This is a genomic window from Clostridium sp. C8-1-8 (assembly GCF_009928445.1).
GTDB lineage: Bacteria > Bacillota > Clostridia > Clostridiales > Clostridiaceae > Clostridium_AR.
Genome location: NZ_JAABNO010000022.1, coordinates 1 through 57,671, shown reverse-complemented (window position 1 = coordinate 57,671; position 57,671 = coordinate 1). Strand labels below are relative to the sequence as shown.

39 protein-coding genes and 1 pseudogene (1 of these 40 running past the window's edge) are annotated in these 57,671 nt (G+C 32.4%); 34 read left to right on the top strand and 6 right to left on the bottom strand.

The genetic code is table 11. The features are described 5' to 3' along the window. From GXK57_RS19105 to GXK57_RS19070, 8 genes are all read left to right on the top strand, one after another. Positions 1–332: the final stretch of an ABC transporter permease subunit gene (locus tag GXK57_RS19105; RefSeq protein ID WP_160679402.1), read on the top strand. Its footprint begins 619 nt before the window's first position; 332 of the gene's 951 nt are visible here — the last part of the coding sequence; its start codon lies off the left edge, out of view; its stop codon occupies positions 330–332. Between the two features lie 123 nt (positions 333–455). Then, on the top strand, positions 456–1,358 hold the full coding sequence (locus GXK57_RS19100) for a carbohydrate ABC transporter permease (RefSeq protein WP_160679400.1): 903 nt from the start codon (positions 456–458) through the stop codon (positions 1,356–1,358). Positions 1,359–1,482: 124 nt separating this feature from the next. Further along, positions 1,483–3,207, top strand: coding sequence for an extracellular solute-binding protein (locus GXK57_RS19095; protein WP_160679398.1), 1,725 nt, complete (start codon positions 1,483–1,485; stop codon positions 3,205–3,207). A gap of 463 nt (positions 3,208–3,670) precedes the next feature. Next, positions 3,671–5,725: a glycoside hydrolase family 3 C-terminal domain-containing protein gene (locus GXK57_RS19090; protein WP_160679396.1), complete on the top strand. Its 2,055-nt coding sequence runs from the start codon at positions 3,671–3,673 to the stop codon at positions 5,723–5,725. Between the two features lie 281 nt (positions 5,726–6,006). Then, positions 6,007–8,040: a beta-galactosidase gene (locus GXK57_RS19085; RefSeq protein WP_160679394.1), complete on the top strand. Its 2,034-nt coding sequence runs from the start codon at positions 6,007–6,009 to the stop codon at positions 8,038–8,040. 169 nt (positions 8,041–8,209) lie between these two features. Continuing rightward, entirely contained in the window at positions 8,210–8,860 is a 651-nt protein-coding gene (locus tag GXK57_RS19080; protein WP_160679392.1) for an SGNH/GDSL hydrolase family protein, read from the top strand. A 253-nt stretch (positions 8,861–9,113) separates the two neighbouring features. Then, a complete protein-coding gene (locus GXK57_RS19075) occupies positions 9,114–11,981 on the top strand; it encodes a glycoside hydrolase family 3 protein (RefSeq protein ID WP_160679390.1) in 2,868 nt (955 codons plus the stop codon). A 121-nt stretch (positions 11,982–12,102) separates the two neighbouring features. Next, positions 12,103–14,385: a glycoside hydrolase family 95 protein gene (locus tag GXK57_RS19070; RefSeq protein ID WP_160679450.1), complete on the top strand. Its 2,283-nt coding sequence runs from the start codon at positions 12,103–12,105 to the stop codon at positions 14,383–14,385. An 889-nt stretch (positions 14,386–15,274) separates the two neighbouring features. Here the strand turns inward: GXK57_RS19070 and GXK57_RS19065 are convergent. From GXK57_RS19065 to GXK57_RS19055, 3 genes are all read right to left on the bottom strand, one after another. Further along, entirely contained in the window at positions 15,275–15,724 is a 450-nt protein-coding gene (locus tag GXK57_RS19065; protein WP_160679388.1) for a threonine/serine exporter family protein, read from the bottom strand. Positions 15,725–15,741: 17 nt separating this feature from the next. Continuing rightward, positions 15,742–16,482, bottom strand: coding sequence for a threonine/serine exporter family protein (locus GXK57_RS19060; protein WP_160679386.1), 741 nt, complete (start codon positions 16,480–16,482; stop codon positions 15,742–15,744). A 120-nt stretch (positions 16,483–16,602) separates the two neighbouring features. Further along, the gene (locus tag GXK57_RS19055) at positions 16,603–16,779 is read right to left on the bottom strand and encodes a hypothetical protein (RefSeq protein WP_160679384.1); all 177 of its coding nucleotides are present in this window, start codon (positions 16,777–16,779) and stop codon (positions 16,603–16,605) included. Positions 16,780–17,447: 668 nt separating this feature from the next. Between GXK57_RS19055 and GXK57_RS19050 the strand changes: the two genes are divergently transcribed. The 7 genes from GXK57_RS19050 to GXK57_RS19020 all read left to right on the top strand — a co-directional run bounded on the left by GXK57_RS19050 (position 17,448) and on the right by GXK57_RS19020 (position 25,608). Beyond that, positions 17,448–18,974, top strand: a complete 1,527-nt coding sequence (locus GXK57_RS19050) for a YjjI family glycine radical enzyme (RefSeq protein WP_160679383.1) — start codon at positions 17,448–17,450, stop codon at positions 18,972–18,974. Then, complete coding sequence (locus GXK57_RS19045) at positions 18,964–19,818, top strand: YjjW family glycine radical enzyme activase (RefSeq protein ID WP_160679381.1); 855 nt, start codon at positions 18,964–18,966, stop codon at positions 19,816–19,818. The genes GXK57_RS19050 and GXK57_RS19045 overlap by 11 nt, the downstream gene beginning before the upstream one ends. Before the next feature lie 524 nt (positions 19,819–20,342). Next, positions 20,343–21,455 (top strand): DEAD/DEAH box helicase, encoded by a 1,113-nt coding sequence (locus GXK57_RS19040; protein ID WP_160679379.1) that lies wholly within the window; start codon positions 20,343–20,345, stop codon positions 21,453–21,455. A 541-nt stretch (positions 21,456–21,996) separates the two neighbouring features. After that, positions 21,997–22,794 (top strand): amino acid ABC transporter substrate-binding protein, encoded by a 798-nt coding sequence (locus GXK57_RS19035; RefSeq protein WP_160679377.1) that lies wholly within the window; start codon positions 21,997–21,999, stop codon positions 22,792–22,794. A gap of 8 nt (positions 22,795–22,802) precedes the next feature. Next, positions 22,803–23,486: an amino acid ABC transporter permease gene (locus tag GXK57_RS19030; protein ID WP_160679375.1), complete on the top strand. Its 684-nt coding sequence runs from the start codon at positions 22,803–22,805 to the stop codon at positions 23,484–23,486. 11 nt (positions 23,487–23,497) lie between these two features. Beyond that, positions 23,498–24,238 carry an amino acid ABC transporter ATP-binding protein gene (locus GXK57_RS19025; protein ID WP_160679373.1) on the top strand — a complete coding sequence of 247 codons (741 nt, stop codon included), beginning with the start codon at positions 23,498–23,500 and terminating at the stop codon, positions 24,236–24,238. Positions 24,239–24,600: 362 nt separating this feature from the next. Beyond that, complete coding sequence (locus GXK57_RS19020) at positions 24,601–25,608, top strand: LCP family protein (protein WP_160679371.1); 1,008 nt, start codon at positions 24,601–24,603, stop codon at positions 25,606–25,608. Positions 25,609–25,844: 236 nt separating this feature from the next. On the opposite strand, the gene GXK57_RS19015 is transcribed toward GXK57_RS19020, so the two are convergent. Beyond that, the gene (locus GXK57_RS19015; RefSeq protein ID WP_160679369.1) at positions 25,845–27,554 is read right to left on the bottom strand and encodes a methyl-accepting chemotaxis protein; all 1,710 of its coding nucleotides are present in this window, start codon (positions 27,552–27,554) and stop codon (positions 25,845–25,847) included. Positions 27,555–27,876: 322 nt separating this feature from the next. Here GXK57_RS19015 and GXK57_RS19010 point away from each other — a divergent pair, with 322 nt between their 5' ends. From GXK57_RS19010 to GXK57_RS19000, 3 genes are read left to right on the top strand one after another with little or no spacing between them, the layout of a single operon-like run. Beyond that, positions 27,877–28,614: a hypothetical protein gene (locus GXK57_RS19010; RefSeq protein ID WP_160679367.1), complete on the top strand. Its 738-nt coding sequence runs from the start codon at positions 27,877–27,879 to the stop codon at positions 28,612–28,614. Positions 28,615–28,647: 33 nt separating this feature from the next. Continuing rightward, a complete protein-coding gene (locus GXK57_RS19005) occupies positions 28,648–28,848 on the top strand; it encodes a hypothetical protein (RefSeq protein WP_160679365.1) in 201 nt (66 codons plus the stop codon). Between the two features lie 21 nt (positions 28,849–28,869). Beyond that, on the top strand, positions 28,870–29,439 hold the full coding sequence (locus tag GXK57_RS19000) for a nitroreductase (RefSeq protein WP_160679363.1): 570 nt from the start codon (positions 28,870–28,872) through the stop codon (positions 29,437–29,439). A gap of 82 nt (positions 29,440–29,521) precedes the next feature. On the opposite strand, the gene GXK57_RS18995 is transcribed toward GXK57_RS19000, so the two are convergent. Continuing rightward, positions 29,522–29,719 carry a hypothetical protein gene (locus tag GXK57_RS18995; RefSeq protein ID WP_160679361.1) on the bottom strand — a complete coding sequence of 66 codons (198 nt, stop codon included), beginning with the start codon at positions 29,717–29,719 and terminating at the stop codon, positions 29,522–29,524. A 584-nt stretch (positions 29,720–30,303) separates the two neighbouring features. On the opposite strand from GXK57_RS18995, the gene GXK57_RS18990 reads away from it, so the two are divergent. The 4 genes and pseudogenes from GXK57_RS18990 (at position 30,304) to GXK57_RS18975 (ending at position 36,713) form a co-directional block, all read left to right on the top strand. Continuing rightward, entirely contained in the window at positions 30,304–32,955 is a 2,652-nt protein-coding gene (locus GXK57_RS18990) for a glycoside hydrolase family 9 protein (protein WP_347709103.1), read from the top strand. A 40-nt stretch (positions 32,956–32,995) separates the two neighbouring features. Continuing rightward, positions 32,996–34,969, top strand: a pseudogene (locus GXK57_RS18980) (glycoside hydrolase family 48 protein); the annotation flags it as partial. Beyond that, entirely contained in the window at positions 34,943–35,782 is an 840-nt protein-coding gene (locus GXK57_RS27000; RefSeq protein ID WP_347709102.1) for a cellulose binding domain-containing protein, read from the top strand. The pseudogene GXK57_RS18980 and the gene GXK57_RS27000, both read left to right, overlap by 27 nt. A 190-nt stretch (positions 35,783–35,972) precedes the next feature. Then, a complete protein-coding gene (locus tag GXK57_RS18975; RefSeq protein ID WP_160679357.1) occupies positions 35,973–36,713 on the top strand; it encodes a hypothetical protein in 741 nt (246 codons plus the stop codon). 156 nt (positions 36,714–36,869) lie between these two features. Here GXK57_RS18975 and GXK57_RS18970 read toward each other — a convergent pair whose 3' ends face one another. Continuing rightward, positions 36,870–39,992 (bottom strand): DEAD/DEAH box helicase, encoded by a 3,123-nt coding sequence (locus GXK57_RS18970; RefSeq protein WP_160679355.1) that lies wholly within the window; start codon positions 39,990–39,992, stop codon positions 36,870–36,872. A 536-nt stretch (positions 39,993–40,528) separates the two neighbouring features. Here GXK57_RS18970 and GXK57_RS18965 point away from each other — a divergent pair. From GXK57_RS18965 to GXK57_RS18910, 12 genes are all read left to right on the top strand, one after another. After that, the gene (locus GXK57_RS18965) at positions 40,529–40,759 is read left to right on the top strand and encodes a hypothetical protein (protein ID WP_160679353.1); all 231 of its coding nucleotides are present in this window, start codon (positions 40,529–40,531) and stop codon (positions 40,757–40,759) included. Positions 40,760–41,162: 403 nt separating this feature from the next. After that, a complete protein-coding gene (locus GXK57_RS18960) occupies positions 41,163–41,987 on the top strand; it encodes a nucleotidyltransferase domain-containing protein (protein WP_160679350.1) in 825 nt (274 codons plus the stop codon). Between the two features lie 93 nt (positions 41,988–42,080). Beyond that, on the top strand, positions 42,081–42,860 hold the full coding sequence (locus GXK57_RS18955) for a TrmB family transcriptional regulator (RefSeq protein ID WP_160679348.1): 780 nt from the start codon (positions 42,081–42,083) through the stop codon (positions 42,858–42,860). A gap of 549 nt (positions 42,861–43,409) precedes the next feature. Then, a complete protein-coding gene (locus GXK57_RS18950; RefSeq protein WP_160679346.1) occupies positions 43,410–44,807 on the top strand; it encodes a PTS mannitol transporter subunit IICB in 1,398 nt (465 codons plus the stop codon). Positions 44,808–44,828: 21 nt separating this feature from the next. Further along, positions 44,829–46,886, top strand: a complete 2,058-nt coding sequence (locus tag GXK57_RS18945) for a BglG family transcription antiterminator (RefSeq protein ID WP_160679344.1) — start codon at positions 44,829–44,831, stop codon at positions 46,884–46,886. Next, the gene (locus tag GXK57_RS18940) at positions 46,883–47,326 is read left to right on the top strand and encodes a PTS sugar transporter subunit IIA (RefSeq protein ID WP_160679342.1); all 444 of its coding nucleotides are present in this window, start codon (positions 46,883–46,885) and stop codon (positions 47,324–47,326) included. The genes GXK57_RS18945 and GXK57_RS18940 overlap by 4 nt, the downstream gene beginning before the upstream one ends. Then, positions 47,326–48,480: a mannitol-1-phosphate 5-dehydrogenase gene (locus GXK57_RS18935; protein WP_160679340.1), complete on the top strand. Its 1,155-nt coding sequence runs from the start codon at positions 47,326–47,328 to the stop codon at positions 48,478–48,480. The genes GXK57_RS18940 and GXK57_RS18935 overlap by 1 nt, the downstream gene beginning before the upstream one ends. A 784-nt stretch (positions 48,481–49,264) precedes the next feature. After that, positions 49,265–51,091: a glutamine--fructose-6-phosphate transaminase (isomerizing) gene (gene glmS, locus GXK57_RS18930; protein WP_160679338.1), complete on the top strand. Its 1,827-nt coding sequence runs from the start codon at positions 49,265–49,267 to the stop codon at positions 51,089–51,091. 496 nt (positions 51,092–51,587) lie between these two features. Further along, the gene (locus tag GXK57_RS18925) at positions 51,588–52,418 is read left to right on the top strand and encodes a TnsA endonuclease N-terminal domain-containing protein (protein WP_160679336.1); all 831 of its coding nucleotides are present in this window, start codon (positions 51,588–51,590) and stop codon (positions 52,416–52,418) included. Continuing rightward, complete coding sequence (locus GXK57_RS18920) at positions 52,415–54,580, top strand: Mu transposase C-terminal domain-containing protein (RefSeq protein WP_160679334.1); 2,166 nt, start codon at positions 52,415–52,417, stop codon at positions 54,578–54,580. Before GXK57_RS18925 ends, GXK57_RS18920 begins: the two co-directional genes overlap by 4 nt. Beyond that, on the top strand, positions 54,567–56,984 hold the full coding sequence (locus GXK57_RS18915; RefSeq protein ID WP_160679332.1) for an AAA family ATPase: 2,418 nt from the start codon (positions 54,567–54,569) through the stop codon (positions 56,982–56,984). Before GXK57_RS18920 ends, GXK57_RS18915 begins: the two co-directional genes overlap by 14 nt. Positions 56,985–57,098: 114 nt before the next feature. Next, positions 57,099–57,548 carry a hypothetical protein gene (locus GXK57_RS18910; RefSeq protein ID WP_160679330.1) on the top strand — a complete coding sequence of 150 codons (450 nt, stop codon included), beginning with the start codon at positions 57,099–57,101 and terminating at the stop codon, positions 57,546–57,548. The last annotated feature ends 123 nt before the right edge of the window (positions 57,549–57,671 follow it).

Genomic DNA, 57,671 nt, shown 5'->3' with positions numbered 1-57,671 from the left:
TATATGATGCAGCAAAGGTAGATGGTTGTGGTAGATTTAAATTGATATGGAACATAACTGTACCAGGAATAATGCCAACATACTTCGTATTGTTACTATTATCTATAGCAAACTTTATAAATAACGGTATGGATCAATACTTTGTATTCCAAAACGCCATAAACAAAGAACATATAGAAGTTTTAGATCTTTATGTATATAACATAGGTATGACAGGCGCGAACTTCTCATTCTCAACTGCTATCAGTATGTTAAAGTCTTTAATAAGTGTATTCTTACTTTTTGTAGCAAACGGTATGTCTAAGTTATTTAGAGGTGAATCAATCATTTAATATTAGATGTACTTATAACAAAGCAAGATCTTACAGCATTTTAAGTGATAAAAGTCAATTTAATATTATTACTTTCAGTTAAGATTACATTGAAAGATAGGATAAGGAGAGTGTGGTATAACTATGAAAAAGAAAAAAGGTAATGTATCTGATACGATATTTAACATAGCAATTTATTCATTCTTTATATTGTTTACTATATTGTGTTTGTTTCCATTTTACTACTTATTTATCAATACTATTAGTGATAATAGCTTAAGTTCTAAAGGCTTGATAAATTTTATACCCAAAGGTATTCATTTTACTAACTATTTAGATGTGTTGAAGTTAAAAGGCTTAGGTCAAGCTGCCTTTATAAGTTTAGCAAGAACAGTAATAGGTACCAGTTTAACTGTAGTAGCTTCTGGATTTTTAGGTTTTATATTTACTAAAAAAGAAATGTGGGGAAGAAAGTTTTGGTATAGATTTGTAGTAATAACCATGTACTTTAATGCAGGTATAATGCCATGGTATATTACAATGATGAATTTAAAATTAACCAATAACTTTTTAGCATATATACTTCCAAGTATAATATCTCCATTCAATATAATACTAGTAAAAACATTTGTTGAAAGTATTCCAGAATCTCTTCAAGAGGCTGCTGAAATAGACGGTGCAGGAGTTCTTACTATCTTTGCAAAGATAATAATGCCTCTTATAAAACCGATACTGGCAACAATAACAATCTTCTCTGCAGTAGGTCAGTGGAATTCCTTTACAGACACATTGTTCTTAGTAACAGATCAAAAGTTATTTACCTTACAATTTGTTCTGTATAAATATATAAATGAGGCCAATTCTCTTGCTGCATTAATTAAGAATAGCCAAAGTGGTATCGCTGTTGGAAACTTAGCAAATATGCAGACTGCAACATCTATAAGAATGACAGTATCAATGATAGTAGTTCTTCCAATCTTATTTGTATATCCTTACTTCCAAAGATATTTTGTTAAGGGTGTTATGATAGGAGCTGTAAAGGGTTAAAAGGCTTTTAATTATCCGATAATTACTAGAATAGTTTATAATAGTTATTGTATCAGTTTTTATGAATGAATTTAGTAATTAGTTGGATATTAAAATATATATATAAAAACAAGGGGGATTAGTAATGAAAAGAGGTTTAAGCAAAACTATTGGGAAAGCAGTAGCTTTAGCTACAGCGATCACAACTATGTCTTTTGGTATGGTTGGATGTTCAAGTGATACTAAAAAGGATGCAAGTAAGAGTGACCTAGAAAAAATTGATGTATTTTCTATGTCAGCCAACTTTGCTGGTGAACAAAGTGGATGGTTTGGTAAAGTTGTAAAAGATAAATTTGGTCTAGATATGAATATTATTTCTTCTAACCTTCAAGGTGGGGACAGTAAGTTCGCTACAATGATGGCTTCAGGTAACTTAGGAGACATAGTAGTGTTTGGTGCTGATGATCAAAAATACAGAGATGCAATAAAAGCTGGTTTATTATTAGACTGGACTAAAGACGGTTTGTTAGATAAGTATGGAACACATATAAAAGAATACCAAAAAGCAATTGAAAAGAATAAGACAAATTTCGGTGATGGAAAAGCTGTATATGGACTTGGAGCCTCAGTTTCTACAATGCCAGCTACAACTTCTGCTGACGGAACCGAATTGGCTTATGGACCTCATTTACGTTGGGACTTGTATGAAAAGATAGGTAAGCCAGCAATAAACACAATGGAAGATTACCTACCAGTACTTAAAAAGATGCAAGAAGCAGCTCCTAAGAGTGATTCAGGAAAGCCAACCTATGCATTCTCAATGTGGGGTGATTGGGATGGAAATATGATGATGATAGGAAAGCAGTTTGCTTGTATGCACGGATATGATGAACTAGGATTTTTATTAGTTCATGGTCAGGAAGAAAAGTATCAAGACATATTAGATCCAAATAGCTACTACTTAAGATCTTTAAAGCTTTATTACAATGCAAATAAGATGGGCTTAGTAGATCCTGACTCAATTTCTCAAAAGTATGATGATGCTGGAAACAAAATGAAGGATGGTCAAGTATTGTTCTCATGGTTCCCATTCTACAGCACTCAATATAATACTCCAGAAAGAGTAAATAAGGGACAAGGCTTTAAGCTAGTACCATTTGGCGAAGAAAAAGATTATTCAAATGGCTTTGCTAACTATGGTGCTAGCCAAGTAATAGCTATAGGTTCTAAAGCTAAGAATCCAGAAAAAATAATGAAGTTTATTGATTGGTTATACTCACCAGAAGGTATTATGACTAGCACAAATGGCCCTAAAGGCTTAACTTGGGATATAAAGGATGGAAAGCCTGTATTAACTGACTTTGGTAAAAAAGCTGTTCCTTCTACAAGTTCAGATGTTATTCCTGATCAGTATGGTGGTGGAGCATATAAAGATGGTTTAAACGCTCTTAACTTCGTAACAGTAAATGCAAACTCTATAAATCCTGAAACTAAGGAACCTTACAACTGGCAATTATGGTCTTCTACAATTAATGATAATGTATCGACACTTGATAAAAATTGGAGAGCAGCTATGAATGCCAACAATGACAAAGATTACTTCATTAAAAACAATAAGATTGTTGTAAATCCAGTAACTAATGTTAGTAGTGATGCTATGGATACAGCTACTCAACAAAAATTAGGTCAGATTGCTACAGTTATAAAGCAAGATTCTTGGAAGATGATATTTGCTAAGAGTGATGCAGAATACGAAGCACTTCAAAAAGATATGATCGACAAGTCTAAGGGCTTAGGTTATGATGATGTTGTTAAGTTTGACATAAAACAAGCAGAAAGAATATTTGCTGCAAGAAAAACTTTAAAGTAGTTTTTATAGAAGAGAGTCTGATCATGCATCAGGCTCTTTTTTTACTGTATATACCAATATAAACTTTTCTACTTACTAAACCTAGTCAATTAGCTAAATAAGATAGCTTAAGTTAAATTTTCATTTGGTTAGAAACTAAGTTGTTTTTTAAGATAATAGTTGATTTTTATTATATACTTAAATATTATTAATAATTTATAATAGAAATGAGAAAACATTTACATGAATTTTAGAAATTTTAAAAGAATTTAGTGCTATTTTAGTTTGAAAGATGAGTTGTTAAAAATAACTTTTGTAAGTACATTAGCATGAAGTTTTGTGATAACTTGGAGTTAATTAGGAGATGGATAATAGAAAACATATGTGTACTTCTCTTTCAGATATGAATTAAAAAAATCGTAATTAAAGACATTAATGGAGCAGTAAAAAACAATTGTAAAATTGTTCTGTGGGGGATATGAGTATGAAGGAGATAAATCAAGATACAAAGCAGAGAATAAAAGAGATTATTGAAGAGATGAGTTTAGAAGAGAAAGTTTCTATGATCCATGGTAATGGACTCTTCAGAACAGAGGGCGTTGAAAGGCTTGGGATACCGCCGCTAGTTATGTCAGATGGTCCTATGGGAGTTAGAAAAGACTATAAGAATGACAAGTGGGAAGATATAGGTAATACTTATGATTACAGTACTTACTTTCCCTCAAATATGGCTCTAGCTGCTACTTGGAACCCTGACAAAGCTTATGAATTTGGAATGGCTATTGGAGCTGAGTCTAGGGGTAGAGGTAAGGATGTTATCTTAGGACCAGGAATTAATATAATAAGAACTCCTCTTTGCGGAAGAAACTTTGAATATATGAGTGAGGATCCATACTTGATTTCAAAAATGGTAGTACCTTTTATAAAAGGGGTTCAGACTAAAGATACTGCTGTTTGTGTAAAACACTTTGCAGCTAACAATCAGGAGTTTGAAAGATTGAAAATCAATGTGGAGATGGATGATAGGGCTTTGCAGGAAATATACCTTCCAGGATTTAAGGCAGCAGTTGAAGAAGGAAATGCTTATACGATAATGAGTGCCTATAACAAACTAAGAGGTGAATTTTGCTCTGAAAGCGACTACCTTCTTAATGATATATTGAGAAAAGGCTGGGGCTACGACGGTGTTGTGATATCCGATTGGGGAGCAGTTCATGATACTGAAAAGGCAGCTAAATATGGAATTGACATTGAAATGAATGTAACTAGCAATTTTGATGAATATTATTTAGCTAATCCGTTGCTTGAAAAAGTAAGAGATGGAGTAATTGAAGAAAAGTTAATTGACGAAAAAGTTGAAAGAATACTAGCCTTAATGTTTAAGTTAAATATTTTTTCAGAGCAAAGGTATAGAGGCTGTTACAACACTCCTGCACATAGAGAAACAGCTTTAGAGATTGCAAGAGAAGCGGTTGTACTATTAAAAAATGAAGGAAACTTGCTTCCTCTTAAAGATTCTAGTATTAAAACTCTAGCAGTAATAGGAGAAAATGCTGATGTAAAGCACTCTACTGGTGGCGATAGTGCTCAAATAAAAGCTTTATATGAATACACACCACTTACAGGCTTAAACATGAGACTAGGTGGTAACACAAAGGTTAAGTATGCAAAGGGTTACTCTAATGATGAAAGTTTAAGCGCTGAACTTATTAAAGAAGCTGTTGAACTTGCAAAAAACTGTGATGAGACCGTTGTTGTAATTGGGTTAGATCATAATTATGATCTTGAAGGAAGAGATAGAGAAGATATGAAACTTCCTTACGGCCAAGATGAACTAGTAAAAGAAATCTTAAAGGTTAATCCAAATGCAATTATAGTAAATATAAGTGGATCTCCAGTGGAATTTGAGCCTTGGATTGAGGATGCAAAAGTTTTAGTTCACTCCTTCTATGCAGGGATGGAAGGTGGATATGCTATTGCAGAAGCTATCTTTGGAGACATCAATCCTTCAGGAAAATTACCTGTAACTTTTCCAAAGAAACTTAGTGATTCGCCTGCTCATTGCATAGGGGAATTCCCAGGTGAAGAATCTGTTCAGTATAAGGAAAGCATATTTGTAGGGTATAGATACTTTGACTCAAAAGATGTTGAACCTAGATTCTGCTTCGGTCATGGCTTATCCTATACAAATTTTAAATATAGCAATCTTAAGGTAAATGTTATAAAGAGCAAGCAAATAGAAGTTAAAGTAAGCTTTAATGTAACTAATTCTGGAACTTTAGCTGGTTCTGAAATAGCTCAAGTTTATGTTTCTGACTTAGTTTCATCTCTTGTAAGACCGGAAAAGGAACTAAAAGGCTTTGATAAAATATTCTTGGAAGTAGGTCAAAGTAAAAATGTACAAATAACTTTAGATAAAAGTTCACTAGCTTTCTATAATGATAGAGAAGGTAGATGGGCATATGAAGAAGGAGATTTTAAAGTTCTTGTAGGAAGTTCATCAAGAGATATAAGATTAAAAGAAACCTTCAATATCTAGTCTTATTATATATAAATAATATGATTTGCTATAGAGGCATACTCAAAGACAAGTGTTATGTCTTTGAGTATGCTTTTTACTGTATAGACAATAATATTCGTCTATGTTAATAGCACTTTCTCATATAAGGAAAATATATAAAGATTTCTTGAGCAACCTAGCAATATGTAGGACTCACAACTGATAGTAAGGTTTAAAAGTAAAAATCATATAAATTAATAACCAATTGAATAAGTTTGCAGCAAAATAATAAAAAAAGATTAGACATAAGGAGTAGTATTATGATAAACAAAAAGTTACCTCAAATTTTTTATGGTGGAGATTATAATCCAGATCAATGGCCAGAAGAAGTTTTAGATGAAGATATAGAGTATTTCAAAAAAGCAGGAATAAATGTTGTAACCTTGCCTGTATTTAGCTGGGCTAAGCTTCAGCCTTCAGAGGAGGTTTATGACTTTCAATGGCTAGATAAAATAATGGATAAGCTTGCTGAAAATAATATTTATGTTTGCTTAGCTACATCAACAGCTGCGCAACCAGCCTGGATGTCTAAGAAGTATCCAGAAATTCTTCCAGTAGATTTTGATGGTAGGAAAAGAAAGCATGGTGGAAGAGTAAATTTTTGTCCTAATAGCAAGGTATATAGAAAAATGTCCACAAGTCTTACTAGAAAGTTAGCAGAAAGATATAAGGATCATCCGTCGCTTTTGCTATGGCATATAGGTAATGAATACGGTAATTACTGTTATTGTGAACACTGCGAAGAAGAATTTAGAATATGGCTTAAAAAGAGATATAAGACCATTGAAAATTTGAACAAGGCATGGAATATGAGTTTTTGGGGACATACAGTTTATGATTTCGATGAGATAGTGGTACCTTCTGGAATTAGTGAAATGTGGAGAGATAGTGGTAGAGAAAGAACTAACTTCCAAGGTATATCCTTAGACTATAACAGATTTATGTCTGAATCAGTTTTTAACTGTTATTATGAAGAATACAAGATTATAAAAGAAATAACACCTGATTTATATGTTACAACTAACTTGATGGGTACTTTTAAGCCTTTGGATTATTTCAAATGGGCTGAAAAAATGGACGTAGTTTCTTGGGACAACTATCCTCAGCTAATAGATCCGATGTATGTAACTGCGTTAAGACATGATTTGATGAGAGGATTAAAAGACGGCAAACCTTTTATGCTAATGGAGCAGACGCCAAGTCAACAAAACTGGCAGCCATACAATGGACTAAAACGTCCAGGAATGATGAGACTTCAAAGCTATCAAGCAGTTGCTCATGGAGCTGATACAGTGATGTTCTTCCAGCTGAGAAGATCTATTGGTGCTTGTGAGAAGTATCATGGAGCTGTAATTGAGCATGCAGGACATGACAATACAAGAGTTTTTAGAGAATGTGCCAAGTTAGGCGAAGAGCTTAATGTATTAAAGGATAAGATACTAGATTCAAGAATAAATGCAAAAGTTGCTATTGTTTTTGACTGGGAGAACTGGTGGGCAGTTGAACTTTCAAGCGGACCATCTATAGAGCTAAACTATCTAAAGCAGATTGAGAAGTATTATAAGGCATTTTATGATATGAACGTAGCAGTAGACTTTGTAAATTCAGAGTGGGATTTATCAAAATATGATGTTGTAGTTGCACCTTTACTTTATATGGTTAAAGAAGGAGTGGCAAACAATATAGAAAGCTTTGTTAAGAATGGTGGTACATTTATAACAACCTTCTTTAGCGGAATTGTCAATGAAAATGATTTAGTAACTTTAGGTGGATACCCAGGACAACTGAGAAAGACCTTAGGAATATGGGTAGAAGAAATTGATGCTTTATTCCCTAATATGAAGAACAGCTTTAAGATAACTGAAAACAGCATCAAATTAAGAGATGAATATAGTTGTGGTATGTTATGCGATATTCTTCATCTAGAAGGCGCTAAAGCTTTAGCTGTTTATGGAAGTGATTTTTACAAAGATTCACCAGCTCTTACCTTGAATCAGCTAGAAAAAGGAAAAGCTTATTATATAGCTTCTGACCCAGATGAAGTATTTATAAGAGATTTTATAGGACGTATTTGTGAAGAAAATAATATTTCTTCAGGCTTTGAAAAACAAGAAGGAGTGGAGATAACTGAAAGGGTAAAAGAAGACAGTGCCTTCGTATTCATTTTAAACCACAATGAAAGTCAAGTTGAGGTAGATCTAAGGGATAAAGAGTATATAGAACTTTTAACTGGTGAAAAGAAGACTGGAAAAATAACTATAAATGCAAAAGATCTTGTTATATTAGAAAAGTAAGAGAGACTATTTATAAGGATTGAATTAGTATGTCTGTTAAGCAGATTATATATCATTTTTCCATTTTCTAAAGTGAACAAAGAATAATTTTGATGCTAATGGTGTTTTGTCTGATGATTAGATTTAATTTGAAAATATCATATCTTTAATAAAGAAAAGGAAGTGCAATATGAATATTAGAAAGAAAAGTAAAATTCTTTTTCAAGGTGATTCTATTACAGATGGCAATAGAACTCGAGATAATGATCCTAATCATTTTTTAGGTCATGGTTATGCGTATATAGTATCTGCAAAATTGGGCGTAGACGAGCCAGAAAAAGAGTATGAATTTTTAAACAGAGGTATAAGCGGTAACAGAATAGTTGATTTGTATGGAAGATGGCAGGAGGATACTCTAAACATAAAGCCAGATATATTGAGTATATTAGTTGGAGTAAATGATATAGCATGGGAAGTTAATGTTGGAGCAGGAATTCCAGCCAATAAGTATGGCAAAGTCTATAAGCTTTTAATAGAAGAAACAAGAGAAGTGAACCCTGAATGTATCATCGTAATCATGGAGCCTTTCATACTACCTGTAGGTGGAGTTAAAGAAAAATATGATTATTGGAATGATGAAATAAGTAAGAGACAAGTCATTGCAAGAGCCATTGCAGAAGAAAATAACTGTATATTTGTTCCTTTGCAACAGCAATTTAATGACGCATGCAAGAAGGTAGCTCCGGAGCACTGGATTTGGGATGGGGTTCATCCAACTGCAGCTGGGCATGAGCTTATTGCAAGACAATGGATGAAGGTTGTAGATGAAGCGTTGAAATAAGATTATTCTTAATATTTTAGTATAATATGCTTTAGTAAAAATATACCTTTGCATTAACTGTTTAATTTTAATTATATTTTATTCTTTGAGGATATATCTCAGATAACCATGTGGATAAACGTATGTGATAAATTTGAAATCTTAATATAGGTTTTAAAAATTAAAAAAATGCCTACCGAGTGAATGTTTATAGAAATTATATAATTCAGGTATGCAAAAAATGCTTTAGATAATTTTATTAAGGAGAATTGAAATGAAACAAGCTATGTTTGATGCAAATAAATATAAATATCCTTATTTAAATCCTACTTTACCACTTGAAGATAGAATAAAAGATTTGATTAGCAGGATGACTTTAGAAGAAAAGATATCAATGATTCCAACTAGCCAAGGAGCGGTGGAGAGATTAGGTATAAAAAAATATGGTGTTGGTGGTGAGGCTGCTCATGGAGTGGTATCAGCTCTTGGCCCAGCAACAGTATTTCCACAGCCCCAAGGGCTTTCATGTACCTGGGACAGTGAACTTATGAAGGACATAGGAAGTGTTATTGGAGATGAGGCTAGAGTATATTACAAAAAAAGTAATGAAGAAGGTGGACTTACCCTATGGGCTCCAACTATAGATATGGAGAGGGATCCACGATGGGGCAGGACAGAAGAAGCTTATGGAGAAGACCCGTGTCTTACTGGTAAACTTTCAGCAGAGCTTGTAAAAGGCATGCAAGGGGAAGATAAGTTTTATTTGAAGCTAGTGCCAGCTCCAAAGCATTTCTATGGAAACAATAATGAAGAAGGAAGAATATATTGTTCTAGTAGCATTGATCCAAGAAACAAGCATGAATATTATCTAAAAGCCTTTGAAAAAGCCTTTACTGAAGGAAAAGCTTACTCCATGATGACGGCTTATAACGAGATAAATGGAAGACCTTGTATAGTTAATCCAGAGGTGAAACAAATAGTGAAGAAAAAATGGGGCTGTGATGGTTTTATTGTTTGTGATGGCGGGGATATGAGTCAGACAGTTGAGTTCCATAAATATTATGATACTCATGCTGAAACCATAGCCAATGCAATCAAAAACGGAGTAGATGTTATGACTGACGATAGAGATTTAGTTATAAAATCTACAAAAGAAGCTGTTGATAGAGGGTTACTACATGAACTAGATATTGATCAAGCACTAACTAACATATTTAAGGTAAGATTCAGATTAGGTCAGTTTGATCCAGCTGAACTTAATCCATACAGCAATATCTCAGAACAAGTATTGAACTGTGAAAAGCATAAAGCTTTAGCAAAAAAAGCTGCCAAGGAAGCAATAGTATTGCTCAAGAATGAAAAAAATGCACTTCCATTAAATAAAAATAAGCTGAAAAATGTAGCAGTTATTGGACCTTTAGCAGATGTGGTGTATAGAGACTGGTATACAGGAAGGCATGAGTATAAAGTGACTCCTCTTCAAGGAATAAAGAATATACTAGAAGGCTGTGAGGTTAGTTATTGTAGTGGTAATGATATTATTAAGATTTCAGACGCTAATTGTGAGAGGTATCTTAAGGTTTCTAATGAAAAGAAGGTTAGGCTTGACAAGGTATCATCTGCCAAAGCAGATGAATTTGAGTTATCTGATTGGGGATGGGAAAGCTGCACACTTAAGGCTCTAAAAGAGGATAGGTATGTAACCACTGATGATAAGGAAATATCCGCAACTGCTGAAGAAGTTTTTGGATGGTTCGTTAAGGAAATAATTAAGGTGAAAAAGATTAATGAGGATAATATAAAAATAAGAACTTGGAATGATAAACCTATTTGTCTGGATTCACAAGCTTACTTAAAGGTCCTTGAAGATAATACCTCCAATCCAAGTTTTAGCGAGGATACTGTGAGTTGCCAGGACCTTAGCTATAGATTTGAAAAGGTTAAGGATGGAATAGAAGCTGCAGTAGAAGTAGCAAAAAATAGTGATGTAGCCATTGTTTTTGTAGGAAATAATCCTGTTATAAATGGAAAAGAGGAGATAGATAGAACTGATATAAATCTTCCAGCTTCACAAGAGCAATTAGTAAGAGAGGTATATAAGGCCAATCCTAATACTATAGTAGTTGTTGTTGGAAGCTATCCTTTCTCCATAAACTATATTGATGAGAATATTCCAGCTAGTTTATACACAGCTCATGGCTGCCAAGAACTTGGCAATGCAATTGCAGAGGTGCTTTTTGGACAGTATAGTCCTGCGGGAAAATTGAGTATGACTTGGTATAGATCCCTTGAAGGAATTCCTCAGATAAATGACTATGACATTATAAAAGGTAAAAGAACTTATATGTACTATGATGGTAAACCTCTTTATCCTTTCGGTCATGGACTTACTTATACACAATTTAAATATAGTGATTTGAAGGTATCCTCAGAGAAACTAGCTGAAGATGAAGAGCTTACATTAACCTTAAAAGTTAAAAACACTGGTATATTTGACAGTGATGAAGTAGTGCAAGTTTATATAAGAGCTGATAATCCAAGCGTAAAAAGACCATATAAGGAACTTAAAGCTTTTAAAAGAGTAAATATTAAAGCTGGGCAGCAGAAAGAAATAGAATTTAATCTAAAAATTAATGATTTAGCCTTCTGGGATGTAAGGTCAGAGAGTTATTTTGTGGAAAGTGGCAGTTACACAGTTATGGTAGGAAGCTCATCAGAGGATATAAGGTTAGAAAAGTCTATTGAAATCATTGGGAAAACTCTTTTGGCAAGGCAATGTAGAACAGAAATCCTAGCCGTAAATTACGACGATTATAATGAAGTGTTTATTGATGAGTGGAAAGAATGCAAGGACTGCGTTGTAGCAAAAAGTGACAATAGTTACTTGAGATTTAATGATTTTGAACTTTCTGTAAGTAATAAAGTTTGTGAGCTAGTTATATCAAATAATAAAGCTGGGACAGTAGAGCTACTTTTAGATTCAATAGATGGTAGTTCTATAGGAAAATGTAAGGTAGAAGAAAATAAAGAGCTTGATTGTTTGAAGATAATAAGAATTGATATGAAACCACATACAGGTGTACATGATTTATTTATCAAATTAAGCAATGAGATGAGAATAAGATCTTTCATAATAAAATAAATGTATGCTGCAATTGAAGATTTGGATTCAAACAGTTTGTAGCCGTATAAAGTTTTTTATAGAGAGCTGAAATTGTAACATATATATTTAGATTTAAGCATAAATAGGAGGCAGTAAAGTGATGAAGCTATGGTATGATAAAGCAGCAAGTTTAGAAAATTGGAATGAGGCTCTTCCTGTAGGAAATGGGAGTTTAGGAGCCATGATTTTTGGAGGTATTGAGAAAGAAAGATTTCAGCTAAATGAAGAGACTGTATGGGATGGTGGCCCAAGAGATAGAAACAATAAAGATTCCTTGGAATACTTACCTAAGATAAGAAAGTTGCTTTTTGAAGGAAATATTAAAGAAGCTGAAAAGCTTACAGCTATAGCTATGGCTGGAACACCTGAAGATCAAAGACATTATGAGGCCTTAGGTGATATATTTATAGATTTTGAGCATGAGAAGCAAGAAATATGTAATTATGAAAGATTTTTAGATATAAGCAATGCTGTGGCAGGAGTAAAATACAGTAGTGGAGATGTAGCATTCAGCAGAGAAGTCTTCATAAGTGCAGTAGATAAAGTGATGGTTATAAGGTTAGATGCTGATAAAAGTAAAAAACTAAGCTTTATGTTAACCTTAAATAGAGAACGTTATTTTGATTATATTTATGCTGACATAAAGGATTCGGTTATTTTAAAAGGGAAAAGTGGCAGTGACAAAGGTATAAGCTTTTGCTCCATGGTTAAGGTAGTGGCTGATGGAGGAAATTCATATAGTATAGGTAATAAACTGGTGGTGGAAAAGGCAGATAAGGTTACTATATATATGGCGGCTAGAACTGACTATTATGGAGATGAACCAGAAGCGTGGTGCAAAAATACTATAAGAGAAGCTATAAATAAATCTTATGAACAGATAAAACACGATCATATTGCTGATTATAGGAGACTTTTTGATAGAGTAAAGCTTACCTTAAAGGACTTTAATAGTGAGGATAAAAGCTCGCTTTTACCAACTGATGTAAGATTAAAAAAAGTTCAAGAAGGAGAGAGTGATTTAGATTTAATAAGTTTATATTTCCAATATGGAAGGTACTTACTTATATCCTGTAGCAGACCAGGAACCTTACCTGCAAACCTTCAAGGTATATGGAATAAAGATATGATGTCACCTTGGGGCTGTAAATTTACTATAAACATTAACACTGAAATGAATTATTGGCCAGCGGAAACCTGTAATTTATCAGAGCTTCATATGCCATTATTTGATCATATTGAAAGAATGAGAGAACCAGGAAGAATATCAGCTAAAAAGATGTATAACTGTAGAGGCTTTATGTGTCATCATAATACTGATATTTGGGGAGATACAGCTCCACAGGATCTTTGGATGCCTGCAACTCAATGGCCTATGGGAGCTGCGTGGCTATGCTTACATCTTTGGGAGCACTATGAATTCAATAAGGATTATAATTTTCTTTCAAAAACCTATGACACAATGAGAGAAGCAGCATTATTCTTTGTTGATTTCTTAATAGAAAATAATAAAGGGCAACTGGTTACATGTCCTTCTGTATCTCCAGAAAATACCTACAGTCTTCCTAATGGACAAACAGGATGTATATGTATAGGGCCTTCAATGGATAGTCAGATAATACATGCTTTATTTTCTAATTGTATAGAAGCATCTAAGTTATTAGACACTGATTTGGAGTTTAGAGGCAAATTAGAAGAACTCATTGAGAGATTACCAAAGCCAACTATAGGAAAATACGGCCAGATTCAAGAGTGGGCAGAGGATTATGATGAGGTAGAGCCAGGACATAGACATATATCTCAGCTTTTTGCGCTACATCCTTCCAATCAGATAACCTTAAAAGATACGCCTGAACTAGCTAGAGCAGCCAAGAAAACTATTGAAAGAAGGCTTTCTTATGGTGGAGGACATACAGGCTGGAGCAGAGCATGGATTATAAATATGTGGGCTAGACTAGAAGAAGGTGATTTGGCTTACAAAAATATAGAGGCACTTTTAAGCAAATCCACCTTGCCTAATCTTTTAGACAATCATCCACCTTTCCAAATAGACGGTAACTTTGGAGGTAGCGCAGGAATTGCTGAAATGCTGCTACAAAGTCATACTGGATGCATTAAGTTTTTACCGGCTCTTCCTAAAGCATGGAGTCAAGGAGAGGTTTCTGGTTTATGTGCTAGAGGTGGTTTCGAAGTTGACTTTACATGGGAAGAGGGCAAATTAGTTAAAGCTAGTATTCTTTCTAAGGCAGGAGAAAGTTGTATAATATGTTCTGAAGGTAATATTATGGCCTACTGCAATGGTGAAGCTGCTGGAAGCTATGATGAAGATAACTCATTACTTACCTTCGAAACCAAAATCGGCGAAAGATATGAAGTATATTAAGAGTAATTCTACAAAAAAAGCCTTATTAGATTTAAACTAAAATTATTACTATTTTACTGATAGTTTTGTACTTAATTGTATAGTTATAATAAGGCACAAGTTCAGTGGTAAGTTATATTCTATGTGATTATTTTATAATCAGAAAATAAAATTTAAAAAAATTAAAAAAAATTCGAATTTCATGTATTAAATCTTTTGATAAGGTTATATTAATATCGTAAGGAACATGGTGATAAGGCAATGCTTATGAAAGATAGTTTATACTAAGTTTATAAGTGATCTAAGTGAACTCAGCCTGGAACTGTTTTTTACTTAGAGTGTAGATTTTATATGGTTAGGAAAAGCTTTATTATAGTCATTGTTTGATTATAATGAGGTTCCAACTTATCATATAAGGTCGAGATAAGATTTTATATGGTGTTGTAATGGTTATATATAGCCGAAAGGTTATATATAGTTGTGTAAATATTATATAAGGTCGAGTGAACCATTAATATTGGTAGTGATGTGCTTTTTTATAGTCGAAAGATTATATTTAGGTGATAAATTATCTGTATTGGTGTTAACCACATCACCATGTTTCTTACTTCTTTATTATTGAAAATTTAACTGTTGTACAGGTTAATATGATAAATGGAATCAGTGTTTATGCTGATTCCATTTATCATATTATTCTTCATTATGTATCAAGTTTTTTTCTGAAAACACTGAATAAGTATTATGACTTAAATCTATATTTATTTTCAAGACTCCTTTGAATTCTAATAGGAAAATTTAAAGCTATAATTTGAGTGCCTATATAGCTTTATGGCAAAACATAAATAATCTTACTATTTATTAAGAAAGCAATTAAATAACTCTCTTTTATTTTAAAGGATGGCTCTTTAAGCTATCTAACAACTCTAGTATAGTTTTTATATATCTTTGATATAAAGCCAAAAAATGCTGATGATAGCATAATTCCAAAACCAATAGCACCTGCAATACCTAACATTAGAATACCAGTACTTTGGGCAGAACTAAAATCTTTTTGAACAAGGTAAGTTACTGTACTGTAAGCTGTTATACCTGGAACTAATGGAAATATACCAGGTACATAAAACATCGATGCAGGGGTCTTTTTTATTCTAGCCATAAGTTCGCTATAGGCATTTACTGCCAAGGCACCAAAAAAAGAAGCTATTACTTCACTGGTTGTCTTACTTAGAACTAAGCTATATACTATCCATCCTAGAGCTCCGCCAATACCTGCAAAAATAATTTTCCTTCTATCAATATTAAATAATATTACAGGAAAAATACTGCCTACAAAAGCTAGTGTAATCATCTTAATTGACATATCAATATCCTCCAAACTTATATCAGCAGTGCAGTTATAACTCCTGCACACACAGCTACTATAATAATAAGTGCCTCACAAAACTTAGCTATTCCTGCAGAAAAGTATCCAAAAATAACATCCTTTATTCCATTAGTAAGTACCACACCTGGTAAAAGTATCATTATTGATCCTGTGATCACATTATTTTGGTTAATAGGAGAATATAGTAAATGAGCTAATAAGCTTGTACCACCTATTACAAAACCCGATAAGTAATTTTTGAAAAATTGGGACATATCGAATGCAGCAACCTTTTCTAATATTATATAAGTAATAAAACAAATAAATATTGAAGTAATTCCGTCCAAAAGAGATCCATTAAAAAATAAAGAATATACAAAGCCTGTCATGCAAGCAGCCAGGGTACGTACAGGTAGTGTAAAAGTTGGGGAGTCTTGTATACCTTCCAAAGTCTTTTTAGCATCATCATAATTCATTAAGCTCTTTTTTAGTTTACGTGAAAAGGCATTAATCAATTCAATTCTATATAAATCAACTTGTTTTTGACAAACTTTTTTCATTGATGTAATTTTGTTAGCGTCGGTAGTCTCGATGGAAAGCAATATACCATTTGACATGGCTAAGCATTCTGCACTTAGCCCATAAGATTCACAAATAGAAGAAACGGTTCCTTCTATCCTATGAGTCTCTGCACCATTTTCTAGTAATATACTTCCAGCTATAAGAGCAATTTCGCTCACATTTTCTACTGTCATAAAAAAATCTCCTTTGATGTAGATTATTCCTAACATTGTCCATTTAATATGGTACCAATAAAGAAAATTCTTTGCAAGGAGATTTGTTACATTATATTAATAAGATTATCAGAGAATTTATTACTTTCTTGCTTTTGCTTTGGATACGTATTCAAGAGCGGCGAAAAATAAAAATATTATACCTAAAAAGATATAAGTTTTACCGCTGGCAGTAGATATAGTAATAAAGCCTGTACCACAGAATAGAACTGTACAGAATATATAAAGATAAAGCATTATGTTTTTAGTTTTTTTCATAGAAATTCCCCCTAATTATATTTAGGCTCTGTTAAAGTACCGTGTTGATATTAAGTGTTCAGTCATCCGATGCTTCATGACCACTGAATTTCAACAATATTATTAAACATAGCCTTTATTTAAATAAACATCTATACTTTAATTATAGTATTATTTGTAGTTTGTGTATATAAAGATATACAACTTCATTTGGAAATCTGTTTAAAGTTTCTCTTGGTTATGAGATGATAGTTTAAAGATAAAATTTAAATATGGAGTGATACATATTTAATACTAGTTTATTGAATTTAAAATAATAATAACAAATACTTCTGATATAAGTAAAAAGTTATGTTTTTCTAGACTGAAAAGATAGTGTATAAGCACATGTTTATTTAAAAACTTAGATTAATGGATTATAATAAAGGTATACTTAAAGTTGTACTACTTCAATATAAAATTTAATGTAAAATTTGGACCTGTTAAAGTAACCTGTTGAAATTAACTAATTAGTCATCGAATGCTTTGATTAGCTTGCGAAAAGAATTAATATTATTTTATATGAAAAAGATCATTTAATTTTAATTGATTGCTTAGATAGCCTTTTCCTCGTAAATATTTAATTTCAACAGCATTCTTAAATTTAGCAAATATAAAATATAACAATTGATAAAATAGGAGGAGTTTTTATGATATCTAAAGTTAATGATATTCTTGATATTGCCACAAGTAAAAGTTATACTTACCAGCAGAAGTTGTACAATCTAGCTAATGTTGCTGAGAGGCTTTTAGATCCTCGTGAAATTTTAGGATACACTGATGAGGAAATGGAATATATAGAAACAGAAATGATATGTGACTTAAATGAAGGTTATGCTTTATATAGACCAAGATATATAGTTCCTGATTATTCAGTCTTAGTTGAAAAAGGGTGCCAATTTTTAGATTTACAACCTCCAGCAGATTTGGACGAGTTGCTTGATAGTCTATTAATACTATATTCCCATATTCCATCAATAACTTCATTCCCTGTTTATATAGGAGATTTGGATAAATTGATGGAGCCTTTCATCACTGATGAAACTTCCGATTATAAAAAGATTAAAAGGTTCTTAAATCATGTAGATAAAACTATAGTTGATTCATTTTGTCATGCAGACATTGGTCCAGAAAAGACAAAAGCAGGAGAACTAATACTAAAAGCTATAGTTGAGCTTCAGAATCCTACACCTAACATGACCATAAGATATGACAAAGATATAACTCCAAGAGATTTTGCTCTAAAGGCTGCGGAGGCATGTCTTAAGGTTTCTAAGCCATCCTTTAGTAATAATAAGAAGTATACTGAAGACGTTGGAGATCATAGGATTGTAAGCTGCTACAATGCTTTACCAAATGGTGGAGGAGCATATACCCTTCCTAGATTAAGACTTGGAACAATAGTAAAAGGTGTCACTTCCTTAGATGAACTTCTACAGGAAAGGTTGCCTAAAATAACTAAGGCTATGGCAACCATGATGGACAAGAGGATAAAATTCCTAGTGGAAAAATCTAACTTCTTTGAAAGTTCTTTTCTTGAAAAAGAAGGCTTTATTAAGAGGGAAAACTTCTCAGCTATGTTTGGAATAGTTGGTTTAGCTGATGCAGTTAATTACATCTTAGAACTTGAAGGGGTGGATGAACGCTTCGGAACTTCAAAAAGAGGTGATGAAATAGCTCATAGTATATTAAAGCTAGTAGAAAAGATTGCAGAGGAGCATGAAGCTGTTTATTGTGAAAGGACAAACAATAAGTACTTATTACATGCCCAAGTAGGTGCTAGCTTAAGTGAGGAAGATCACAATAATACTCCAGCTCACAGAATACCAGTTGGAGAGGAACCAATACTTCCGATTCATATAAAGCAAGCTATGCCTTTCCATGTGTATTTTACTTCAGGTACTGGTGACTTATTTGCTTTAGATCAAACTTACTTGAATAAACTTGATGCGGTAGTAGATATAATAGACGGGGCTTTTGCTTCTGGTGGAAGATATTTGACTACCTACCTTCATAATACAGATCTTATAAGAGTTACAGGATATCTTGTTAAGAAGAGCGAGATAATGAAGGTAAGAGAAGGCGAAGCGGTTCTTAGAGATACGGATATTTTAGGAACAGGCTCTAATACAATGGCTCATGTCTTAGACAGAAGAGTTAGAAAAGATGGAAAGTAGAGCTACAGTAAATAAAATAATTCCTTTTTCTAATGTGGACGGCCCTGGCAATAGGCTTGCTATATTTTTTCAGGGGTGCAATATACATTGTGTTTATTGTCATAATCCTGAAACTATAAACCTTTGTTACAAATGTAAGCTATGTTTGCCTGGCTGCCCTACAAAGGCTATAAAGGAAGGTTTAAATAGTATACAGTTTGACAATAAACTATGTGTAGAATGTGACCAATGTATAAAGGTATGTAAAACAAATTCATCTCCTAGAACTACGGATTATACTGTAGATGAGTTGTTATCAATAATAGAAGAATATAAGTTGTTTATAAGAGGTATAACTGTGTCAGGTGGGGAACCAACCTTAAAAGCTCCTTTTATAACTGAACTATTTAAAAAAGTTAAATCTTTAGGACTTACTTGCTTTGTAGATACTAATGGATTTTTTGATAAAGAAGAAATATCAGAGCTTATTTCTGTAACTGATAAATTCATGGTTGATATAAAAGCAATTGATAACTTAGAGAGCCTATGCGATACCATGATGAGTAATAATGTTGACAACTTAAAATATCTTCTAAGTCTCGACAAAGTATATGAAGTTAGGACTGTACTCATTGAAGAGTTGATGGATTTGGACAACACCGTAGATACAGTTGCCAATATTGTTAAAGATTTTCCTGAAGTAATATATAAGCTTATAAGAGTTCATACAGAAGGTTTAAGAGAAGATCAAAAAGAAAAAATTAAAGACAAAATACCTTCACGAGCTCGTATGAAGGAAGTAGAGGAAAGAGTTAAAGCTATTGGAGTTAAAAAAGTTGAGATAATAGATTTTCCAAGCATTTAAAAATTAAGCTCTGTTAAAGTACTGTGTTGAAATTAAGTGGTCAGTCATCCGATGCTTAGATGAGCTTGCGCAAATAATTAATATATCTAAAATACCTTTAAATTTATAAAGCCATGCATGAGAGTAAGCTAAAGAGCTCTGTATGCATGGCTTTTTTCCTGCCAGATTTTCCTTATGTACATTCGGAAAGGCAGATGTGCAAAAAAGTTCACTTCAGCGACTTTTTTAAAAAGTTTAACGTTGAAGTTTTATACCTTTCTATGATATTATGTTTAAGCGATGTTTTAAGGGCAAGATAGATTATTTAAAAGCTTAAACTCTATAAATTTTCCTAGAAAATTTAATTCTGAGTTTAAGAATTGAAGTAATACCTCTTTTATAATAAGTAGATTTCAATTAGCAGATAATATGTTATATCTACTGAATATAGGGTTTTCTTAATTAATTGTTAATCTAATAACAAGAAATTAAATACGGATTTGAGAAAATTAAAATAAATTTGCACTAACGGAAAGGGAAATAAAATGAATTTTAAAGAACTAGGTATCAGTGAAGAATTAACGAAAGTACTTAAGAAATCTGGAATTACAGTACCAACTCAAATACAGAAGGAAAGTATAGAGTTTGTTAGATCAGGAAGAGATGTTATAGCAGAGGCTCAAACAGGAACAGGAAAAACCCTTGCGTTCTTACTACCTATGTTTGAAAATATTTGGCCTAAGACAGATAACATTCAAGCTCTAATATTAACTCCTACTAGAGAGCTGGCTATTCAGATAACAGAACAGGCAACGAAGCTGGCTGAAGCTAAGAATATTAATATATTAGCAGCTTATGGTGGTAAGGATATAGATGGACAGCTTAGAAAATTAAAAGGGAATATACATCTTATAATAGCTACTCCAGGAAGATTGTTAGACCATATAAAAAGAAAAGCAGTGGACCTTTCAAAGTTGAAGACCCTAGTTTTAGATGAAGCGGATCAAATGCTTTTAATGGGGTTTAAAAATGATGTGGAAGCTATAATAAAGGAAACTTCAAAGAAGAGACAGATACTTTGCTTCTCAGCAACAATGGATGCACAGGTAAAGAAGCTGGCATATAGATATATGAAAGAGCCAATAACCATTACAATAAAAAAAGCTAATGAAGTGACCCTTGACAATATTAAACAAGAAGTTGTTGAAACTACAGATAGGAATAAAAAGGATGCACTTTGTAAGGTTCTTGACGAAGACAATCCTTTTATGGCTATAATATTCTGCAGAACTAAAAGAAGAGCTGATGAACTAGAAGACACACTTCATAGTCGTGGTTACAATTGTGAAAAACTTCATGGAGATTTAATTCAATCGAAGCGTGAAAAGGTTATGAAGTCCTTTAGAAAAGCAGAGATACAATACTTAATTGCTACAGATTTGGCTGCAAGAGGTTTAGATGTAACTGGAGTAGATCGTGTTTACAATTATGATATTCCTGAAAATGCTGAAGCTTACATTCACCGAATAGGTAGAACTGGGCGTGCAGGTGCAGAAGGATATACTTGTCTTTTCATAGATCCTAAGAATAAAAGAGATTTGGAAGAGATAGAGAAAGAGATAAAGTTTAAAATTCCTAGAAGAAATATAGAAATATAAGCTTTAGAAAATGGTTATCTGATTATTTTAGAGAGTACTCAATTGTTGTACTGTAATATAAACCCACAGATAGTTAAGAAAATTTAATAGTTTAATATAGACACAGGGCTTTCTAATTAAGGAAAGTATCTGTGTTTTTTTACTTTTCTAGACTAGTGAAAGATTCTAATGGCTAAACCTAGTAATTACGACTATTAAGAACATCTACTTATTGTAGATATTAAATAATAAAACTTATTTTAAAGCTGATATCGATTTCATAATCTTATGAAAAATACTCAGAGTAAAGAAGCTTAATATATATATTGAAAAATTATAAAAGCTATAAATATATATAATAAAAATCTAAATACTGGAGAAAATAAAATTACTTTAATGATAAGGCTATATTATATAAGTTAACAGCCTATAACTCATGTGGAAATTACTAATATTTATAAGCTTTTACATGTAACATATTACCTGTTGACTACATATATAATAAATGATAACATACAAAACATACTAATATGACTAAAACACTAGGAATTGAGGGAGAATAATGAAAAAAATTGCATTACTTATGGGAGCACTTTTAATAGCAACAGTTGGATTGGTTGGTTGTGCATCTAAAACAAAAGAAAGCACAACCTCTACAAATCTATTAGAAAGCATAAAGAAACAAGGTACTATAAAGGTAGGAACAGAAGGAACTTATGCTCCGTATACTTATCATGATAGCAATGGCAAGCTTGTAGGCTTTGATGTAGAAATAGCAGAAGAAGTTGCTAAAAGATTAGGTGTAAAGCCTGAGTTTATAGAAACAAAGTGGGACGGAATGCTTGCTGGACTTGATGCAAAGAGATTTGATATTGTGGTAAACCAAGTAGGAATTAGTGAAGAAAGAAAAAAGAAGTATGATTTTTCAGATCCTTACGTAACTTCAAGAGCGGTTCTTGTAGTAAAGAGCGATAATACAACAATAAATACTTTTGAAGACTTAAAGGGAAAAAAAGCTGCACAAACTCTTACTAGTAATCTAGGAAAGTTAGCTCAAGCAAATGGTGCTGAGATAGTAACTTCAGATGGATTTAATCAATCTATTGATTTAATACTTGCAGGTAGAGCAGATGCAACTATTAATGATAGTTTATCCTTCTATGATTTGAAGAAACAGAAGCCTGATGTTGCAGTAAAGATAGCTGCGGAGAAGAAAGATGCAGATCAAGATGGTATACTTATAAACAAAGGAAACAAAGAATTAGTAGATGCAATAAATAAGGCTTTAGCTGATATGAAAAATGATGGTACCTATTTAAAAATATCCAATAAATATTTCAATGTAGATGTATCTAAATAGGGTTTAAGATGAATCTTGACGAAAGCACTTTAAGAATAATTAATATACTTACAGATTCATTCTGGCCAATATTGAAAGCAGGCTTGGTTTTTACCATGCCTGTTACCATCATTTCATTTATATTAGGTTTGATTTTAGCACTTTTTACCGCATTATGTAGATTGTCCGATCTTAAGATACTCAATGGCATTGCAAAGTTCTATGTTTGGATAATAAGAGGAACTCCACTTTTAGTACAGTTATTTATAATTTTTTATGGTTTACCTAAAATAGGAGTTATTTTAGATCCATTACCATCAGCGATTATAGCCTTTACCCTTAGTGTAGGAGCTTATAATTCAGAAGTCATAAGAGCGGCAATTTTATCTATTCCAAAAGGCCAATGGGAATCAGCGTTTTCTCTAGGGATGAGTAGAAGTAAAGCTCTAAGAAGGATAATTTTACCTCAAGCTACAAGAGTATCAGTACCTCCACTATTCAATTCTTTTATAAGTTTAGTAAAGGATACTTCTTTAGCTGCAACTATAACCCTAACCGAGATGTTCCAGGTAGCGCAAAGAGTTACAGCAACTACCTATGAGCCCTTATGGCTTTATACTGAAGCTGCTGTAGTTTATTTGATCTTCTGTACGGTACTCTCTGCAGTTCAAAGAAGAATAGAGTTAAGATTAGAGAAATATGTAGCTAAGTAACGGAGGGCACAATGATTAATATAGGTAAGTTAGACAAGTTTATTGGAAAAAATCATATTTTGAAGTCAATAGATTTAAATATAGAAGAAGGTAAGACAACGGTAATAATAGGTCCCTCTGGATCTGGTAAAACTACTTTACTTAGATGTATGAATTTATTAGAAATACCTAATGAAGGAGAAATCACTTTAGGGGATACCACTATTAAGTTTCATAGTAACGCCAAATTATCTGAAAAAGAAATAATTTCATTCAGAAAGCAGACTGGAATGGTATTTCAAGGCTTTAACTTGTTTCCACATATGAATGTGCTCCAAAATATAATGGAAGGACAGGTTACAGTATTAAAACGTTCTAAGGATGAGGCAAAAGAGAAATCAATGAGGTTACTTAGTAAAGTTGGATTGTCAGAGAAAGCTAATAATTACCCCTATGAACTATCAGGAGGCCAGCAGCAAAGAGTGGCTATAGCTAGAGCAATGGCAATGGAACCTAAGATTATACTGTTTGATGAGCCTACATCAGCCCTTGATCCAGAATTGGAAGCGGAAGTTCTTAAAGTAATGAAAGAACTAGCAGAAGAAGGTATGACCATGGTAGTTGTAACTCATAATATGAATTTTGCTAGGGAGGTTGCCCACAAGGTGGTATTTATGGAGGAAGGAAAGATTCTCCAGGAGGGAAGTCCAGAAGAGATATTTAGAAATCCTAAGAATGAAAGAATGAATAGATTTTTGAATATTTTAAAATAGAAAAGACTATTTTTAAGTGAAAGCATTGTAGATAACGAGAAATTCTATAATGCTTTTATTTACTGTCTAGGAATATATAAAAAATCTTTTATTCCAAGGAAAATATAGCTAGATATCAGTTTTATGGTAATTAAGTTTATAAATATTACATCAATTTGTAACCATTATGTTTATAATGATTCGATAAAATAATATACACTAGTAATATCAAGGAATTGTGTGAGAAATATGGATTATTTCATCAAAAAACATAATATTCTTGTGAAAAAAAAATAATTTTGTGGTAGAATACTAAATGTGAGATTTAGCATTAAAGAATTTAGTATTTAAAAATTGGAGAATAATATAATTGGAGGACGAAAATGGCAAAAAAAGATAAACATAAAAAGAAAATGAAAAAGTCTACGAAAATAGTTTTAATTTCTGTAACAGCGGTATTAGTATTTGTTTTAGTTTTTGGTTCTGTTGGGTTATATAAGCTGTACTCTGATACTCTTGGTGGAATAAAGAAAGATACTATATCTAAAGATGAAGTAAATAGGAGTATAGATCAGGATATTAAAGATAAGTATGATGATAGTATAATAAATATAGCGTTACTTGGAGTAGACAGACGAGCAAATGATACAGGAAGATCAGATGCAACTATGTTTGTTACAATAGATAAAAAGCATAATAAACTTAAGCTTACATCTATAATGAGAGATAGTTATGTAAGTATTGATGGACACGGAATGGACAAGCTTAATCATGCCTTTGCTTTTGGTAAAGGAGAACTGTCAATAAAGACAATGAACCAAAACTTCGGACTTAATATCAAAGACTATGTAGTTGTTGATTTTGGTGAATTAGCAAACATAATTGATGCTATAGGTGGAGTAGATATTAATGTAAAACAAAGTGAATTTACAGAAACAAACAAATATATACAAGATGTTGCAAGAGAAGTAAATAAGACAGCTAGCTCACTTTCAGCACCAGGAATGCAACACTTAAACGGTATACAAGCAGTTGGATATTGTAGAATAAGATATAATGATAATGACTTTGCAAGAACAGATAGACAAAGAGAAGTTTTAGTAGCTATGTTTAATAAGATTAAATCAACAAGTCCAACAGAACTTCCAGGCGTAATTAAGAAGGTATCACCTTATTTAGAAACAACTATAGGAGCTTCTGATTTACTTAGCTTAGGTACTGGAGTACTTAAGAGTGGTATTGGAAATATACAACAACAAATATTCCCAATAGAAGGACTAGATAACTGTAAGGGTGGACTTATTAAGGGAACATTCTACTTTACATACGATAAGGATGCTTTAAAGAAGAGAATTCAAAACTATGTATTTGAAGATGCTGCTGCAAAGTAGAGTATATTAATAAAAAAACAAGATAATTTTAATTATCTTGTTTTTTTTAGTTCTATGGAATAATATTTCAATATAAATTCATTATAAGATTTTTAGAGGTTTTATTACATTATGTATTTAGTTAAGAAATATATTAGGTAATTCGATAAGCTTATGATTGAATCCGATTTACTTATGAAAATCCTGAAAAATATAATTAGTAGCACCTTAAAGTATAATTATATAGTTTAGAGCTGTTATAACTTAAATTTACTAATAGCACTTTTTAGATTTTCTGCATTGTCTCTTGAATCGCTAGCCTTTTGCAATACCTCTGAAGAAGTTTCGCTAATACTTATAATCCTGCTTGCAATATTTGTGCTTCCGCTAGCACCCTCCGTAGATGCATCTGCAACTTGCTCTATAGTTCGAGTGATATCTTGAATTGATGCCAATAACTGTTCTGTAGTAGAGCTGAACTCATTAACTAGTTTGTCAACATAATAAGCATCATTGCTGTACTTCTCAGTAACCTCAAGCATTTTTTCATAGTCTTTGTTTACATCTTCAGAAACGAAGTTTAATAATCCAGTAGAGTTGTCAGCAAGATTACTAACAGCCAATGTAACTCCTTTAGTAATTTGTTGGATTTCACCAACTGTATCTTTGGATTGCTCAGCTAAACCTCTTATTTCATCGGCAACAACTGCAAATCCCTTGCCAGCTTCTCCAGCTCTAGCCGCTTCTATTGCTGCATTTAAAGCTAAAAGATTTGTTTGCTCGGTTATTTCAAGTATGGATGAAGATAGTATGCTTATTTTTTCTACTACCTTTGAGTCATCAATTGCTCTTTGTAGAGATTCTTTAGTACTATTTAATACCTTTTGTGCATTTTCTTTAGATATAATAAATTCATTACGGGCATTTTCGGCTCTTTTGTTAATCTGGGAAGCTTTATCTGCACCATCCATAGATTTCTCTGATATATCCTGTATAGACTTTTCGATTTCTTGTGAAGTCGCAGAGATTTCTTCAGCAGAAGCAGCAGTTTCTTCCATTCCAGCAGAAAGCTCCTCAGTGGTTGAAGATACTTCATCAATGCTTATAGAAAGAGAATTAATCATATGATTGATTTCATCGCTTCCAACAAGTATACTTTCAGTTCCAGAGCTAATTTCACTCATAATTTGTCTAATATTAGCAATAAACATGTTTAGACTAGTAGCCATTTGGCCAATTTCATCCTTAGAATTTACTTTGATCTCTTGAGTTAAGTCTCCACCTTTTTCAACTAAAGTATCTAAATCCTTTTTTACTGTATTTAAGGATTTAGAAATTTTAGCAGTTATAAATAAACCATAAATTATTGAAAGTAAAGCCATAGTACCTATTATAATTATTGAAACAATTTTAGCTTTATTATATTGGTCATCTCCATCAGCACTAGCCTTTGCAGACATAGTCTTATTAAAATCTACTAACTTTGATAATGCGGATGATGCATTTGTAAAAGCTGTTTTCCCTTCAGTATTCATAATCTGCATAGCATCGTCAGTTTTTAGATTTCTGCTAAGAGTAATTATGTTTTTATGCAGTTCAAGATATTTAGTCCATTCTGTGTTAAAAGTACTGTATAGTTTTTTATCCTCATCATTGTATAAAGACTTTGAATAACTAGTCATCTCATCAGTTATAATGTTGTTTGTTTTTTCTAATTCTGTTTCTATAGAACTCATGACATTAGCATCAGTAGATAAGATATGTTCAAATTCTAGTATTCTATAATCTGAGGTTAAAGTGTTTATTGATTGAGAATGCTTGACTCCCTCTAACCATATATCATTTATGACTGTAGAACTAGAATTTACTTTATTCAATGTAATCAAAAAATAGATTCCTAAGATGAACATTGAAAGTGCTAGAATTGTAACTAACATAATAAGTTTACTTTTAATTGTTTTTAACATAAAATTTCTCCTTTTGCTTTTATCTTTTTTAGTTAGATAGAAGTTTTTCATTTGTTAATATAGATTAGATATCAGATACATAATTTATATTTCGAAGGGAAGTGTAATAGGATTGACTGGAAATTAAGTGAAAATATTAGTTTGGGTAGGTGATTAACCTCCTATAGTAGCCACCATACAGTATAAGTGAGTTTTTTATACAGATTACTACTAAATTACTAATATTTATTTTTTATAAAAGTTGTACATCTGAAGGTTTGTATTTATTTATAATAGAATATATAATTGAGATATATTCTATGAAACCGAGGTTAGTATTTTTATGGAGAGATTATACGATACATATACTGATGAGGATTTAATAATCTTAATAGGTAAGAAAAATAACGTTGATGTTAAGGTTGTTTATGAAAGAGACTTTCAACTAGATGATTATGTAGATAGTAACTTTGAAATTCTTTGTTACTCACCATTTTATAAGATATTGAATAATGGACACAGGCATATTTATGAAAAAGAGTTATATAGGGATTTAAGTAATTTAAAAATAACGTATAGCGAAACTGGTGACTTGGAGGAAGTTGGATTACTTTCTGAAGGCATCTACATTCCTTTTTATATTGATTACCATCAATCAAAAGTAGCTAGTCATATTAAAGAGCTTATAGGTGATATAAGTACTTCTTTTGAAAATTATGTGTTTGATAACTTTAAACATATTAGTTTGCATGCTTTAGGAGTACTTTATTTTTATGATGGTGAAGCTATAGATATAAATTTGACCATTGGAACTTCAGAGGAAAAAGAAGCTTTAGAAAAAGAAAAATATGATACTGAGTATTTGGGCAATTACTCAATTAGAGCTACTATGGAAGAATATTTGAAGCACAAACTTGATACACTTATATTGAGTATTGCTAAAGATGAAAAAGCTGATGAAACTGAGATTCTAAAGTATATTGTAGAAAGCATAGATAATAATTTAAGTGAGATAAGCTGGAAGAACAAAACTTTAACTGATGACCACTTTACTTATCATACTGCTTCGATGTATGATTAAATACTAGTATCCTATTTTACAGGAGGTAAAGAAATGGAAGAAAAAGAAATAAAGGAACTGTTAGAGGCATTACGAGATGACATAAAGGACATAAAAGAAAGAGTAGAAAAAATTGAGAAAAATCAAGTTCAAGTTGCAAATGAAGAACACAAAAACTGGCATATGCTAGCGGATAAACTAGATGTATATGACAAAGTATTATATAAGATGTTCGGTAAGATGCCGGAAAAATAATTAAATGAGAAGGTGAAATTTATGGAGGTATTAGAAGCAATAAACACAAGAACTTCCATAGGAAAAGTAAAAGATGAGCCTATACCTAAGGAAGTTATAGAAAGTATAATTGAAGCAGGTACTCATGCACCTAACAGATATTTAACTCAACCTTGGAGATTCTTTGTTATAAGTGGTAATGGAAGAAAAGCTTTATCTAAGGTTATGGAAGATATAGTAGTAACTTCTGGAGTGGATATAGCGAGTGAAGATGGAAAAAAGAAGTTAGAAAAGGAAATAAACAAACCTTTTAGAGCGCCAGTTATTATTGCAGTGGCGGCAGAAGTTACTGAAAATAATAAGGCTTTAAGGATTGAAGAACTGGGTGCGACTTATGCGGCAGTGGAAAATATGCTTTTAGCAGCACATGCTTTAGGAGTAGCAGCCTTTTGGAAAACTGGTAAGGCATGCTATCATATAAAAATGAAAGAATTTTTTGGGTTAAAAGAAAAGGATGAGCTAGTAGCTTTGGTTTACTTGGGATATGCTGATATGGAAAAGAAACCTACTGTAAGAAAGCCTGCTTCAGAACTCACAAAATGGATAGAGTAAACTTATAATTTTATAAGTATGTATTACAAAAGCCATGGATAAAGGGAGATATTAGTCTGCCTTTTATCCATGGCTTTTGTAGTTATTTAGATACATTAGTATACCCATTACTAAATCCTTGTAAAAAACCACCTTGAAGATCTTTTATTGATAAGATTAAACATATTATTATTAGGATAATTGATAGTACTCTAAGTTTTCTTAGAGATTTAATTTTTATACCTAATACAAAAAGAATTATAGAAACAATTAAAATTGTAGTCAAAATTATATCACTCATGTGAAGTTCCTCTCAAGACACTTTAAGTTTTATAGAAATAATATATAAATATAAAGTTATTAAGTTTATATATTGTGACATTATTAACAAACTTATAATATCATAAGTATTTAAATAATTCCATCTTATGTTGATTTGTTCAGCATAAGATGGAATTTATTACATTATTAAGAGTATTTATTTGTAAAAATTAACAAATAAGCAAATAGATATCAAAATAAATTTTAAAATGATATTTTTTTAAAAACATATTTACAATTGCAAGTATAATGAGTTACAATGACATTACAGAAACAACTTGCTAGATTTTTACAAAGTTAAAAGTATGTGGACTTTTTAAACCATTCTTAAAAACATTTCGAAGAAAAGCTATACAAATCTCAATAATATTCCAAAAAAATATTCCAAGTTGAAGTAAGAATTGTAATTAAAATCATAGTTAGATTTATCTAGTGCCTGTTTTAGATAGCTTTGCGCGAAGCTTTAATAATATATTATTATCTGAATTTCTTAATTTTAAGGGAGATGATATATTGAAAAAATTGCTTAGTCTATTTTTAAGCTTATCAATGATTGGTACTGTTATGCCCATGAACAGCGCTTATGCTGTTACTGGTACAAGCCAGTCTGGTTACAACTACGGTGAAGCTCTTCAAAAGTCTTTAATGTTTTATGAGTTACAGAGATCAGGAAAATTACCAGAGGATAGAAGAGATAACTGGAGAGGTGACTCTGGGCTAAATGACGGAAAAGATAATGGATTAGATTTAACTGGAGGCTTCTATGATGCAGGAGATCATGTAAAGTTTAACTTACCAATGTCCTATTCTTCAACTATGCTTGCTTGGAGTGTATATGAAGCTAAAGACCAATATACAAAAAGTGGTCAGCTAAAATATGCACTTAACGATATAAAATGGGCCAATGATTACTTTATAAAATGTCATCCATCACCAAATGTTTATTATTATCAAGTGGGAGATGGGGTAAAAGATCACGGATGGTGGGGGCCTGCAGAAGTTATGCAGATGGATAGGCCTTCCTATAAGGTTGATCTTAATAACCCAGGTGCCACTGTAGTTGCTGAAACTGCTGCCTCACTTGCATCAGCCTCAGTAGTTTTTAAGGATAGCGATGCTGATTATTCAGCTTTATGCTTAAAACATGCAAAGGAGTTATTTAACTTTGCCGATACAACTAGAAGTGATAGCGGATATACTGCTGCAAATGATTATTACAAGTCTTATAGTGGATGTTTAGATGACTTAGCTTTTGCGGCTGTCTGGCTATATATGGCTACTAACGATAAAACTTATTTGGATAAAGCAGAAAGCTGTATAAGTTCCTTAGGTACAGATGCATATAAATGGGCACAAAGCTGGGATGACGTCAGGTATGGAGCAATCTTAATGCTTGCGAAGCTTACCAATAAACCTATTTATAAACAAAGTACAGAAAGGCATTTAGATTGGTGGTCCGTAGGTTACAACGGAGATAAGATAAAATACACTCCTAAAGGGTTGGCTTTTTTAACTGAATGGGGATCACTGAGATATGCAGAAGCTACAGCATTTTTGGCTTTAGTATACTCTGACTGGTCAGGCTGTGATGCTAGTAAAGCAACTGCTTATAAGAGCTTTGCAAAATCTCAAGTAGATTATGCTTTAGGAAGCTCAGGAAGAAGCTTTGTAGTTGGATTTGGACAAAATGCACCAACACATCCTCATCATAGAACTTCTCAAGGTTCATGGGATGACGACAAACAAGATCCAGTAAATTCAAGGCATGTTCTATATGGAGCTTTGGTTGGAGGACCTGGTGGTGATGACAGCTATGTAGATACAATCACAGATTATACAAAGAATGAAGTAGCTTGCGACTATAATGCTGGGTTTACAGGAGCACTTGTAAAGCTTTATGGAAGCTATGGCGGCGACCCGATAGCAAACTTTAATGCTAATGAGGTAAAAACTAATAATGAATACTTTGTTGAAGCAAAGGTAAATTCTTCTGGTAATAATTTTGTTGAGATTGATGCATTCTTAAACAACAAAAGTGGATGGCCAGCAAGAGTTTCAGATAAATTATCCTTTAGATACTACATGGATCTAACAGAAGTAATAAACGCAGGATATACAGCTAATGATATCACTGTATCTACTGGAACTAATGAAGGAGCTACGGTTTCAAAACCAATAGCTTACGATGTAGCTAAAAATATTTACTATGTAAATGTTGATTTTTCAGGTACTAAAATCTATCCTGGCGGTAAGTCTGCCTATAGAAAAGAAATAGTTTTTAGAGTTTCTGCACCTTCTAGTGTTGTATGGAACAATAGTAATGACTTTTCTTACAAAGAACTTTCAAATAGTGGAGCGTTGACAACCTGTTCAAACATCCCGGTATATGAAGGTACAACTAAACTTTTTGGAGTAGAACCAATAAATGATATATCAATGACAGCTAAAATTACTTCACCTGTAAATGGAGCAGCCTTCGATCAGTTTAGCACTACTAATCCTATAGTGATAAGCTCAGATGCTACCATATCTAAAGGAACTATAAGCAAAGTGGAGTTTTATGCAAATGATACAAAGATAGGTGAAGCAACTGCAGCGCCATACAAGGCAAATTGGGTACCAACAGGTTACACAACAAACTTAGATGGTTATGAAAATATAGCTTTATATTCTAAGGTGATTGATAGCTTAGGAAACTCAGTTAACTCTGAAAAGGTTAACATAAAAGTTAAGCTTCCTATAAAGCCAGCACCTCAGCCACAAGGGAATATAAAAGTACAAGCCTTCAATGGAATCACCTCAGGGTCAACGAATTCAATAAGTCCTAAAATAAAGCTAACAAATACTGGTACAACAGCAATAAATCTTTCTGATGTAAAGTTAAGATATTACTACACCATAGATGGCGATAAAGGTCAAAGTTTTTGGTGTGATTGGGCTACCGTTGGCTCTAGCAATGTTACTGGAACCTTCCAAAAGCTTGCAAGTCCAAAGACTAATGCAGATTATTATCTAGAAGTAGGTTTTCCAGCAGCAGCTGGATTGTTGAATCCTTCACAAAGTGTTGAGCTGTCTTTAAGATTTGCTAAAAATGATTGGTCCAATTATAACCAAAGTAATGATTATTCCTTTAATGCTTCTTCATCAGGTTATACTGACTATAACAAAATTACCTGTTATGTTTCTAATAATTTAGTGTTTGGTATAGAACCTTAGGTTCTAATATCATAAATATAAAAAAAAGGGGAAAAGAAAAATGAAAAAGAAGATTGGTCTACTAGTCACCATGGTAATGACTTTGTCGGCTGTTACAGCTTCTGGAGGAGGGTTTACTAAAACCAGTACTGCAAAAGCTGCAACTCTAAGCGAATATCAACAAAGATTCGCAACACTCTACAACAAGATTCATGATTCAAAGAATGGATATTTTAGTCCACAAGGTATTCCTTATCATTCAGTTGAAACCCTTATGGTTGAAGCACCTGATTATGGTCACGAAACTACTAGTGAAGCTATGAGTTATTATGCTTGGCTGGAAGCAATGAATGGAAGGTTCACAGGTAATTGGAATGGACTAACTAAAGCTTGGGATACTATGGAAAAATATATGATTCCAACTCATGACGATCAACCAACCAATTCAACTTATGATCCTAATAAGCCAGCTACTTATGCTGGTGAGTATGAAACACCTGATAAATATCCTAGCCAGCTTCAGCCAAGTGTTCCTGTTGGTAAGGATCCTATAGCAAACGAATTGAAATCAGCCTATGGAACAAGTGATATCTATGGTATGCATTGGCTTCTAGATGTTGATAACTGGTATGGTTATGGAACAAGAGCAGATGGAAAGACAGCTCCATCTTATATAAATACCTTCCAAAGAGGAAAACAAGAGTCAGTTTGGGAAACAGTTCCTCAGCCTTCCTGGGATGAAATGAAGTTTGGTGGAAAGAATGGATATCTTGATTTATTTACTGGTGATTCAAGTTATTCTAAGCAATGGAAGTATACCAATGCACCAGATGCTGATGCCCGTGTAGTTCAAGCTATGTATTCAGCTGATAACTGGGCAAAACAACAAGGTGTAGATCTTTCAAGTCTAGTTCAAAAGTCCTCTAAGATGGGAGATTACTTAAGATATTCCTTCTTTGATAAGTACTTTAAGAAAATAGGATCACAAGATATTAATAGTGCAGGTACTGGATATGATAGTTCTAGCTATCTAATGTCATGGTACTATGCATGGGGTGGTGGAATAGGAGCCAACTGGTCTTGGAGAATAGGTTCAAGCCATGATCACTTTGGTTACCAAAATCCATTAGCTGCATGGGTACTTTCATCAAATAGCGATTTTAAACCTAAGTCTGCTAATGGTGCTGCAGACTGGGGAAAGAGTTTGAATAGACAATTGGAATTCTACCAATGGTTACAATCTTCAGAAGGAGCTATAGCTGGTGGAGCTACTAACTCTTACAATGGAAGATATGAAAAATATCCAGCAGGTACATCAACCTTCTACGGTATGGCATATGTACCAAATCCAGTATATGAAGATCCAGGCAGCAATACCTGGTTTGGTATGCAGACTTGGTCTATGCAACGTATGGCTGAGTACTACTATAACACAGGAGATACCAAGGCTAAGGCAATATTAGATAAATGGGTAAAGTGGGTTAAACCAGAAGTTAAGCTTAACGTAGATGGTACTTTCCAAGTTCCTTCAACTATTGACTGGTCAGGTCAACCAGATACTTGGAATGGAAGTTACACTGGCAATCCAAACCTTCATGTAAAGATAGTTAATTACTCTACAGACTTAGGTGTTAGTGCCTCACTTGCAAATACTTTACTATACTATAGTGCAGCAACTCAAAAATATACTCCTACAGCCTTTGATGATAAGGCCAAATCAATAGCTAAAGAATTACTAGATAGAATGTGGAAGCTTTACAGCGATGATAAGGGACTTTCAGCTCCAGAAGCTCGTGCTGACTATCATAGAATGTTCGATCAAGAAGTATATGTACCAAGCACTTTCTCTGGTACAATGCCAAATGGTGATGCTATAAAACCTGGGGTTAACTTCTTAGATATACGTTCAAAATACAAAAATGATCCTGACTATGCAAAGGTTAAAGCTGCATATGATAAGGGAGAATCTCCAGTATTTAACTATCATAGATTCTGGGCAGAATGTGAAATTGCTATAGCAAACGGAACTTACGCAAATCTTTTTGATAATGCAACTGTTCCTACAAACACCGTTAAGACAGCTATAACAACACCAACTGAAGGTCAAGTTTTTGACAATAGTACAACTGCTAATCCAATAACAATATCAGCAAATGCTACAACTGACAATGGAACTATAGCAAAGGTAGAATTCTTTGCTAACGGTACTAAGGTTGGTGAGTCAACAACTAGTCCTTACAAGGTTACTTGGACTCCAAGCGGATACGCAAATAGTGCTGATGGAGTAGACTCCTATGCATTAACTGCTCAAGCTACAGATACCTCAGGACTAAGCAGTGTTTCCTCTAAGGTAAATATTAAGGTGAAACTTCCTGTAAAGCCAAAGCCAGTAGGAAATGTAAGCCTTCAATTCTTTAATGGAAATACCTCAACTTCAACAAACTCAATAGTTCCAAAATTTAAGGTTACCAATACAGGAACTACATCAATTAACTTATCGGATCTTAAGTTTAGATATTATTTCACAGCAGATGGAGCTACAAGCAATAACTTCTGGTGTGACTGGGCAAGTGTTGGTTCTTCAAATGTAACTGGTAACTTTGTAAAACTAGCTACAGCTGTAACTAATGCAGACACTTACCTAGAGGTAGGCTTCTCAACTGCTGCAGGAACCTTAGCACCTGGTGCTACAGTAGAAGTAGCAGGAAGATTTGCTAAGGCAGATTGGTCAAATTACAGTCAAAGTAACGACTATTCCTTTAATGGAAGTGCTTCAAGCTATGCTGATAACAGTAAAGTAACAGCTTATATTGGTGGCACTCTTGCAAGCGGAGTAGAGCCAAAATAGAAAATGAAAAAGATCGCCATTATGGCGGTCTTTTTTTACCCTTAATATAAATGTGAAATTTTTTATATCACATACCTAATGATTCTTGAATATAAATTCTTGCTATTAAGATATAACTTTAATATAAAAATAGTAACTAAATGATAAATTGTACTTAATATATAATGTATAAATAGTTAGAGGTAGAGCTATGGGAGACTTTGGCAGTAGACAGATAATTGAGGTACGAGAAGGAAACATAACAGATTATTATTCAAGGGATAAAATCATTTTAACTGGAGAGTTTCCATATGTGGAAACAACCTTCGCTAATAATATAGAGCTAATTGTAAAGCCTAGAAAAAAGCAGTTACCCTCAGTTGTTAAGATTCCTTTTAGTGGATATTACTTTCAGTTATTCTTAGGTGATTTTAACGGAGATGGAAGGGATGAAGTATTAGTAAGAGGAAGCTTTTTAGAGGTTAGAGGGTATGCCATAGGTACAATTTATGCTTATGTAGACGGATTGCTTCAGAATATCTTTAATCAAGAGATCTTTACAAGTAGCTATTCCTTTACTGTAAAGTATTTGGATAATTATAAAGTAGACGTATATAGTTTACCATTGAAGGAGAGATACGTAATAGATATTTCTGGTAGAAGCAAGGAATATTTAGAGCTTTTATACAATCCGGATGGAAAAGTAAAAGAAAATGTAGGGCCAGCTATTACTCCAGTAATCGACGTGGATCCTGTAAAATCAATATATGACAATAGTTATAGCCTAATAGTTAAACAAAATATTGTCGGTATAGATAATTACGATGTATTTGCTATTATAGAAAGTTATTTTTCATTGCTAAATAATGAAATAAAGCTCATCAGTATGGGCATCCTCACCTTTGGAAAGAAGGAAGAGAAGATTGAAGTAAACTGCATATGTCCAAGTTAGAGTTCATGTATTTTCTTAAATAAGAATCATAACCTTGCCCCTATACCTTGAGAAAGGCATAGGGGCAAAAAAATTCACTAAGTGTTCCTTAGTGAATTTTTTACAGCTAAGAAAAGTATGAATTTTTTGTTTATATCTGGCATTATAAGAGCACAATTACATACTTCTATCAAAGAGTCTTATAAGATCATCCTTACTAAGCTTTTGAAGTGCGTTGCTGTCTTGTAAGTCGCCAGTTAAAACATCGTCTATCAGCTGTTTTTTATTATCTTGAAGTGTTAGTATCTTTTCTTCAATAGTGCCTTTTGCAACTAACCTTATAACTTCAACTATGTTTTTTTGTCCTATTCTATGGGCTCTGTCGGTAGCTTGATTTTCTACCGCTGGATTCCACCAAGGATCAAAATGTATTACCAAATTAGCGGAAGTCAAATTTAAACCAGTGCCTCCTGCTTTTAGGGAGATTAGGAAAACTTTAACCTCTTCATTTGTATTAAAATCATTTACCAGCCTTAGCCTCTCTTTAGCAGAGATAGAGCCATCTATATAATAGTAATTTATATTTAATGCATCTAATTGTTCTTTGATTTTAGATAAAGCAGAAGTAAACTGTGAAAACAAAAGAACCTTGCCTGTTTTTGATAAATGATCTTGTATTAGAGACATTGCAGCTTCTAGCTTTCCACTACCACCAGTATAATCTGGTATCAGAAGAGAAGGGTCTAAACATATTTGGCGCAGTTTTGTAAGATATGAAAAAATCTCTATCTTTCCACCAGAACTGTTCTTTAGGTTTTCTCTTATATCTTTTATGAAAGTGCTATATACTGATTTTTGCATTGGAGTCATTTCAACTATAAGCTTCTTTTCATCTTTATCTGGCAGTTCTTCAATTACTTCATTTTTAGTTCTTCTCAGAATAAAGGGATTTATTAGGCTTTTAAGAAGCTCAATATTATCTTTTACTGAAAACTTTCTTTCAAAGACTTCCTTTGAATAAAGAAAGTTTGGCATTACAAAGTCAAATATGGACCACAGTTCAGTAAGATTATTTTCTATAGGGGTTCCAGTTAAAGCAAAGCGAGTAGTAGCTTTTATTTTATTAATAGCAAGCTTTGTTTTAGAAGTTGGATTTTTGATGTTCTGTGCTTCATCAATAATACAAAAATCGAAGCAATAGTCTTTATAATTCTGGATATTGTTTTTTAAGGTTCCATAAGTAGTTAAAAGCACTGTGTTTTCATTCATCAACTCTTCTAGGCTTTTCCCTCTATTTCTTTCGCCATGGATTATATCAAAGGTTATATCAGGACAAAAGTTTATAAGTTCATCTCTCCAATTGTATATAAGAGAAGTAGGTGTAACTATGATGAATTTCTTAGTTTTCTCTGAAGCAATTAAGACTATAGTTTGAACTGTTTTGCCAAGCCCCATTTCGTCAGCGAGTATGCCGCCTAATCCTAATTCAGTTAGAGTTTTAAACCATTTAAAGCCGTTTATCTGATAATCTCTCAGAGTAGCTTTTAGTTCCATAGGAACAGTAAGCTGGCTAGTTTCATAATTATCTAGTTTTTTCTCTAAGTTCTCAAATATAAGTGAATTATTGTGAATAGAGTAGTTATTTTTCTCAAGCAATTCTTTCGTATAAAGCAGTTTATCCTTATCCACTTCAAGGGTACCAAATTCCTTAGTATTATCCATTAATAAATCTAAGAGTTTGAAGAACTTTAGTACTCCATCATCAGTAAAATCTAGGTAGTTATTACTGTTGTCTTTATAGAAGCTTTCACCAGCTTTATATGCTTCATAGGCACTGTGAAGTTCTTGAGGCTCCATTCCTTCAATTTTGTAGCTGATTTTAACTTTAGAATCATTATCTTCTAAATCCATCACTATGTTTGAGGAATTATAAAACTTTATGTTTTCAAAGCCTACACCAAAAGTTACTTTCCCTAAGGTATATAGTCCTGTGTTTTTCTTAGTTAATAGCTGAAACAAATCATTATCACTACCTATGAATTGTAATCTTTCTTTTCTGTTAATAAATTTATAACTTTCAAGCTTCATTAAAAGCTTATTTTCTGCTGATTTATCTCTTAGCTTATCCTCACTGTCAATTGTTGTAGTTAAAATATTAATTTTATTACTAAGGTATATACCGTAGACATCACAATAGATATAAACACTGTCTTTATAAATATAAAATTCAAAGCTTAGATAATCAGAACTATAATTTCGTACACCTTCGCTAAGGGTTACATCTCTAGAAATAGTTGTAAGCTTAGATATCAGCATATTGTAATTATCTAGATTCTTAGGAAAAACTAAGGTATCAGATTTATTAAACTTGTCATAGAAAAAACTATAGGTGTTTATTTGTTTTTTTGAAGGTAAGAAAATTTGTCCATTAAAGAAATATACTAAGTTTTCATTGTCCAAAGAAATTGGAAGTTTCTTGTGAGTAGTGATTATAAAGGCTTCGTAATTATCTTTGAAGGTAAACTTTAGCGGTAAGTTATCCTTTAGTATAGTTGGATAATAGTCTATACCTTTATATTTGAAAGTAATCCTGTGATTAACTAAGGTCTCCAAGAATTCTTTAAGCTCATTAGTGCTAAGCTTTAAGGCTCTAGAAGAAGCTGAATTTTCCTTAGAGTTAATTTTTTTATATAGATAGTCCACTAATCCCTTGTAGTTCTCATTTAGCTTATAATCGGAGAGATCATAGCTTAGTGACTCGTCAACGTATATATTATTACTAGCATGTAAAGAAGCAATAAATTGTTTTATGTTAGTTACAAGATATTTATGATCAGTACCTATGCGAAATTCAGCTTCATAGGTAGAGTAGTCCTTAAAGGACTTTGATAGTAAGGTTATTTGAAGAGAAAGCTCAAGCTTTTCTTTTACTATTGAGTTAGTTCTATCATTAGAAGCTTTTGACTGTTGTTTTTTACTCACTGAGTCTATAAATTTATAACAAGCTGCAGTAATATGTTCACACATAAATAAGGGCTTATTTCTTGAGAAGTCCTTAAAAAGTTCACAACTGCAATTAGTACCTATAACCATACCTGTTTTTAAATTAATTTTTATATGAGCATTAAGCTCTCTAGCTAATTTACTATCTTTAATATCTCCGTAAATATGGTATATATCATCTATCTTTTTTCCTCTAACTTTAGTAACAAGATTTTCTTTAAAAATTTCATTTCCCTTTGTTCTCATTAAGTTGGAAGATGGTTTGAAAACAATTTGTTTAAGACTGTTAATATCCATTTTCTCACCACTTTCTTGATTATTAATATGTAAAATGTTGTATTGTAATTAAACATAGCTTAAATCATTAATAAATCTTGGTTATATGCATTTTGGGTATATATAAATAATTACAAAGTAGTTCCCAAAAGCAGATAATATTATAACATAAATAACTTTCAATATATAGAACCTGTATAGAATTTGGTATGTTTCTTGTTATTTAAGCTGGGCCTAGCAATGCTTGATATACATACTAGATATAAATAGAAATTAAGTTTCTTTATTAAGTTAGATAGGCTGAATTTTTCCTTTAGAGTAAAGATTTATAGCTATAGAGTTATGTTCTAGCTAAAAAATTATAGACTTACAAGATTTTCTGAAAAGCCATAGGACTTTTGAAAGTTGTTTTTATAGTTAGTGATTAAAACCTTGAAGTTATTTATAATTTATTACAGATTAGGTTAAAAATGAATTAATATGGTAAAAACTTATTGTAAAAGTTATACAATTGGTAGTAATATGTATATAAAGTTTAAAGTTAAGGGGGGCTAAATATGCATGTTAATTTTAATGGGGTACCTGTTAACAACAAGTTTTTAAAGTTCTTAATTGCATTTCTAGCAATATTTCTTGTTCTTATTATACTAGGGTTAGTATTTGCAATAATTTTTCCGATTATAGTGCTTTCAGGAGCTATAGTTATAGGAGCAATAGCTTTAGCGCTTGTTCTTGCTTTGATTTGTATTCCTTTAGGCTTGATTAAGGGCAAAGGTTCTAAAGATTAAAGGGCAAATAATTTTTTGGCTATGTTCCATAATTTTCAACAATCAATTACTTAAGAAGTTCAAAAGATAAAAATGTTATCTATTAGAGCTAATAGGCTTTATTAGTAAGAAAAGCAAAACAAATAGCGATTTCCTAACAGTTATAAAGTGATGTAATTATCTTTATAAATAGTACAAGAAAAATGGAATATTGATAAAAGTTATGATATGAAATAAAATGTAGTAGTACAGTGTGTACTACTACATTTTGCTTTTAAGGATTTTTAGAAAATTATATGTAGGCATATGCTAGAAGTCTACAAATTACAGCAGTTTATATATTATCTAAGATTATAGAAAAGCAGAAGTTTTTAATGATGGGTATCTAATGAAATTATTATTTAGGTATAAAAGGAGAAATATTATGATTAATAATGCTGTTAAGGAAATGATTGAGGAATTTACAAAAATTAATGAGGTAGAGGGCATACTTCTGGCTGGATCTCGTGCTACCAACACCTATGATGATGGTTCTGACTATGATATTTATATTTATTCAACTAGTGAAATATCTATAGATAGAAGAAAAGAGATTACTGATAAGTATTTTAGCTATATTGAACTAAATAATACTTTTTGGGAAGCTGAGGATGATGGCTTCTTAAAAGAAGCTAATATACCAGTTGAAATAATATATAGGGACATTAAATGGCTTAAGGATTCCTTAGATAGAACAGTAAAGCATGGTGAAGCTAGTATAGGCTATAGTACCTGTTTCTGGAGTAGTTTTATTAATTCAATAATACTATATGATAAAAATAATTACCTACAGCAATTACAAAAGTTATATGATGTTCAGTACCCAAAAACTCTAAAGGAAAATATAATCAAAAAAAATTACCCGTTGCTTAAATTACAAATGCCAGCTTATTACTATCAGATAGAAAAGGCTTTAAAAAGAGATGATTTTGTAAGTGTAAATCATAGAGTTGCTGCTTTCTTAGCTAGCTATTTTGATATTATTTTTGCAGTAAATGAGTTTCAGCATCCAGGAGAGAAGAAAATATTAAAGATAGTAAAAGATAAAAACTTTAACCTTCCGAAAGAAATGGAAGCTAATGTGTTAGGTATATTAGAGAACTCAGCTCCAAATAAAACTGGTCTTTTGAACATTATAGATTTATTGGTTTCAAACTTGGATGATTTTTTAAAGAGAGAAAATTTGTACTTCTGGGAAAAAAATATTTAAGAAAGGATTGGTGGTTTCTACTAAGATGCTAAACAAATTGAAATCTAGCTGTTCAATAGTTAAAAGTTGTAGATAGAAATCATATAACTATAAATGGATGAAATATTAAGTTTACTTGAAAAGTTGAATTTTTCGAAGAATGAAGCTGCTATATATATTGAGCTAATAAAAAATTCTAGCCTAAACGGATATCAGATTGCAAAAAATCTTAAGCTTTCAAGATCTTCAGTTTATTCTGCCTTAGATAACCTCTATGAAAGAGGAGTAATATTTTTAGTGCCTGGAGATACTCAGCTTTATAAAGCAGAAGATCCGACAGCATTAACTTCAAAGATGAAAAGAGATTTTGTTGACACCGCAGATTTATTAGAAAACAAGCTAAGAAATTTGAAAAAGGTAGAAGTGGAAGAAAGATACCTAAATATCGAAGGATATGAAAATATAGTGTCAAAAACTAAAGAACTATTACTTGCTGCAGAGAAGGAAGTTTATATAAATACAGATTTTGACCTTAGAAAGTTTTCCGAGGAGTTTGAGGAACTAAAAAAGAAAAAGGTAAGGACGATAGTTTTTTCTTTTTCAAAAAATATAGATGATAATCTGCCTATAGAGCTATATACTCACAGTGACGAAGGTTGTGAGAACAAGGAAACTAGAATAATGCTAGTTGTTGATTGTAAGAAGACTTTAGTAGCTGACAGAGGCCCCCATAGGGAAGAATTTTTAGGAACCTTTACAGACAACACTCTTTTTGCAACAATAATATCAGAGCATATTCATAATGATATATACCTTTTAAAGCTTAAGAATAAATATGAAAAAAACTTGATTAATGAGGATATTAAGCTAAACACAATTTTAGAAAATAGATAAGGTAATGCCTTAGAACTTATAAAATATAAGTTCTAAGGCATTTTTTGTTTTGGCTCTGTTTTTAAATTAAGTGGTCAGTCATCCGATGCTTAGATGAGCTTGCGCAAAAAATCCTTTAATTCTAATTGCTCGCTCATATAGCATCTCCTTCTTAACCACTTAATTTAAAAAATATTCTTAAGCATAGCCTTTATTTTGAATGAAAGTACAAGTGTTTTGTTAGTAAAACTAATAAATTAAGCTATCTCAATAGTTTCATGTGATAAAACTAAAAAGAAAAATCCACTGAAAAATTTGGCTGAATTTTAATACTTAAAGATGAGAATTATAATAAATGGATTAATATCGGATTATTTAAAAGTTTTAGCTTGCCAGCTAGAACCCTTGATTTACAAGGGCTTTGGACTAACTTTAAATTTGTCATTGAAAACACCTCTCAAAATTGAAGTTGATTAAATTGAAAGAGTAAACGTTTTATTTTAATATAAGGACATAGCAATTAAACAATTTATAAAAAATTATAAAAACAATTTTAATAGGAGGTATCATATGGAACATAATAAAGTTAATTCATCGGCTAAAGCTAAAGTTCAAAGGTTTGGAAATTTCTTAAGTTCAATGGTTTTACCAAACATCGGAGCATTTATTGCTTGGGGGCTTATAACAGCCTTGTTTATACCAACAGGTTGGTTCCCAAATGCATACTTTGCTAAGTTAGTAGGACCAATGATAACTTATCTACTCCCTATCTTGATAGGTTACACTGGAGGTAAACTTGTCTATGATACTAGAGGTGGAGTAGTAGGTGCCATAGCTACTGCTGGTGTTGTAGTTGGAGCATCCATACCAATGTTCTTAGGAGCAATGGTAATGGGACCATTAGGCGGATGGTTGATCAAGAAATTTGATAAACTTGTAGATGGCAAGGTTCCAACAGGATTCGAAATGTTAGTAAATAACTTCTCATCAGGTATTTTAGGTGGAGCACTTTCATTAATCGCTTTCCGTTTCATAGAACCAATAGTTTCTGGAATTTCAACTGGTCTTGGTAGCATAGCACAAACTATAACTAACCAAGGATTGTTGCCACTAATTGCAATCGTTGTAGAACCTGCAAAGATACTATTCTTAAACAATGCAATCAATCACGGAGTTCTATCACCTTTAGGTATACAACAAGCTGCTTCAGCAGGTAAGTCAATATTCTTCTTAATAGAGCCAAACCCAGGTCCAGGACTTGGTATACTACTTGCATTCTGGTTATATGCAAAAGGAACAGCAAAACAATCAGCACCTGGTGCAATAATAATTCACTTTTTAGGTGGTATTCACGAAATTTACTTCCCATATGTATTAATGAAACCTCTTCTATTACTAGCTGTTATAGCTGGAGGAATCGCTGGAGATTTAACTTTCGTATTATTAAAGGCTGGTCTTGTAGCAGCTCCTTCACCAGGAAGCATAATTTCCTTAATGGCTATGTCTCCAAAAGGTGGACAATTACCAGTAATAATGGGAGTATTGGTTGCAACAGTAGTTTCATTCTTAGTAGCAGCAATAATACTAAAGAGAGATCCACAATCAGAAGATATAGACCAAGCTAAAGAAAAAGTTAAAGAAATGAAAGCTGAAAGCAAAGGTCAAACAATAGCTAATGCAGTTGCTAGTGATGTTAAGTTAATAGTATTTGCTTGTGATGCTGGGATGGGATCTTCAGCAATGGGCGAATCAATACTTAAAAAAGCTTTAAAAGATGCTGGAATAACAGGAGTAAACGTTAGCCATTCTCCTGTAGATGATATACCAAGAAATGCTGATGTAGTCTTCACACAAGAAAATCTTTATGAAAGAGCTCAAAAGTCAGCAAAGACAGATAGAATATTAACTGTGAAAAATTTCTTAGATCGTTCAACCTATGAAGAATTTATTAAGCAACTAAAAAACTAAGCTGACTAGGTATTTTGATTAATGGATAATTTAACTCCTAGACAGAAGTTTATACTAAGCAAGATATTAAATGAAGGCTCTTCTAATAAAGAGAGCCTTCTTAAACAATTAGACATAGGTACGAGAACAATTCTAAGAGAAATCACAGCTATTAACAAAGAATTAAAAAAGTATAGTATCGTTATTTTTGTAGATGATGAAATGGAGCTATCTATTTCAGGAAACAAAAATAATATTGAAGAATTAAGATTATCATTAGCACAGATCCCAATGCAATGGCTATTCAGCAAGGAACAAAGACAGATTATTATGACCTGTCAGTTAATCATGTCAAAGGAACCTTTAAAAGCAACATATTTCAGCCATAAATTTAATGTGGTAATGGGAAGTATAAGCCTTGATTTAGATAATATAGAAAAGAGATTATTAAGCAAAAATCTATGCTTGATTAGAAGAAGAAATCAAGGGATAAGTATAGAAGGCTCCGAATGGAATAAAAGAATTGCTTTGGTAGAGTTTTTAATTGAACTAAGACCTTATGAGGATCTTCTAGCAATATTATATGGCGAAGAAGTGGATCAAACTGTAAGAGCTTTTTTTGAGATAATTTTTGGAAGTAAACTTTTAGGTCTAGTAAAAGAAATGTTTGAGCATTCTGAGTTTAGCTATATGAGAGCCAATGATGTTAAATATTTCACTTTATTCATTCAGCTCTTAATATCAATTAAGCGAACAGAAACTGGTGATACCATTGAGTTACCAGAAAAGATAAGAGACGAGATAATAGCTTCTGAGGCTTATGAAAAAATTACAAGCATAGATGACACCTTAAAGAAATACGACATAGTCTTATCAGATGAAGAACTGGCGTATTTGACTTTATATTTAAGTGATTATAACTATTTCTTAAATAACAATAACACCTTAATGCATCTAGATATAAACTACGAAGATATTGCCCTAGAGTTAGTATCTGAAGTATCAAAAAAACTTGGGATAGATATTACCTCAGATAAACAGGTTATAAAAGACTTATCACAGCATTTTAAGCAGACCTTTTATATGCTTAACCTAGGACTTGTGGTAATAAATCCTTTAATTAATGAAATTAAAGGACACTATAAAGATTTATTTAAGGTAGTAAGTAGTAAATGTAAGCTTATTTTTTCAAGGTATAATTTAAAAATTCCTTCTGAAGAAGTTGGTTATATAACAATGCATATAGATGTAGCACTGCAGAGGCAGCAAGGAAAATCAAGAAACCTTAAAGCTTTAATAGTTTGCCCTGGAGGAATAGCTACTGCTAGGATACTTTCAAATAAAGTAAAATCTTTGTTTCCAGATATAACTGATCTTTCAATATCATCAATAAACAATATTGAAGAGAAAATAGAAAACAATCTTTACGACCTGATTATTTCAACTGCGAAGATAAGTTCTAACATTAAAAGTAAGATCATCATAGTAGCTCCATTTATGACTAAGACAGATTTGGAAAATATAAACAACTTTATTGTTGATTTTAAGATAAATAACAAAGAGAACTTAACAAAACTATATGATTATGACAATATGCGAGAAACCTTAAGCATCGATTATGAATTAACAGATGAATTGATTAAGAACTCACGTATAACACAAGCAAGTGTAAAGAATTTTGTAGACCTAATAGACATAATTGCTGAGGATGTTAAAAACAACAATATAACAAAGGATAAAGAAGCAATTAAACTATCAATACTAAAAAGAGAAGAAAAAGGTAATATAGTGGTGCCAGGAAGCAGCGTAGCCTTACTTCATGCAAGGTGCGAAAAGATTGATAAACCCTTTGTAGGAGTATATAGAATCACTGAACCATTATATATGAATAGTATAGGCTTCACAAAAGTTGAAACTAAAACCTTTATAGTTATTTTAGCTAGAAAAAATGAGAGAAACTACATTTTGCAGCTCCTAGGCATGATAAGTATAGCACTAATCGAAGATACAGATTTTATAAAAATACTAGAAACCGGAACACTATCAGACTTAAGAAATTATTTAGTTAATATAGCAAACAAGGAGAGAGAAGAGCAATGAATACAAGTGTATTAAATGAAAGAAATATTATTTTAAATCTACCATCAGAATCTAAGGATGCAGCAATAGAGAGAGCAGGAAGACTGTTAGTTGCTAACGGATATGTAAATGAGAACTATATAGAAGGTATGAAAAAAAGAGAAGAAGAAGTAACTACCTACATGGGGAATGGTGTAGCAATTCCCCATGGAATGAATGAATATAAAAAGCAGATAAAGAATTCTGGTATAGTTATTCTCCAATATAATAATGGGGTTGATTTTGGAGAGGGTAATATAGCTTATCTTGTTATAGGAATAGCAGGAGTTGGTGACGAGCATATGGCTATACTATCTCAAATAGCACTTACTATTCAGTATGAAGAGAATGTTGACAGAATAAGAGCAGCTAAAAATCCAGAGGAAATAATTAGAATCATAATAGAAGAAGGTGAGATGTAATGAAGGCAGTACATTTTGGAGCAGGTAATATTGGAAGAGGTTTTATAGGATACTTACTTTCTAAATCTGAGTATAGTCTGACTTTCGTTGATATATCTGATTTTCTAGTGGATTCTATCAACAAATATAAAGAGTATACAGTTATCACACTAAGTACTTCTGAAAACAAGGAAAAGGTTCATGGTGTAGATGCAATAAATATCAAAGATGTTGAAGCGTTAGAGCAAGCAGTAATAGAAGCTGATCTTATTACAATGTCCATAGGTGCACCTAATTTAAAAAGTACCGGTTCACTACTTAAAAATATGCTAGAAAAAAGAATGAAAGTAAGCCAAAAGAAAGTTGATATAATTGCTTGTGAAAATGCAATCATGGCAACAGATATGTTAAAGACTGCTATTGTGGAAAACATGGACAAAGCTTTTATAGAATATTTGGACAACTATGTAGGTTTCCCTAATAGTGCTGTAGACAGAATAGTTCCAAATGTTAACATAGAAAAGGAATTGCCTATTGATGTGGCAGTGGAAGATTTTTATGAATGGGACATCGAAAAGAATAAAGTAAAAGCCAATGCTGACATCTTTGGAGCTGAATACGTAGAGATGTTAGATCCATACTTAGAAAGAAAGCTGTTTTTATTAAACGGTGCCCATGCTACAACTGCATATCTTGGATATATAAAAGGATACAATTATATTCATGAAGCTATTAAGGATGAGTATATAAGAAACGTAGTAATCAACTTCCATAAGGAAGCTGTTGAAGCTCTAAGTAAGAAGCATGGCATTGATATAGAGTTACTTACTGCATACTCAGAAAAACTTATTAAAAGATTCGAGAATCAATACCTACAAGATGAAGTATTCCGTGTGGGCAGAGATCCTGTAAGGAAGCTAGCTTCCAATGACAGATTGATAACTCCTTTAGTACTTTGCAAGGAACTAGGAATAAGTAGTACTAATATAGTAACTGGAATTGCAGCAGGTCTTTTATTTGACTATAAGGATGATCCAAAGGCACAGGAAGTTCAAGAAATTATAAAAAATAAAACCATACAAGATGCCATTACTGAAGTTTGTGGTTTAGCAAAAGATAATGTTTTGGTTGAAGAGATAGTAAGTAAATATAATGAACTAAAAGCTATGAGATAAACCCAAATGAAGGTATTCGTTAGGTAAGAATAATATAGAATTTTAGTTATAGCTGTACCACTTCATATTAAAATTTATATTTTAAAGATCTCCACTTAGAACCCCTGAGGAGCTTTGAAAATAGATTTAGGATTGAAGTGGTACATCTTTATATACTCTAAAATCACTTGCTTTTGTTGTCTAAATGCATGTGTTGTATTAGCATATAGTTGACTATACCAGTGATTTTTTGTTTATTAATAAGACAATTTTTTAGCTTGCTAGAAGGTAAATTTATGCATAAAGATGGCTAGAATTAATAAATTTATAATAATTTTTTTGTGCTTTTGAAAATGTAACAATTGGATTGACTTTAAATAATATGTAGTATAATATATAAAATTGTGAAGGCTGAAGAGACCATAATTGTAATTTTAAGAAGTAAAAGGAGGATAGAAGTAATATATTAGTTTAAAGCGCAAGGGGTTAAATTTTGTGTGATATTTAACCTGACGAGGATGAGGAGTATCGATTTATCAGCGGGTGCCTCACGGTATGATACTACCGTTAAAGTCTGGCAAAACTAAAAAGTGATTTTTAGAACAAATCCAGACGGGTATTAAGATATCAAAAAAAATTAATGTGAAGATATCTTACAAGCATCGCTTCAGCTTTAGAAATTATAAGTTTAATATATAATTTAATATCTAAGGTTGAAAGTGCTTAAATAAATGCAGCCTTCCATGGATAAAATATTTCATATGATTATGGTACGTATATCTAAATATGAAAGGAAGATTTTTTTATGTGTGGAATAGTAGGTTATTTAGGAGAAAAGAAAGCAACACCAATTTTAGTTGAGGGATTAAGCAAGCTTGAATATAGAGGCTATGATTCATCAGGTATAGCAATAGTTGAAAACGGAGAAATAAAGATCGAAAAGTGTAGAGGAAGACTTTCTAACCTTAAGGATAAAGTTTTAGACAAAGACTTTGCAAGCAGTATGGGAATAGGTCATACAAGATGGGCTACTCATGGAGAACCATCAGATTTAAACTCACATCCTCATAGCAACCAAGATGGAACTATAGCAGTAGTTCACAATGGTATTATAGAAAACTATATAGTACTAAGAGAATGGTTAATATCAGAAGGATATAAGTTTGTATCAGAAACAGATACTGAAGTTATACCTCATTTAGTAGACTACTACTTCGAAGGCAATCTTGAAGATGCAGTAATCAAAGCAACTAAGAGAATGGAAGGAAGCTACGCACTAGGAGTTATTGCTAAGAATGATCCTGATAAAATAGTAGCAGTAAGAAAAGACAGTCCATTAGTAATTGGAGTAGGGGAAAAAGAAAGCTTCATAGCTTCAGATATACCAGCAGTACTTAACAGTACTAGAGATGTTTATTTGCTAGAAGATAAAGAGTTTGTTGTAATGACAAAGAGCGGAATTACAATATACGATGAAAACAAAAATAAGGTAGATAAACAAGTATTCCATGTAACTTGGGATATAGATGCAGCTGAAAAAGGTGGCTATGACCACTTCATGATAAAAGAAATATATGAACAACCAAAGGCTATCAAAGATACTTTAACTTCAAGAATAGTTAAAGGTGAAAAGATTAAGATTGATGGTATTCATTTAACAAAAGAACAAATAGAAAACTTCGATAGAATATATATAATAGCTTGTGGAACAGCTTACCACTCAGGTGTAGTTGGAAAGTATGTTATAGAAAGACTTGCTAAGATACCAGTAGAAATAGATGTAGCATCAGAATTTAGATACAGAAACCCACTTATAACAGAAAAGACTCTTATGATCTGCATCAGCCAATCTGGTGAAACAGCAGATACTTTAGCAGCTTTAAGACTTGCTAAAGAAAAGGGAGCTAGAATAATAGCTATAACAAATGTTGTAGGAAGTTCAATCTCTAGAGAAGCAGATGATGTATTCTATACTTGGGCTGGACCAGAAATAGCAGTAGCTTCAACTAAAGCTTATATCACAATGCTAATAGCATTATATATAATAGCTCTTTACATGGCAGAAGCTAAAAACACAGTAAGAGCTACTGAAATAGAAAAGATAAAAGACGGTTTATTGAACCTATCAGAAAAAACTGCTGAAATACTAAATGATATAGAACCAATTAAAGCTTTCGTAGATGAGATCTATAAGCACAAAGATGTATACTACCTAGGAAGAGGTCTTGACTATGCAGTAGCAATGGAAGGATCACTAAAGCTTAAGGAAATATCATATATTCACTCAGAAGCATACGCTGGTGGAGAATTAAAGCATGGTACAATAGCTCTAATCGAAGAAGGAACTTCAGTTATAGCACTTGCTACTCAAAGTGATCTATATGACAAGATGGTAAGTAACATCAGAGAAGTAAAAACAAGAGGCGCTAAGGTACTAGGTATAGCAATGGAAGGCCAAACAGAGATAGAGAAGACAGTAGATGCAACAATCTACATCCCTAAGGTAATGTCAATACTAGCTCCAGTGCTTTCAGTAATACCTCTACAAATATTAGCTTACTACACTGCAGTTAAAAAAGGCTGCGACGTTGATAAGCCAAGAAACTTAGCTAAATCAGTTACTGTAGAGTAGGATATAGGGACGGTTCTTTTGCCCTTGTGGGTTTAAAACAAAGTTTGATCTATTAAAATAAAGTTTGAACATTTAAAATAAAGATTGATCTTTTAAAACAAAGTTTGAATAGAATTTTAGTAGGAAGACAATACTATACTCGAGATGTGTAGTATAAAGATTAAAACAAAATATAATAAGTAATTTAAATGCACATTCTCACTTAAGTGAGAGTGTGCATTTTTTTATTCTTTATAAATTAATATTTCAGAAGAAATTAAGAGTAAGTATGTTTAAATGCTTATTTATTGATGTAAGCGAAAGAATATAAAAAAAGAGAAATATGTCGCCTGCCAGAATTTCTTCACATACGTTCAGAAAAGGCAGATGCGCAAAAATTTACTAAAGAAGAGCACTTTAGCAAATTTTTTTATATATAATTATCAAAAAATTTTGAATTTGTAGATATTTAAACCTTGGGTAGAGAGTTTAATAAACGATGGATGGGAGGCTTCAAATGGCAGTAAAAAAGAAAAGTATTGAGAAAAAGCAGCAAGAAGGTAGGGGGCAAGGCTTCGGTAAGGAGTATACCCCTTGGATCAAAATTCAAGAGGTTCCCTCTCTGGGTAGACGTTCTAGATTTAAGGGAATAAAGACTGATAGGCAGCATGAATTATTATCAGACCTAGAACGAAACTATCTGTATTTATTGGAGTATTCAGATAAGGTGTTTGATGTTAGAGAGCAATATTCACTTCCTATGGAGGAAACCTTAAGTATTGCTTTGGAATTAGGGCTTGAACATCCAAGAGAACCTGGAACTGGAGAGTATATAGTTATGACTACAGATTTTTTAATAACCCTTCAGCAGGAGGATAATAAATATGACGTGGCTAGGACTATAAAGGATAAGGATAAACTATTAGATAGAAGAACTATAGAAAAATTTGAGATAGAAAAGGTGTATTGGGAAAGAAAAGGAATTAGCTGGGGTATAGTTACTGAAGCTGATATAGATAAGACTATTGCTGAAAACATAATGTTCTTTAGTAGTTATTACAATCTAGAAGAAATCGATGCTTTTGAAAATATAGATAAGGTAGAAATTTTTGATTTAGTTTTAGAATATATAAGGAGAATTATTGGGACCACAGAAACCATAAGAACTATTTCAACCAGATTTGATAAAGAAATGTCGCTGTTAAAGGGTACGGGAATATCAATCTTTAAACATCTTTTAGCTAGAAAAATAATTAAAGTTGAGCTTAACCAGGCACTAAAGTTAGATCAGCATATTGAGGTTGAATTGTCTCAGGAGGCTTTAAAAGAGGAGTTTAAGATATCATGATATTAGACAATACAGTCTTTAAATATGCAGATGAAAAAGGTGAGAGAATTAGAGTAATTTATATTGATGAAGTACAAGAGCAGTTTGCTTATGTCAATATAGATGTAGTTTTAGGTACACCTAAATGGGAAAGGCTAAGTAAAATTGAGGAGGAGCTAGCTACTAATGTATTAATTAAAGTTACTGATCCCTATTTAAGAAATATTGATGAAGCTAAGCTAACCGCCACACAAAGAGAAAAAAGAGATACATATTGGAATTTAATAAATGAGCTCTGGGAAAGTAAGCCTTTAGAACTGCTAATGCCAAACACTAGAAAGCGTACCATAGAAGCTTTAGTAGCTGCTTCTGGAATACCAGAAATAAGCTTACGAAGAGCTATCAGTAGGTTTTGGCAAAGAGGAATGAATAAAAATTCCTTATTACCAGATTACAAGAACTCTGGAGGAAAAGGCAAGGATAGAAAGCTTACGGAAGATACAAAGGTTGGTAGACCGAAAAAAGCTACCTTCAGCGGTGACACTATAATAGGCATAAATATCACAGAAGCTATAAAGAAGCAGTTTGAGTTAGCAGTAAATAGATACTATAGAAATAGTAAAAAGATAACGCTTAAGCAAACCTATAACTTTATACTTAGAGATTTTTTCTCTGACCAAGTAGTAGAAGCGGGTGAAAAGAAATATAAGGTTTGGGATAAGGCTAGAATACCAACCTATGAACAGTTTTATTACTGGTTTAAGAAGGTTGAAGATCCGAAGCAGGATATCATACTTCGAGAAGGTGCTAAGGCGTTTGAATTAAATAGTAGAGAGCTTTTAAGTAATTCAACCTTAGAAACGGATGGTCCAGGTACGAGATTTCAGGTTGATGCTACTGTTGCAGACGTTTATTTGGTAAGCTCTCTTGATAGAAATAGAATTATAGGAAGACCTATAGTTTATGCAATAATAGATGTTTTTTCAAGGCTTGTAACTGGTATATATGTGGGCTTAGAAGGTCCCTCTTGGATTGGTGCCATGATGGCGCTTGATAATATGCTCGCTGACAAGGTAGAGTTTTGTAAAGGCTATGGTATTGATATTACAGAAGAACAATGGCCAGCTAAGCACTTACCAGACATCATAATAGCTGATGGCGGCGAATTTAAAGGGTATTCTGTAGAGAACTTAATTAATAATCTAAACGTAAAAATAGAAAATACTTCACCCTATAGAGGCGACCTCAAGGGAATTGTGGAGCGAAGCTTTAGAACCCTAAATATAAAATTAAAACATATGACGCCTGGAGCAATTCAAAAGGAATTTAGAAAAAGAGGAGATCCTGATTATAGATTAGATGCAACGCTTACCCTAGAAGAGTTTACAAAAATATATATCAATCTTGTACTCTACCATAATAATAAGGTTATTGATAAATATCCTATGGAAAAGGAAATGCTAAGAGACAATTTGGTGGCTATTCCTTCACAACTATGGAATTGGGGAATAGAAAATAAGAAAGGTCGCTTGAGACTAGCTGATAGAGAGTTATTGAGACTAAATGTACTTCCAAAGGGTCGTGCAAGTATATCTAGAGCTGGTATAAGGTTTAAAGGATTATACTATGGTTCTCAAAAAGCAATTGAAGAACAGTGGTTTATAAAATCCAAGGTAAGGAGCCTAGAGGTAGTTTATGATCCAAGGAATATGAATAATATCTACATACTAAAGGATGATGGAAGAAGATTTGAAGCCTGTCATCTTTTGGAGCCAAGTATGCAATATAAGGATTGCATACTAGAAGAAATTATATATAATCTTGAACTTATCTCTGAGCTTCGAGAACTGGAGAAAAATAAACAGAATCAGTTAAGTCTTGATTTAGACAGTGAGATAGAAAAAATAGTTAAGGCTGCTAAAAAAGAAAGTATCAAGGAAATAGATCGAAGTGTAAGCAAAAATAAAAAACTTCAAGGTATAAAAAGCAATCGAGCGGTTGAAAAGGAAATTAATAGAGCTAAAGAAGCCTTTGTAATTGTTGAGGAAAAGGCTGAAGCTTTGGCTGAGGTGATAGAATTACCAAAACTCAGCGAGGAACCAGAAGTTAAGGAGAGTTCGAGTAAGGATAGACTAATGGAAATGCTCAAAAGGAAAAGGGATGAGAGACGTGGACGATGTTAAAAAGATTGTTATCTTAAAAGGAGACGTAGAAAGAGCAAGTTATAAGGAGCAACAATTGGAGGAGTATATGGGAAACCCTTTCATTGAAGCTTTACCACCTATATTTTTTGAGGAAGAAGTCATGGATCGCTTCACAATAGAACCTACAATAAGCAACGAGGATAGAATAAAGCCTTCTAATTTAAGATATCATATCATAAAAAGAGCTAAAAACTTTGTTCAACCTCTGCCAATACATTTTGTTGTTGAAAGACGATTATCAACGCTGCTTAGACGTGGGTATTTAGCAAGAAATCCTCTAGATAAAAGCTTCTTAGAAAGATTAAAGATATTGAATCAAATAAGAGCTGAGGCCTCAGAAGATGCTGTTTTAGAAGATAGTATGAGGCATATACGCTCTACAGCAGATAGCCTAGCAATCATTGGTATATCAGGAATTGGTAAGACCACAGCTATTGAGAGATTGTTATTGATGTATCCGCAAATAATTAAACATGAGGAGTATAAAGGAAGTAATTTTAGTAGAACGCAAATAGTTTGGCTAAAGATTGATTGTCCACATGATGGTAGCTTAGCAACGCTATGCAAAAGCTTCTTTAAGGCAATTGACGATCTCTTAGGCACTAGATATTTAGATAAGTTCGGATATTCTAATAGAGTTACTTCCTCAATGATGCTACATATGACCACTCTAGCTAGTATGTATGGAATAGGTGTATTGGTTATAGATGAAATTCAGCATCTACTAAAGGCTAAGGATGAAAAAGAGGAAATGTTAAACTTCTTTGTTACCTTAAGTAATACCATAGGCATTCCAACTGTCCTAATCGGTACTAATAATGCTCAAAAAATCTTTAAAGGCAACTTTAGGCAAGCTAGAAGAGCCGCCAGTGAAGGGGCAATAATGTGGGACAGAATGACAAAGGATAGTGCTGAGTGGAACTTCTTCTTAGAAACCCTTTGGGACTTTCAGTGCTTAAGGGAAAAAACTGAGTTAACAGAAGAATTAAAGGATACTTTTTATGATGAAGCTCAAGGTATCACAGCAGTGGCAGTTAATTTATTTATATTGGCACAGGAAAGGGCTATAAGTGAGGATAAAGAGAAAATAAGTAGAGAATTACTAAGGGTTACCTCTAAGGAAGATCTTCATATGATTCAGCCTATGCTTAAGGCCTTAAGAACCAATAATGAAGAAGAAATTTTAGCATATGAAGACATTTCAATCAATTTAGACAAGATTGCCTTTAATTACAGGAAGGATATTGAGTTAAGCGGAAAAATCGAAGAGCTACTTAAGGAAAGAAAAAATACTATTGAGCTGAAACGAAGAAGTAATGTTGAAGGTCTAGTTATGGATTTACAAGTTTTGCCTAGTGCTATTGATTATGCAACAGGTAGTGGGCATTTTTTAACTGAATATATGGACCAGGTTCAGAAAATAATAGAGGAAATTGATGTAAGTAAGGCAAAGCCATCAGCAAGAAAAAATATAGAGATCTGGGCAAAATATAATCCATTTGGGTGGGCAAAGGATTATGTTTACGGTATTGAAGCAGACTATCGCCTTGTTAAGACTACAAAAGTAAGTTCTTTCTTAAATGGTGATGGTGAAGCTAATATTATCCGAGCAAATGGACTTGACCATTTTATAAAGTCAAAGGATTTTAGAGGAAAACTTAAAGGAGTTTCAAAGGAGAATAAACAAAACAACGAACAATTTGATATTCTTATAGCTAATCCGCCGTACTCCGTAGCCGCTTTTAAATCTACTGTAAAATATGGAGATGAATCCTTTGAATTATATGACCGCCTTACAGATAACAGCTCTGAAATAGAATGCTTATTTATAGAAAGAACGAAACAACTTTTAAAAGTTGGTGGATGGGCAGGAGTTATTTTACCAAGCTCTATTTTAAGTAATACGGGTATATATATAGCTACAAGAGAAATTTTATTAAAGAGTTTTTATGTAAAAGCAATAACAGAGTTTGGGTCAAATACTTTTATGGCTACAGGTACAAACACCGTTACTCTGTTTTTAGAACGTAGACCCGATAGCGATTGGCACAATATTCATAATGCTATTAATATGTTTTTCGATAGACCGAAAGATGTTACAGTATTAGGCATAGAAAAAGCATTTAGTAAATACATAAAAGAAGTGTTTGAAGGTATTAATTTTGATGATTATATTACATTAATACAAAGAAAACCTAATGATAAAATTAAATCACTTGAATTATTTAATGACTATATTATATGGTTTAATAATCTTACAGAAATTAAAAACTTAAAGGATAAAAAAATATTTAAAGAACTTTCTTTACAGGAACAACAAGTAAAGCTTGATAAAATGTTCTTTGATAAAATTTTTGAAATAGAAAAGGACAAAATGCTTTAGTTCTTACTTGCTTATCCTCAAAAGACGATTATTGTTAAGGTTGGTGAAAAACAAGAAGAAAAAAATTTCATTGGTTATGAATTTAGCAATCGTAGAGGTCATGAGGGTATTAAAATGCTTCCTAATGGAACAAAGCTATATGATGAAGATGACCAGTTAAATCCTAAGAAGGCTAATAGTTATATTTACAAGGCATTCTTAAATGAAAATATAATTATCGATGAACACATGAGAAAAAACGTTTCAATTACTGATTTAATAAGAATGATGAATTTTGATATGGTTGACTTTGAAAAAGGAATTAGTTTAAATAGTAAAAAAAAACTACCTAAATGGAAATATGAAAAGAAAAAACTTGGCACAATCTGTAATGTAAAAATTGGTGGAACTCCTTCAAGAAATAATAATGAATATTATATAAATGCTAAACATAATTGGTTATCAATTTCTGAAATGAATGGAAATGTTATTTTTGATACAAAAGAAAAGATAAATGACTTGGCGATAAAAAACTCTAATGTTAAATTAATTAAGGCAGGAACAACATTATTGATTTATACTTAAAACTGGTTCTCTCGCAATTTTGGTGATACTTTTATTGGAAACTATTATTCAATGATTTCAACATAGATTTTCACTTATAATAAATAAAAACTATGTTTGGAGATGTGAATTTGAAGGATATTA

Coding starts and splice junctions, on each gene's coding strand:
- GXK57_RS19100 (WP_160679400.1), top strand. CDS start 456: ATGAAAAAGAAAAAAGGTAATGTATCTGATACGATATTTAACATAGCA.
- GXK57_RS19095 (WP_160679398.1), top strand. CDS start 1,483: ATGAAAAGAGGTTTAAGCAAAACTATTGGGAAAGCAGTAGCTTTAGCT.
- GXK57_RS19090 (WP_160679396.1), top strand. CDS start 3,671: ATGAAGGAGATAAATCAAGATACAAAGCAGAGAATAAAAGAGATTATT.
- GXK57_RS19085 (WP_160679394.1), top strand. CDS start 6,007: ATGATAAACAAAAAGTTACCTCAAATTTTTTATGGTGGAGATTATAAT.
- GXK57_RS19080 (WP_160679392.1), top strand. CDS start 8,210: ATGAATATTAGAAAGAAAAGTAAAATTCTTTTTCAAGGTGATTCTATT.
- GXK57_RS19075 (WP_160679390.1), top strand. CDS start 9,114: ATGAAACAAGCTATGTTTGATGCAAATAAATATAAATATCCTTATTTA.
- GXK57_RS19070 (WP_160679450.1), top strand. CDS start 12,103: ATGAAGCTATGGTATGATAAAGCAGCAAGTTTAGAAAATTGGAATGAG.
- GXK57_RS19065 (WP_160679388.1), bottom strand. CDS start 15,724: ATGTCAATTAAGATGATTACACTAGCTTTTGTAGGCAGTATTTTTCCT.
- GXK57_RS19060 (WP_160679386.1), bottom strand. CDS start 16,482: ATGACAGTAGAAAATGTGAGCGAAATTGCTCTTATAGCTGGAAGTATA.
- GXK57_RS19055 (WP_160679384.1), bottom strand. CDS start 16,779: ATGAAAAAAACTAAAAACATAATGCTTTATCTTTATATATTCTGTACA.
- GXK57_RS19050 (WP_160679383.1), top strand. CDS start 17,448: ATGATATCTAAAGTTAATGATATTCTTGATATTGCCACAAGTAAAAGT.
- GXK57_RS19045 (WP_160679381.1), top strand. CDS start 18,964: ATGGAAAGTAGAGCTACAGTAAATAAAATAATTCCTTTTTCTAATGTG.
- GXK57_RS19040 (WP_160679379.1), top strand. CDS start 20,343: ATGAATTTTAAAGAACTAGGTATCAGTGAAGAATTAACGAAAGTACTT.
- GXK57_RS19035 (WP_160679377.1), top strand. CDS start 21,997: ATGAAAAAAATTGCATTACTTATGGGAGCACTTTTAATAGCAACAGTT.
- GXK57_RS19030 (WP_160679375.1), top strand. CDS start 22,803: ATGAATCTTGACGAAAGCACTTTAAGAATAATTAATATACTTACAGAT.
- GXK57_RS19025 (WP_160679373.1), top strand. CDS start 23,498: ATGATTAATATAGGTAAGTTAGACAAGTTTATTGGAAAAAATCATATT.
- GXK57_RS19020 (WP_160679371.1), top strand. CDS start 24,601: ATGGCAAAAAAAGATAAACATAAAAAGAAAATGAAAAAGTCTACGAAA.
- GXK57_RS19015 (WP_160679369.1), bottom strand. CDS start 27,554: ATGTTAAAAACAATTAAAAGTAAACTTATTATGTTAGTTACAATTCTA.
- GXK57_RS19010 (WP_160679367.1), top strand. CDS start 27,877: ATGGAGAGATTATACGATACATATACTGATGAGGATTTAATAATCTTA.
- GXK57_RS19005 (WP_160679365.1), top strand. CDS start 28,648: ATGGAAGAAAAAGAAATAAAGGAACTGTTAGAGGCATTACGAGATGAC.
- GXK57_RS19000 (WP_160679363.1), top strand. CDS start 28,870: ATGGAGGTATTAGAAGCAATAAACACAAGAACTTCCATAGGAAAAGTA.
- GXK57_RS18995 (WP_160679361.1), bottom strand. CDS start 29,719: ATGAGTGATATAATTTTGACTACAATTTTAATTGTTTCTATAATTCTT.
- GXK57_RS18990 (WP_347709103.1), top strand. CDS start 30,304: ATGCCCATGAACAGCGCTTATGCTGTTACTGGTACAAGCCAGTCTGGT.
- GXK57_RS18975 (WP_160679357.1), top strand. CDS start 35,973: ATGGGAGACTTTGGCAGTAGACAGATAATTGAGGTACGAGAAGGAAAC.
- GXK57_RS18970 (WP_160679355.1), bottom strand. CDS start 39,992: ATGGATATTAACAGTCTTAAACAAATTGTTTTCAAACCATCTTCCAAC.
- GXK57_RS18965 (WP_160679353.1), top strand. CDS start 40,529: ATGCATGTTAATTTTAATGGGGTACCTGTTAACAACAAGTTTTTAAAG.
- GXK57_RS18960 (WP_160679350.1), top strand. CDS start 41,163: ATGATTAATAATGCTGTTAAGGAAATGATTGAGGAATTTACAAAAATT.
- GXK57_RS18955 (WP_160679348.1), top strand. CDS start 42,081: ATGGATGAAATATTAAGTTTACTTGAAAAGTTGAATTTTTCGAAGAAT.
- GXK57_RS18950 (WP_160679346.1), top strand. CDS start 43,410: ATGGAACATAATAAAGTTAATTCATCGGCTAAAGCTAAAGTTCAAAGG.
- GXK57_RS18945 (WP_160679344.1), top strand. CDS start 44,829: ATGGATAATTTAACTCCTAGACAGAAGTTTATACTAAGCAAGATATTA.
- GXK57_RS18940 (WP_160679342.1), top strand. CDS start 46,883: ATGAATACAAGTGTATTAAATGAAAGAAATATTATTTTAAATCTACCA.
- GXK57_RS18935 (WP_160679340.1), top strand. CDS start 47,326: ATGAAGGCAGTACATTTTGGAGCAGGTAATATTGGAAGAGGTTTTATA.
- glmS (WP_160679338.1), top strand. CDS start 49,265: ATGTGTGGAATAGTAGGTTATTTAGGAGAAAAGAAAGCAACACCAATT.
- GXK57_RS18925 (WP_160679336.1), top strand. CDS start 51,588: ATGGCAGTAAAAAAGAAAAGTATTGAGAAAAAGCAGCAAGAAGGTAGG.
- GXK57_RS18920 (WP_160679334.1), top strand. CDS start 52,415: ATGATATTAGACAATACAGTCTTTAAATATGCAGATGAAAAAGGTGAG.
- GXK57_RS18910 (WP_160679330.1), top strand. CDS start 57,099: ATGCTTCCTAATGGAACAAAGCTATATGATGAAGATGACCAGTTAAAT.